Source organism: Leptolyngbya sp. FACHB-60 (assembly GCF_014695775.1).
Lineage (GTDB): Bacteria > Cyanobacteriota > Cyanobacteriia > Phormidesmidales > Phormidesmidaceae > Nodosilinea.
In genome coordinates, this window is the sequence record NZ_JACJOX010000028.1 from 1 (window position 1) to 57,671 (window position 57,671).

At 52.3% G+C, this 57,671-nt stretch carries 47 protein-coding genes (1 of these 47 running past the window's edge); 37 read left to right on the forward strand and 10 right to left on the reverse strand.

The window, feature by feature from the left end:
- A partial coding sequence (locus H6F57_RS27290; protein ID WP_206753715.1) for a hypothetical protein occupies window positions 1-442 on the forward strand: 442 nt, incomplete at its 5' end.
- Here the strand turns inward: H6F57_RS27290 and H6F57_RS11185 are convergent.
- Window positions 432-1,355, reverse strand: a complete 924-nt coding sequence (locus tag H6F57_RS11185) for an alpha/beta hydrolase (protein WP_190629921.1) — start codon at window positions 1,353-1,355, stop codon at window positions 432-434. The genes H6F57_RS27290 and H6F57_RS11185 overlap by 11 nt on opposite strands.
- 224 nt (window positions 1,356-1,579) lie before the next feature.
- On the opposite strand from H6F57_RS11185, the gene H6F57_RS11190 reads away from it, so the two are divergent.
- The 7 genes from H6F57_RS11190 (at window position 1,580) to H6F57_RS11220 (ending at window position 9,599) form a co-directional block, all read left to right on the forward strand.
- A complete protein-coding gene (locus H6F57_RS11190) occupies window positions 1,580-2,122 on the forward strand; it encodes an O-acetyl-ADP-ribose deacetylase (protein ID WP_190629920.1) in 543 nt (180 codons plus the stop codon).
- A 117-nt stretch (window positions 2,123-2,239) separates the two neighbouring features.
- Entirely contained in the window at window positions 2,240-3,457 is a 1,218-nt protein-coding gene (locus tag H6F57_RS11195) for an FAD-binding oxidoreductase (protein WP_190629918.1), read from the forward strand.
- A gap of 425 nt (window positions 3,458-3,882) precedes the next feature.
- Window positions 3,883-4,560 carry a MerR family transcriptional regulator gene (locus H6F57_RS11200; RefSeq protein ID WP_190629917.1) on the forward strand — a complete coding sequence of 226 codons (678 nt, stop codon included), beginning with the start codon at window positions 3,883-3,885 and terminating at the stop codon, window positions 4,558-4,560.
- Window positions 4,557-5,831 (forward strand): VWA domain-containing protein, encoded by a 1,275-nt coding sequence (locus H6F57_RS11205; RefSeq protein ID WP_190629915.1) that lies wholly within the window; start codon window positions 4,557-4,559, stop codon window positions 5,829-5,831. Before H6F57_RS11200 ends, H6F57_RS11205 begins: the two co-directional genes overlap by 4 nt.
- A 399-nt stretch (window positions 5,832-6,230) precedes the next feature.
- Window positions 6,231-7,673: an ABC transporter substrate-binding protein gene (locus tag H6F57_RS11210; RefSeq protein ID WP_199289887.1), complete on the forward strand. Its 1,443-nt coding sequence runs from the start codon at window positions 6,231-6,233 to the stop codon at window positions 7,671-7,673.
- Between the two features lie 178 nt (window positions 7,674-7,851).
- Window positions 7,852-8,694, forward strand: coding sequence for an ABC transporter permease (locus tag H6F57_RS11215; RefSeq protein WP_190629911.1), 843 nt, complete (start codon window positions 7,852-7,854; stop codon window positions 8,692-8,694).
- An 89-nt stretch (window positions 8,695-8,783) separates the two neighbouring features.
- Window positions 8,784-9,599 (forward strand): ABC transporter ATP-binding protein, encoded by an 816-nt coding sequence (locus H6F57_RS11220; protein ID WP_190629909.1) that lies wholly within the window; start codon window positions 8,784-8,786, stop codon window positions 9,597-9,599.
- Window positions 9,600-9,646: 47 nt separating this feature from the next.
- Here the strand turns inward: H6F57_RS11220 and H6F57_RS11225 are convergent, their stop codons facing one another.
- Window positions 9,647-11,692 (reverse strand): LysR substrate-binding domain-containing protein, encoded by a 2,046-nt coding sequence (locus H6F57_RS11225; RefSeq protein WP_190629908.1) that lies wholly within the window; start codon window positions 11,690-11,692, stop codon window positions 9,647-9,649.
- Between the two features lie 361 nt (window positions 11,693-12,053).
- On the opposite strand from H6F57_RS11225, the gene H6F57_RS11230 reads away from it, so the two are divergent.
- From H6F57_RS11230 to H6F57_RS11265, 8 genes are all read left to right on the forward strand, one after another.
- A complete protein-coding gene (locus H6F57_RS11230) occupies window positions 12,054-13,757 on the forward strand; it encodes a fumarate reductase/succinate dehydrogenase flavoprotein subunit (protein WP_190629906.1) in 1,704 nt (567 codons plus the stop codon).
- Between the two features lie 156 nt (window positions 13,758-13,913).
- On the forward strand, window positions 13,914-14,141 hold the full coding sequence (locus tag H6F57_RS11235) for a ferredoxin family protein (RefSeq protein WP_073610791.1): 228 nt from the start codon (window positions 13,914-13,916) through the stop codon (window positions 14,139-14,141).
- A gap of 117 nt (window positions 14,142-14,258) precedes the next feature.
- Window positions 14,259-15,236: a HEAT repeat domain-containing protein gene (locus tag H6F57_RS11240; RefSeq protein ID WP_190629904.1), complete on the forward strand. Its 978-nt coding sequence runs from the start codon at window positions 14,259-14,261 to the stop codon at window positions 15,234-15,236.
- Entirely contained in the window at window positions 15,229-16,326 is a 1,098-nt protein-coding gene (locus tag H6F57_RS11245) for an Mrp/NBP35 family ATP-binding protein (protein WP_190629903.1), read from the forward strand. Before H6F57_RS11240 ends, H6F57_RS11245 begins: the two co-directional genes overlap by 8 nt.
- 294 nt (window positions 16,327-16,620) lie before the next feature.
- Window positions 16,621-17,343 (forward strand): sulfite exporter TauE/SafE family protein, encoded by a 723-nt coding sequence (locus H6F57_RS11250; RefSeq protein WP_190629901.1) that lies wholly within the window; start codon window positions 16,621-16,623, stop codon window positions 17,341-17,343.
- Between the two features lie 28 nt (window positions 17,344-17,371).
- A complete protein-coding gene (locus H6F57_RS11255; RefSeq protein WP_190629899.1) occupies window positions 17,372-18,424 on the forward strand; it encodes a YeiH family protein in 1,053 nt (350 codons plus the stop codon).
- 260 nt (window positions 18,425-18,684) lie between these two features.
- Window positions 18,685-20,463, forward strand: coding sequence for an ABC transporter ATP-binding protein (locus tag H6F57_RS11260; RefSeq protein WP_190629897.1), 1,779 nt, complete (start codon window positions 18,685-18,687; stop codon window positions 20,461-20,463).
- A gap of 89 nt (window positions 20,464-20,552) precedes the next feature.
- Window positions 20,553-22,325, forward strand: a complete 1,773-nt coding sequence (locus H6F57_RS11265) for an ABC transporter ATP-binding protein (RefSeq protein WP_190629895.1) — start codon at window positions 20,553-20,555, stop codon at window positions 22,323-22,325.
- A gap of 140 nt (window positions 22,326-22,465) precedes the next feature.
- Here the strand turns inward: H6F57_RS11265 and H6F57_RS11270 are convergent, their stop codons facing one another.
- Complete coding sequence (locus H6F57_RS11270; RefSeq protein WP_190629894.1) at window positions 22,466-22,795, reverse strand: hypothetical protein; 330 nt, start codon at window positions 22,793-22,795, stop codon at window positions 22,466-22,468.
- Window positions 22,796-23,089: 294 nt separating this feature from the next.
- Here H6F57_RS11270 and H6F57_RS11275 point away from each other — a divergent pair, with 294 nt between their 5' ends.
- Complete coding sequence (locus H6F57_RS11275; RefSeq protein WP_190629892.1) at window positions 23,090-23,860, forward strand: SDR family oxidoreductase; 771 nt, start codon at window positions 23,090-23,092, stop codon at window positions 23,858-23,860.
- Between the two features lie 8 nt (window positions 23,861-23,868).
- Here the strand turns inward: H6F57_RS11275 and H6F57_RS11280 are convergent, their stop codons facing one another.
- Window positions 23,869-25,326 carry a PLP-dependent aminotransferase family protein gene (locus H6F57_RS11280; RefSeq protein WP_190629890.1) on the reverse strand — a complete coding sequence of 486 codons (1,458 nt, stop codon included), beginning with the start codon at window positions 25,324-25,326 and terminating at the stop codon, window positions 23,869-23,871.
- 100 nt (window positions 25,327-25,426) lie between these two features.
- On the opposite strand from H6F57_RS11280, the gene H6F57_RS11285 reads away from it, so the two are divergent.
- The 4 genes from H6F57_RS11285 to H6F57_RS11300 all read left to right on the forward strand — a co-directional run bounded on the left by H6F57_RS11285 (window position 25,427) and on the right by H6F57_RS11300 (window position 27,815).
- The gene (locus H6F57_RS11285; RefSeq protein ID WP_190629888.1) at window positions 25,427-25,870 is read left to right on the forward strand and encodes a GNAT family N-acetyltransferase; all 444 of its coding nucleotides are present in this window, start codon (window positions 25,427-25,429) and stop codon (window positions 25,868-25,870) included.
- Between the two features lie 132 nt (window positions 25,871-26,002).
- Entirely contained in the window at window positions 26,003-26,494 is a 492-nt protein-coding gene (locus H6F57_RS11290) for a GNAT family N-acetyltransferase (protein ID WP_190629886.1), read from the forward strand.
- Window positions 26,495-27,124, forward strand: coding sequence for a transglutaminase family protein (locus tag H6F57_RS11295; protein WP_190629883.1), 630 nt, complete (start codon window positions 26,495-26,497; stop codon window positions 27,122-27,124). It begins immediately after the preceding gene.
- A 31-nt stretch (window positions 27,125-27,155) separates the two neighbouring features.
- Window positions 27,156-27,815, forward strand: a complete 660-nt coding sequence (locus tag H6F57_RS11300) for a pyridoxamine 5'-phosphate oxidase family protein (protein ID WP_190629881.1) — start codon at window positions 27,156-27,158, stop codon at window positions 27,813-27,815.
- Between the two features lie 65 nt (window positions 27,816-27,880).
- Here the strand turns inward: H6F57_RS11300 and H6F57_RS11305 are convergent, their stop codons facing one another.
- Entirely contained in the window at window positions 27,881-29,167 is a 1,287-nt protein-coding gene (locus H6F57_RS11305) for a DUF3095 domain-containing protein (RefSeq protein WP_190629880.1), read from the reverse strand.
- 177 nt (window positions 29,168-29,344) lie between these two features.
- Window positions 29,345-29,494, reverse strand: coding sequence for a hypothetical protein (locus tag H6F57_RS11310; RefSeq protein ID WP_190629879.1), 150 nt, complete (start codon window positions 29,492-29,494; stop codon window positions 29,345-29,347).
- A 327-nt stretch (window positions 29,495-29,821) separates the two neighbouring features.
- On the opposite strand from H6F57_RS11310, the gene H6F57_RS11315 reads away from it, so the two are divergent.
- The 3 genes from H6F57_RS11315 to H6F57_RS11325 all read left to right on the forward strand — a co-directional run bounded on the left by H6F57_RS11315 (window position 29,822) and on the right by H6F57_RS11325 (window position 34,545).
- On the forward strand, window positions 29,822-31,378 hold the full coding sequence (locus tag H6F57_RS11315) for a TolC family protein (protein WP_190629876.1): 1,557 nt from the start codon (window positions 29,822-29,824) through the stop codon (window positions 31,376-31,378).
- Between the two features lie 232 nt (window positions 31,379-31,610).
- The gene (locus tag H6F57_RS11320; RefSeq protein WP_190629874.1) at window positions 31,611-31,832 is read left to right on the forward strand and encodes a hypothetical protein; all 222 of its coding nucleotides are present in this window, start codon (window positions 31,611-31,613) and stop codon (window positions 31,830-31,832) included.
- Window positions 31,833-31,947: 115 nt separating this feature from the next.
- Window positions 31,948-34,545 (forward strand): chloride channel protein, encoded by a 2,598-nt coding sequence (locus tag H6F57_RS11325; RefSeq protein WP_190629968.1) that lies wholly within the window; start codon window positions 31,948-31,950, stop codon window positions 34,543-34,545.
- Between the two features lie 215 nt (window positions 34,546-34,760).
- Here H6F57_RS11325 and H6F57_RS11330 read toward each other — a convergent pair whose 3' ends face one another.
- The 3 genes from H6F57_RS11330 to H6F57_RS11340 form a co-directional block, all read right to left on the reverse strand.
- Complete coding sequence (locus H6F57_RS11330; RefSeq protein WP_190629872.1) at window positions 34,761-35,423, reverse strand: PTPA-CTERM sorting domain-containing protein; 663 nt, start codon at window positions 35,421-35,423, stop codon at window positions 34,761-34,763.
- 521 nt (window positions 35,424-35,944) lie between these two features.
- Window positions 35,945-38,128 (reverse strand): tyrosine-protein kinase domain-containing protein, encoded by a 2,184-nt coding sequence (locus tag H6F57_RS11335; RefSeq protein WP_190629870.1) that lies wholly within the window; start codon window positions 38,126-38,128, stop codon window positions 35,945-35,947.
- 108 nt (window positions 38,129-38,236) lie between these two features.
- Window positions 38,237-39,658 (reverse strand): SLBB domain-containing protein, encoded by a 1,422-nt coding sequence (locus tag H6F57_RS11340; protein WP_190629868.1) that lies wholly within the window; start codon window positions 39,656-39,658, stop codon window positions 38,237-38,239.
- A 744-nt stretch (window positions 39,659-40,402) separates the two neighbouring features.
- On the opposite strand from H6F57_RS11340, the gene H6F57_RS11345 reads away from it, so the two are divergent.
- From H6F57_RS11345 to H6F57_RS11370, 6 genes are all read left to right on the forward strand, one after another.
- Window positions 40,403-41,230, forward strand: a complete 828-nt coding sequence (locus H6F57_RS11345; RefSeq protein WP_190629865.1) for a WecB/TagA/CpsF family glycosyltransferase — start codon at window positions 40,403-40,405, stop codon at window positions 41,228-41,230.
- Between the two features lie 143 nt (window positions 41,231-41,373).
- On the forward strand, window positions 41,374-41,796 hold the full coding sequence (locus H6F57_RS11350; protein WP_190629967.1) for a hypothetical protein: 423 nt from the start codon (window positions 41,374-41,376) through the stop codon (window positions 41,794-41,796).
- Between the two features lie 62 nt (window positions 41,797-41,858).
- A complete protein-coding gene (gene gmd, locus H6F57_RS11355; RefSeq protein ID WP_190629864.1) occupies window positions 41,859-42,944 on the forward strand; it encodes a GDP-mannose 4,6-dehydratase in 1,086 nt (361 codons plus the stop codon).
- 246 nt (window positions 42,945-43,190) lie between these two features.
- Complete coding sequence (locus tag H6F57_RS11360; protein WP_190629861.1) at window positions 43,191-44,972, forward strand: hypothetical protein; 1,782 nt, start codon at window positions 43,191-43,193, stop codon at window positions 44,970-44,972.
- A 201-nt stretch (window positions 44,973-45,173) separates the two neighbouring features.
- A complete protein-coding gene (locus H6F57_RS11365; protein ID WP_190629859.1) occupies window positions 45,174-45,872 on the forward strand; it encodes a sugar transferase in 699 nt (232 codons plus the stop codon).
- Window positions 45,873-46,120: 248 nt separating this feature from the next.
- The gene (locus tag H6F57_RS11370; protein WP_242024979.1) at window positions 46,121-47,101 is read left to right on the forward strand and encodes a class I SAM-dependent methyltransferase; all 981 of its coding nucleotides are present in this window, start codon (window positions 46,121-46,123) and stop codon (window positions 47,099-47,101) included.
- Between the two features lie 582 nt (window positions 47,102-47,683).
- On the opposite strand, the gene H6F57_RS11375 is transcribed toward H6F57_RS11370, so the two are convergent.
- A complete protein-coding gene (locus H6F57_RS11375) occupies window positions 47,684-48,451 on the reverse strand; it encodes a hypothetical protein (protein WP_190629857.1) in 768 nt (255 codons plus the stop codon).
- A gap of 2,246 nt (window positions 48,452-50,697) precedes the next feature.
- Between H6F57_RS11375 and H6F57_RS11380 the strand changes: the two genes are divergently transcribed.
- The 7 genes from H6F57_RS11380 to H6F57_RS11410 form a co-directional block, all read left to right on the forward strand.
- The gene (locus H6F57_RS11380; RefSeq protein WP_190629855.1) at window positions 50,698-52,158 is read left to right on the forward strand and encodes an MOP flippase family protein; all 1,461 of its coding nucleotides are present in this window, start codon (window positions 50,698-50,700) and stop codon (window positions 52,156-52,158) included.
- Between the two features lie 43 nt (window positions 52,159-52,201).
- Window positions 52,202-53,281, forward strand: a complete 1,080-nt coding sequence (locus H6F57_RS11385) for a polysaccharide pyruvyl transferase family protein (protein WP_190629854.1) — start codon at window positions 52,202-52,204, stop codon at window positions 53,279-53,281.
- Window positions 53,282-53,307: 26 nt separating this feature from the next.
- The gene (locus H6F57_RS11390) at window positions 53,308-54,192 is read left to right on the forward strand and encodes an FAD-binding protein (protein WP_190629852.1); all 885 of its coding nucleotides are present in this window, start codon (window positions 53,308-53,310) and stop codon (window positions 54,190-54,192) included.
- A gap of 95 nt (window positions 54,193-54,287) precedes the next feature.
- Window positions 54,288-55,274 (forward strand): glycosyltransferase, encoded by a 987-nt coding sequence (locus H6F57_RS11395; protein WP_190629850.1) that lies wholly within the window; start codon window positions 54,288-54,290, stop codon window positions 55,272-55,274.
- Window positions 55,275-55,307: 33 nt separating this feature from the next.
- On the forward strand, window positions 55,308-56,219 hold the full coding sequence (locus H6F57_RS11400) for a glycosyltransferase (protein ID WP_190629849.1): 912 nt from the start codon (window positions 55,308-55,310) through the stop codon (window positions 56,217-56,219).
- A 41-nt stretch (window positions 56,220-56,260) separates the two neighbouring features.
- Complete coding sequence (locus tag H6F57_RS11405) at window positions 56,261-57,316, forward strand: glycosyltransferase (protein WP_190629848.1); 1,056 nt, start codon at window positions 56,261-56,263, stop codon at window positions 57,314-57,316.
- A gap of 97 nt (window positions 57,317-57,413) precedes the next feature.
- A protein-coding gene (locus tag H6F57_RS11410; RefSeq protein WP_199289885.1) for a glycosyltransferase crosses the window boundary here: on the forward strand, window positions 57,414-57,671 show its 5' portion. The gene runs 930 nt beyond the window's last position; only the first 258 of its 1,188 coding nucleotides appear in the window; the start codon lies at window positions 57,414-57,416; its stop codon lies off the right edge, out of view.

Consider the following 57,671-nt stretch of genomic DNA (forward strand, 5'->3'; position numbering starts at 1 on the left):
GGAAACGGACGACTCCGGCAATGGCGATAGGTCTCTGCTCTCGCCCCTTATCAACCCAGGAAATCCTCTGCATGAGAGGGTTTCGATACATCTCCTCTTAACGAACCAGTGCCCTGGTTCGACTACAACAGGTGCAACATCACCGTATTTGATCAAGACCGATGTATCCGTCCAGCCCCACTCGCTTCGAGACGCTATTTTGGGCATTGGTGATGAGCCAGAAAATATCCAGCGGATTGAGCTAGTAGAGATCAATGGACAATCTGGATTGAGGGTTTGGGAAGAAAGTGAGGGGTGGGACTTTCCTAATAGTCTCATCACCTACGTTCCTATCGGCGATCGAGAAATCGCTTATATTGTCAGCTTTTATAGCTCTGAGAATCAGGCAGCAGAAGATGCCATCATTCAAATGCATAACACGTTGAGGCTTTTTAGTGAGTGACTGTAGCATTAGCCTCAAGCCGAGGTAAAAACTCACGAATCAGGCCAATGGTAACTCCTGGCAGCTCTAGTTGAGGGGTAAACCCAACATCATCGAGCTGATAGAAAATGCGAATGGCTTGGGGGTTCATCTCCATCAGGCGGCGTCCTATCTCTGGACCAGTAAATTCAGACCCCCTTCCCCAAATAATTGCTGTGGGAATAGTGAGTTGGCTAATGTACTGAGATAAGTCAAAGCATAAATCGCCCCGTACAAAGGAAAGAGCTGCATACTCAGCATTGTTCTGCTGGGCTGATTTTAGATATGCCTCAACAATTTCTGGATAAATTCGCTCTGGCTGGGCAAACTGACGTTGTTCTAGATAACTCCGAATACCAAAACTATTAGCAACTCCTGTGTTGTAGATTAGCTGACTCAGTACCGGCAAGCTGGTAAGTTGAGCAAACTGGGCAAATCCACTGCGACGATAATCTTGACCAAACTCAGCTAACCCAGCCAATGTTGTGACAATCAACGACTTAAATAAGTCAGGTCGATTAATAGCTGCACGAACTGTAAAGGCCGCTGTTAGTGCGGAGGCAATGACAGTAGTAGGACCGCTGCAAGTCTTCTCCATGAAGTCGGTAATGATAGCAATATAGTCTTCGGTCTGATAGTCCCGAGCTGGGTGATCTGACCGACCCCAGCCAATTAAATCAGGGGCTAACACTCGGTAGTCTGCCGCAAAAGCTGGGTAAACCTTAGACCACTCATAGGCCGAAGAACCGCCCCCTAAGCCATGTAAAAAGACTAGCGATTCTTTTCCGTCTGCCCTATCTGGGGCCGCCCAAGGTTCTCCCTCAGGCGTGTAGTAAACCATGCGGCCATACTGGGTTGTGATGAATCGACTAGTAAAACCGGGTGGAATAAACATGAATTATCCTTTTGGCTTGGTAGTGTCCAGCGTCGAATCAGTGGTTGACTTAGACATTAAAGATTTTGATTATGGATGCTATCAACCGATAGTAATATTTTTGTTATTCAGGACATATTTTTCTTCTCTAAAAGGCTCTCTCAATGGCAGGCTAAGGATATTTTAATGTAGAGGTAATTGACCTTTATTCACTGTTGGATCTGTAAAGTTTGGAAGCTCTCTCTATGCTTACTACTGATGAATTAGAACGAATGATTGTGATTCAAGGTGATATTACTCGCCAGAAAGTTGATGCGATCGCCAATGCGGCCAATGAGTCTTTGCTAGGCGGCGGTGGTGTAGATGGAGCTATTCATCGAGCTGCGGGGCCTAAGCTGTTGGCTGAGTGTCGCCAGTTGGGCGGTTGCTTAACTGGGCAAGCCAAAATTACCCGAGGTTATAACCTTCCAGCACAGTGGGTGATTCACACCGTGGGGCCAGTGTGGCATGGTGGGCAGCATCACGAGGATGAACTATTGGCTAACTGCTACCAAAACAGCCTGGCCTTAGCTGTTGAGCATGGCATTCGTACCCTAGCATTTCCAGCCATTAGCACCGGGGTCTATGGCTTTCCATTAGAGCGGGCGACTCGGATTGCGATCGCAACAGTGAAAGCAGCTCTAGACCAATCGTCTACGGTTGAGCAGGTCAGATTTGTTTGCTTTAGCAACGAAGCTTATGAGGTCTATCAATCCGTACTGGTTGGTGGTTTTGAAAATTGCTTATAAGCTTGGCCCTAAGTGCTTTTAATGCCTTACTCTATTCAGGTTATAGGCACCGAGAGGGCGCTATGACCATCACAGCAGAGCACAGAATCAAAGTCATTATTCTTTAGGTCACTAATTATGACGAGTCATGCTGTCTCTTTTTGGCTCAATCCTCAAGAGCTTTGCTTTCAGTCTGGGCAATCACTGCCGCGTCTAGCTGATGTAGTTGTCATCGGCGGTGGGATCACTGGAATTAGCACAGCCTACTGGTTGAGTCATTTGGGACTACGTCCTGTTGTATTAGAGCGAGGAGATCTGTCTTGCGGAGCAACAGGTCGTAACGGTGGGCATTTTGTCTTTGGCACAAACCAAAGCTTTAAGGATTCTGTTGAGGCTCATGGCCTGGCTGACACCCTTGCTCTTTGGGACTTTACACGGCAGAGTGCTCAACTTTTGCAGGACTTAACGAACCAGCACAATATCGATTGTGATCTTCGATTCAATCAGGTGGTTTCCTTAGCTATGACTCCTGCGCAGGCCCAATCACTTCAGGAAAGCTGTGAACTCATGATGTCTCATGGCTTGGCTGTAAAGTATTGGGATAAGAAAGAGGTTGACCAAAATACTCAATGTTCAAGCTTTTTGGCAGCAGCTGTAGAGCCTCATCATGCTCAACTGTGGCCTGCCAAATTGGTTGTAGGTCTTGCCAAAGCCGCTCAACAGCAACAGGCTCACATTGAGACGCAGATAGAGGTTCAGGCTGTCACCCGGCAGGCAGAAGGGTTTACCATCACGACCAATCAAGGACAGATTCAGGCCAAGGCCGTAGTCTATGCCACTAATGCCTTGACCTATCATCTGATTCCAACGCTTAAGGGAGTCATCGTGCCCGTTCGAGGTCAGGTAATTGCCACAGCTCCAACATCCCAATTATTCGATTTTGACTGGTATTTAAGCAATGACACTGGATACGCCATTCAGCGTCAGGATGGACGGATTATCTTTGGTGGCATGCGGTGGAAGTCGCTAACCAAAGAAATTGGCATTGAGGATGACTCCACGTTAGAACCCTTAGTAGGCGAGGGCCTTAAAACCTTTCTGAGAGATACGTTTATATCTCTCAGAGATGTCGCCATTGAGTATGAGTGGACAGGCATCATGGGCTTTACTGCCGATGAGAATCCCATTATTGGAGAGCTACCGGGCCGACCAGGGGAGTACATCTCAGCCGGTTATACGGGGCATGGAATGCCTGTTGCCATTGCCGCAGGGAAGGCGATCGCTGAACAAATTGCAGGTTCAGCCCAAACACTTATCCCTAAGCCATTTCGGCCAGAGCGCTTTTCGCTGGGCTGACAGTCTCTCGCAGCAAGCTACAGATCGAGGGGAAATGGATCAGCGCTGCAAGACCTTGAGCAATGTGCAAGCCATACAGGCAGATGTCGAGACGCTCAAAATAAGTGCTGCTTAGGATTGGACACCAACTTTACACTTTTTGGGCGAAGCCATACCAGTAAGTTCTCCAAACCCTCTTGGTAGAAGGACTTTGGCTAATCCATTCAGCTTTACGCTTCCTCGGGCTCTACCCGCCTGCCGTCGCGACCACTCAACAGCCTCGGCGATGGAAGGCTTGGCAGAGCGCCTTACCAATGCCCGAGGAAGAGCCGGTGCTCAGAACAACGGGAGATGGCATGGGGTAGCTGGGGCGGAGGTGAGTGGGCATACGCTTACAAGGCGGGATGTTATTGACAATTTAATTTGCAAGTGTTTATCATGGGTCCATGAGCATGTTGCAACAGATTGCCCAGCAACAGCCCGAGATGGTACTAGATCGCTTCGTTGAAGTGACTAACGATCTACTGCCGCAGTTTTTGCCCGACCAGGGTTCTGGTAATCGTGGGCAAGAGCCGGTCAACCCTCGGCTGGTGCGCCACTACACCACTCAGGGATGGTTAGATAAGCCCCTCAAGCAGGGGCGCGAAGCTCGGTATACCTACCGGCATCTACTGCAATTGCTGGTACTGCGCCGCTTGCTAGCGGAGGGCTACAGCACCAGCTCTATCGGCAGTCTGATCGGCGGCCAGGCTGACGCGGCTTTAGAAAACATCCTGCAAGGAGGCGTTCAAATCAGGGTTGAGGCCGCGAACCCGGCGCTGGCGTTTTTGTCTCAAATTCGCGATCGCTCAGCCATTTCCTCCCCCGACTGCTCGGCCCCGCTGCAAAAGCGGTCAGCCATGCCAGCGTTGCAGGCCGACCCTGATGCCCTAGCAGCGCCCCCATCTCAGTCAGCCCCATCCCCCCCAAAAACCTGGACTCGGCTTGACATTCTCGACGGTCTAGAACTCCACATTCGGCAAGACTTTGTAGCGCCATCTACTGCCCACGAACGGGACAGTCTGCTGCAACTGATTGCCGACCATCTCACCCAACTTCAATCACTCCAAAGGCCACCACCATGACCCAACCAAAACCCGCTCTCCCCACCGTCGAACTGATTCCGCTCCACGGGGCGATCGTGACCCAGCAGCCGATGACCCTCGATGTGCTGGTGCGGATCACGCCCCCAGCCGTCACCCTCAAGGCCGATCGCGTGCCGCTCAACCTCAGCCTAGTAATCGATCGCTCTGGCTCTATGCAAGGGCAAAAGATGCACTACGCCCGCGAGGCCGCCCGCTTTGCCGTGGAGAATTTGCTGCCCTGCGATCGCATCAGTGTCGTGCTCTTCGACGATCGCCTCGAAACCCTGGTGCCCAGCACCCTGGCCACCGATAAAAATACCTTGCTAGAAAAGCTCAGCCACGTCCATTCTCGGGGCTCGACGGCGCTCCATGCTGGCTGGGTCGAAGGTGGGGTGCAGGTCAGTCAGTACCTCAACCCCGCCCAGCTCAACCGGGTAATTGTGCTCTCCGATGGGCTGGCCAATGTGGGAGAAACCAGGCCGGATGCGATCGCGAGCGATGTCCACGGCCTGGCCCAGCGCGGCGTTAGCACCACTACTCTGGGCATCGGTAACGACTACAGCGAAGACCTGCTCGCCGCCATGGCCCGCAGCGGCGACGGCAACTTCTTTCACATCGAGTCTGCCGACCAGCTGCCAACAATTTTTGAAACTGAGCTGTCGGGACTGGCGGCCACTTTAGGCCAGCGCGTCAGCCTGGGCATTAAGCCAGGCAACGGCGTCACGGTCATGGACGTGCTAAATGACTTTGAGCAGACCGATACCCAGCGCTACAAGCTGCCCAACCTGATGGTGGGGTCGCCCATTCAGGTGGTGGTGCGCTTGCAGGTGCCCGCCCTCAGCCAAAGCCGCGAACTCATGCAGGTGCGCCTGGCCTGGGATGACGCAGAACAGCTTAGGCGGCAGGTGCTGCGGACCGGCCTAGAACTACCTCTGGTAAGCTCCGCGCAGTTCAGCGACTTCCCCGCTAACTCAGCGGTGCAAGAGCAAGTGGCTCTGCTGATGGCGGCCCGTGCCCGCCGCGAAGCCATCCAGTTTTCTGATCAGGGCGACTTTGCCTCGGCCCGACAATCCCTCACCGATGCTCGCATTGCAATGTCATCTATGGCCCCCAGCGCCATGCTGATGGAGGAACAGGCGGTTCTAGAAGATCTAGAGGCTGACTACCAGAGTGGCAATGTGACCAGCGCTCGCAAGAAGGCGTTTTCGCAGTCCTTTAACCTGTCGCGATCGGGTCAGTCTAAGCCCCGCCGCTCCATGGATTCTAAATAAGCTGTGGAAATGCCTACCGCCTAGGGCGATCGCCCCTTGACTGAGTAACCTCTGAGCCTCCGTCCCACCCGTGGCGGCCTGTCTCAGGGGTTACTTGAGTTTGTTAAGCATACCCCACCCCCTTGGCGAAGGCTTTTTTGTGCTCAATATTTTGTAAATAGTAAACTAAAAATTACGGCTTTTCTGATTTTCATAATTAGTTTATATAGACTCAGAAAATAATTTTATGGGTGAAATCACTGAGCAAATCAAGATGTATCTCGGTTTACAGTCCCTAGCTAAGCTTAGTGGAATAAATGGGCTTGCAGATGAGTTGATGCAGGTAAAAGTATGCGCTACTTACTGGGTTGGTCTCGAAAGAAAATTGCCTCAGGACTATTAATAACGTCTTTTGTTTTGATGGGCTCTTGCTCATCGAGTGAAATTAGTTCTGAGGGCGAATCCGCTAGCTCCGAAAGCTATTCTGGGGAGGTAATTCGAATTGCGATCGGTACCCAAGATCAGGTGATCAACACAGCGGTAGGTGGAGCCACAGTCCGTGAGCTAGAGCTGTTAGAAAAGCACTTGCCCACCGATGGCAAATATGAAGGAGTTAAATACGAAATTGAGTGGTCGAGCTATACATCTGGCCCGCCAATTACCAACAAAATGTTGGCCGATCAGCTCGATATTGGTCTGATGGGTGACTTTCCCGCTGTCATCAATCTCATCAAATTTCAGCAAGAGGCCAAGGATGCCGACTCTGTTTTTGTGGGCACCTTAGCCTACAGCCCTACCGGGGCGGGCAATGCCGTTGTGGTGCCTAAAGATAGCGATGCCAAATCCCTAGCCGATCTAAAGGGTGGTACTATTTCGGTTCCCTTTGGGTCGGCGGCCCACGGCATGGTGCTCAATGCCCTAGCCGATGCTGGCCTTAACCCAGACACCGATGTAGAGCTGATTAGCCAAGCCCCAGAGGTGGGTGGTGCTAGTCTGCGAACCGGGCAAATTGATGCCCATGCCGACTTTGTTCCCTTTGGCGAACTATTTCCCTTTCGTGGGTTTGCTAAGAAAATTTTTGATGGTGCCCAGACTGGCATACCGACGCTCCACGGCATTGTGGTGCGATCAGATTTTGCCGAAGAACATCCCGAAATTGTGGTGGCCTATCTTAAGGCTGTGCTAGAAGCCAATCAAATGTTCCAAGCTGATCCAGAGGGCATTTCTACCCAGATTGAACAGTGGTCTGGAGTCGATAAAGAGGTTGTCTATATGTTTTTAGGCCCCTCTGGCCTTCAGCCCCTCGACCCCACCATTGGTGAAGTACAAACTAGCGCCCTCAAAAATAGCGTGGTGACGCTGACTAAACTGGGCCGCATTGAGACTCCGGTTGACCCCGAAGAAGTCACGAACTGGATTGACGAGAGCTATCTGCGTCAGGCGATGGAAGAAATGGACCTAGACTATGACGAGGTCGTAGCCGCCGCTGGAAACTATCAAATTACCGGCAAAGACGCTTTGACCGACGAAGCCATTACTGACCCCAAACGGGCGGCCCAGTTTTGGGTGCAGGGAGAAGAAAAAGTTAGAAACTACGCCTCTATTGCCAACATGATCAAAGCGTTGGGGGAACTCCAGACTGAGGGACAGGCCGCCGACGTGATGTTTGTCCACGACCACAACAACGGCTGGAAGCTATTTGCCGAAAACTCTTACTTTGTCAGCAACGGGGATGAGGTTGCCGCCTTCTTGACAGAGGCCGATGCCCAGACCTACGCGTCATCCACTGGAGGGCAAATGACGGCTTTTAGAGGGTTGCAAGACCTCTATGCCTCGCGCCAGCTAGTGGGGGCTAAGCATTAGCCTGCTGCTTTAGCTAAATGTGAGATAGCCGCAGCAGGATTAGTCGTCGATGCCTCGCCCCAAGCAGCCTCTACACCTGGGGGCAATTGGTGCGGGTCGTAGAGAGCAGAATGGCAGAACCAGCTTGTCCTACTGTGGCTTCCAGTTAATCCGTTTTAATGTGATTGAGAGGCGCACGATGGCGGTTTCAGTTTCACGGGTAGAGTATCCGCGCTGGCTAGGGCAGATTGGCGACAGTCTACAAGCTCTATTTGTGTCGAATCGGTCGGTTCGACGACTACTGGCTCTGGTGCTCTTTTTTGGTATTTGGCAGTTTCTTTGCGCGATTAACTTCAATTTTTTGATCGATTTTCAGTTTTCACCTTCCCCAGTAGAAGTATTCAAGGCAACGCTGACGTTTTTTACTGAAAACCCTTGGGTACATTTTCGCTCTAGCATTACTCGGGTGCTGTGGGGCTATGTTGTGGCGTCTGGGGCGGGGGTGCTATTGGGCATTCTGATCGGCTGGTTCGCAGTGGCTGAAGATCTACTGCTGCCACCCCTAGAACTGCTGCGCCCCATTCCGGCAGTAGCGTGGATTCCTCTGGCAATTCTTATGTTCCCAAACGCCGAGAGCGGCATGATTTTTATCACCTTTGTGGGAGCATTTTTTCCAGTATTAATCAGCACGATTAATGGGGTGGAAAGTACTCTGAGCGATACGGTACTGATTCGAGTGGGGCAGTGTTTAGGGGCTAAACCCTGGCACATTTTCAAGGATATTGTGGTGCCGGGGTCGCTGCCGAGCATCGCCAGCGGACTGGTAATTGGTATGGGCAACGCCTGGTTTTGCTTGGTAACCGCCGAAATTTTGGCGGGGCGCTATGGCATTGGTTACATCACTTGGGAATCCTACGTGACCTCTAACTATCCGCCGATTGTGATGGGGATGCTGTTGATCGGCCTGATGGGGGCCTTTAGCTCTTGGGCCGTGAGTCGGGCGATGGAAGCGCTGATGCCCTGGAGGGTGATTAAGAAATAGGGCGGTGTTTAAGGTTTTTGAGAAGTTTTGAACTTTAGGTCTTTAAACGTTTAGTTCCAAGTTCTGAACAAGGGGGGAGATCAGACGTGATGACGACGCAGCTTGAGCAACGGCAAACGGTTAAGGGTGCAGTGCAGGTGGAGGGCTTGTCGGTTACCTTTCGCAACCGAGGCCAGGATATTCACGTGTTGAATCAAATTCAGCTAGGCATTAAGCCAGGGGAGTTTGTCTGTTTATTGGGGCCGTCAGGCTGCGGCAAATCGACGCTGCTAAACGTGATTGCTGGGTTCATTAAACCGACGGCGGGCTATGTAACGGTGGATCAGTCACCCATTACTCGACCGGGGGCCGATCGCGGCTTTGTGTTTCAGCAATATTCGCTGCTGCCCTGGAAAACGGCGTTCCAAAACATTGAGCTGGGGCTCAAGATTCGCGGTATGGCAAAGGGCGATCGCACCGAACTCGTCCATGACTACCTCAACCGGGTGGGGCTATACAAGCACCGCAACAGCTATCCCCACCAGATGTCGGGGGGTATGCAGCAGCGGGCCAGCATCGTGCGAGCGTTAGTCAATTCCCCCTCGGTGCTGCTGATGGATGAGCCCTTTGCGGCGCTGGATGCCCAAACCCGGCACATGATGCAGGAGCTACTGCTAGACATCTGGGAAGACCTAAAAACCACGGTGATCTTTGTCACCCACGACATTGAGGAGGCGATCTTTTTGGCCGATCGCATCTGCATTATGGGCGTGCAGCCGGGGCACATCAAAGCTGAGCTGCCGATTGGCCTGCGTCGCCCGCGCCACTTTGACGACACGCTATCGGCGGAGTTTGTCAATCTGCACCGCCAGGTGTTTGAGTGCATCCGCGAGGAGACGATGAAAAGCATGGAGGGCTGCCTGTAGGGACAAACGGCGTTTGCCCTGCCCCTGGGATCAAACAGGATGCGGCTCTAAATCGACGCGATCGCTCGCTCTAAAAACTCCGGCTGCATCCAGCGATCGAGGTTAATTTGGCCCAGGTGCTCTTGCCCGGCAATCTGGCCCAGCTGGTCGATGTGGGCTTGCAGCCAGTCGGTGCGCAGCTGGGTTTCGGGCAGATAGACCACATCGGCGCGATCGCTGGTGCTAGCACGCAGCGTTTTGGTCACAATGGCGGCATCCATATTCACCCAGCGGCTGACCAACGTCGTGGCCATGGGCTGGGTGGCGTACCAGTACTGAGCAGCCAGCAGCGATCGCAGGTAGGCGACGGCAATTTCGGGATATTGCTCAGCTAGAACGTCTCGAATCACAACGCCGTGGAAGGTGGGCAGCCCATCTAGATTTTCGTGCAGCAGGCGGCGAAACTGGCCCTTGTGTTTAGCAATTTCATGAAACGGGGCGAAGTAGGCGTAGCCATCTACCGGGGCGGAGCTGCGGCCCGATCGCTGGGGGCCAGCACTGTCGCTGGAGGTGAGGGTGACGGCGTCTAGAATGTGGCGGTGGTGGAGCGATCGCATCACCATACTGTGGGCCGCCGAGCCAAAGGGCACCGCAATCACCCGCCCTGCCAAATCGTCGATGCAGTCAAGGGTCGAGTGCTGCGGCACAATGATGTCGTTGCCGGTGCCATCTAAGTTGCTGGCCACAAAGCTAATCAGCCGGGTACCTGCCGCCAGGGCGGTGCTGTCTTGGGGTGCCGCACTCAGCAGGAGTGGGTAGTCGCCCAATACCCCAATGTCGATCTGCTGAGCTTTTAGCCCAGCCACAATCGGTGCCCCAGAGCTATAGTCAGCCCACTGAAGGCGATACTGCACCCCGCTGTAGCGGCCCTCGCGGGGCAGAAAATGCTCTAGCAGCCCTAGGCGCTGAATAATCAGCCCAGCGGTCACAGTTTGAATGGTGCGATTTTGGGTGCCGATGGTGAGGTTGATGGTCTCGGTGCCGTTGGTGGAACTACAGCGCACCAAAAAATTAGGAGCCTGGAACCGGGGCACCGTTTGATTAGCGGATGCAGCCAGCGGCGCGTCCAAAGGCTTGGGTATAGTCGCTCCTTGGGAATGGCGTTGGTTTACGCCGGGCTGGCCCTGCACCATAGCCACAAACTGGCGAATCGGCTCTAACCCCAGACTGTTTCGACCTGCGGGTTGACCCGCCAAGCCCAAAGCCCGCCCCAGACGCTTGGCCATCATCAGAAATAGGGGGGTGCCCAAGGCAAATTCTTCCAGGGGAATGCGTCGCAGTAGTCCGGCCTCACACTCCATTTGAAACTCAAAATCAGAGACAAACCCGAGGTAGTGCCCCTGGAGCAAATAGGTGCGCATCAAACTGGCTGCATCAACGATTTCGACATGGGCAAAATTGGTCAAATTTAGACCCAGTTCCTGCATGCGCTTTTGTAGCATAATGCGACCTGGAACGCCCTCGGGTGGCAAGACCCAGGCCTGGTCAGTCAACTCCTTTAAACTGAGCCAGGGCCGCTGAGCGAGCTGATGGCTGGTCGACACCACCAGCGAATAGTGAACCGAGCCGATCGCCACCTCTGAAATTTCATCAAAAGTCGAAAAACTCAGATCTGAGATTCCAATATCAACTTCGCCGGTCTTAATAGCCCGATACAATGACTCGATCGCATCAAACTGAACACACTTAGTTTGCACATCGGGATAAACCCGGCGATATTTGTAGAGCACCGACGGTAGCCAGTTGCTCAGCATATCGGGCATGCAGCCAATTTTTAAGGTGCTGAATTTTCCCTGTTTAATTTCTTCAATCTCAGCTACCAATCGGCCTTCTAGATCAACCAAGCCAGGGCCTTCTTCGAGCAGATATTCTCCTGCCTGAGTTAGCTCTATGCGCCGCCCTAGCCTTCGAAATAAAGGGGTTTCAAGCTCTGACTCTAAACACTTGATTTTGGCACTCACCGCTGGCTGAGTTAAATTTAAGGTATCAGCTGCTTCAGTAAAACTCAGGCAGCGAGCCACCTCTAAAAATACTTTCAGCTGATAGATTTCCATCTTAGTTTGCCTACCAAAAACGTTTTGAAAATCAGCTTGAAATCGCTAAATTGTTTTGTCTGGCTATGCCCTTTATTAGCCTTTGTCAAGTGAAATAGTCTGCTAAAAACTGCCCCTTAAAGCTACCTTTTGCGACTCAATAAGACAATCAATCAAATTTCATTCATTTTTTTAATGAGTGTATAGAAGGCTGTGATGAGTAAACCGTAGTCGTCGCTACAAATCGCATTGATTCACGTTGGTGACCTCCTTTAAACTACGTATCAAAGGCCCAGAAGCCAAAGGTTAGTTGCCGTTATTCAAGCACTAGCTAACCCCAGTAATTTGATTTCACTGCCGTTTAAACCAAGGACGTGGTTGCGTGAACATTCAGTATCTTAAAACTGATTTTCTAGTCGTCGGCGGTGGCACCGCTGGCACCATGGCAGGCATTAAGGCGAAGCAGGCCAGCCCCGAGAGCGACGTGCTGATTTTAGAAAAGGCCAATATCCGCCGCAGTGGGGCGATCGCCATGGGCATGGACGGGGTCAACACCGCTGTTATCCCCGGCAACTCCACCCCCGAGCAGTACGTGCGCGAAATCACCATCGCCAACGACGGCATTGTGAATCAGAAGGCCGTTTACGAGACCGGACGGCTGGGCTTTGAGGTCATTCAAGAGCTGGAGAGCTGGGGCGTCAAGTTTCAAAAAGACCACGAGGGCAACTACGACCTCAAGCAGGTGCACCGGGTCGGCAAGTACGTGCTGCCCATGCCCGAGGGCAAAGACCTGAAAAAAATTCTCGCCCGCCAGGTCAAGCGCCACAAGGTCAACGTCACCAACCGAGTGATGGCCACCCGCGTCATGGTGCAAAACGGCCGCGTCACTGGGGCAGTGGGTCTCGACGTGCGCAATGGCAACGTGGTGGTGATTCAGGCCAAGGCCGTCGTGCTATGCACCGGGGCCTGCGGTCGACTGGGGCTGCCCGCCTCGGGCTACCTCTACGGCACCTACGAAAACCCCACCAACGCGGGCGACGGCTACTCCATGGCCTATCACGCCGGGGCCGAGCTCACCAACATCGAGTGCTTCCAGATCAACCCGCTGATCAAAGACTACAACGGCCCCGCCTGCGCCTACGTGGCCAGCCCCTTTGGCGCCTACACCGCCAATGCCGAAGGCCACCGCTTCATCAACTGTGACTACTGGAGCGGTCAGATGATGCTGGAGGTCTACAAAGAGCTGAACTCTGGCAAAGGCCCAGTACACCTGAAGATGTACCACCTCGACGACGACACCATCAACGAAATCGAAACCATTCTGTGGGACAACGAACGCCCCAGTCGGGGCCGCTTCCACGAGGGTCGGGGCGAAAGTTACCGCACCCACGGCGTTGAGATGAATATCTCTGAAATTGGCCTGTGCAGCGGCCACAGCGCCTCGGGCGTCTGGGTGAACGAGCGGGCCGAAACCACAGTCCCTGGCCTCTATGCAGCGGGCGACATGGCCAGCGTGCCCCACAACTACATGATTGGGGCCTTTGTCTATGGCCGGATTGCGGGCGAAAACGCTATGGACTATGTGCGAAATCTGGAGCATGTGGAACCCGACGCCGACTTTCTCTCCGCCGAGCAGGCCCGCATTTACGCCCCGCTTCAGCAGCCTGATGGCGTGCCCCACACCCAGGTTGAGTACAAGCTGCGCCGTCTGGTCAACGACTACCTGCAACCGCCCAAGTCACCCAACAACATGGATATCGGCCTGCAAAAGTTTGTCGCCTACGAAGAAACCCTCGGCCTGATGGGAGCCCGCGACCCCCACGAACTGATGCGCTGCATGGAAGTGCACTTTATCCGCGACTGCGCTGAAATGGCCGCCCGCGCCTCCCTCTTTCGCAAAGAGACTCGTTGGGGCCTCTACCACTACCGCCTCGACTACCCCGAAAAGAACAACGAGGAGTGGTTCTGCCACGTCAACCTGAAAAAAGGCGAAACCGGCCACATGGAGCTGTTTAAGCGCCCGGTCGAGCCCTACATCGTCGATGTCGATCTGGTCGAAGAGGTCTACGACGTCGCCGTCCGGTAGGGTGGGCACCGCTCACCATCCCCCTATGCTGCACCCGTAACCCCGTAGGTTGGGTGCAACGAAGTGCAACCCAACGCCAATCCCTGCTGTTAGGTTCCGCTGACGCTATACCCAACCTACACCTCTGATTCGTGACCATTAACCTGAAGAAAAATTATGGCTCTTACCTCCCAACGGGTTGACGTACCCGTCATTGTCGATGAATCAAAATGCCTCGAAAAATGCAACGCCTGCATCGAGGTCTGCCCTCTAGACGTGCTAGTGAAGAATCCTGAAACCGGCAAAGCCTACATGAAGTACGACGAGTGCTGGTTCTGCCTGCCCTGCGAGAAGGAATGCCCGACTGGGGCGATCACGGTGCAGATTCCGTTCTTGCTCAGATAAGGGGGGCAGGGTGCAAGGTATAGGGTGCAAGGGGGCCGATCGCCTGATACCTGAAACCCTGAACCTCATACCCTCCCCAACTCCCCTTCTCCCTGCCGTCATTTTGGAACCCTTCCCATGTACACCACCGATATGGATCCTGAAGTTGCCCAGTGGGTTGAGTTGCTGCGATCGCCCGATCTCGACGAGCGCCTAGTCGCCGTCAAAACCCTGCAACATCTGGGCGACGAAGATGCGATCGAGCCGCTGCTTGGCGCGCTCTCCGACGAAAACCCCACGGTGCAAGAGATCGCCATCACCACCCTGTGGGAATTTGCCAACCCGATCGCCATCAACCCACTGATCGAGTGCCTCAGCTCACCCCACGAAAATGTGCGCAGCGAAGCGCTGTCGGCCTTGAAGGAGCTGGTCTCGACCAACGACCTGATGAAGCTGTTAGATGTGTTGCAGGTGGGCAATGTTCACGCCCAGCTCAACGCGATGGTGCTGCTGCGCAAAATTCACGATGCCCAGGCGCTGCCGTACATCATGCCGTTCTTTGAGTCGGAGAACCCCGAACTGCGGGAATCGGCGGTGATCACCCTGCGCTACCTGAACCAGGTGGTGCGCTGCGAACCGGCCTTGGCTCTGGCAAAAGATCCAGTGGAGGCGGTGCGGCGGGCGACGGCGCTCACCCTGGGCCACCTCAGCGATGCGGCGGTAGTGCCGCTGCTATGCGAACTGCTGACCAGTGATGAAGATTGGCAGGTGCGGCGCAATGCGGCCCAGTCGCTGGATATTTTGGCTGACCCAGCGGCGCTCGCATTCCTAGTTGAAGCTATGGATGACCCCGAATGGCAAGTGCGCAAGTTCACCGCGCGCGCGCTGCAAAAGACCCCAAATGTGCAGGCTCTCCCGGTACTGATCAAGTCTCTGGCCGACGAATACTCCGACGTGCGGCGCGATGCGGCTACCGCTCTAGGCAAACTGGCAGACACCAACGCCCTTCCTGCCCTGCAACAGACCCTCAATGACCCCGACATGGACGTGCGGATTTTTTCCCAGCGGGCCATTGACGCTATCCAGAAGTCTCAGCCAGAAACCTCCCATGTCTAGCCATTCCTCTCCGTTTCATCGCGCCGCCGAGGCTCCCGCCGAAGTGCCCCCAAGTGCCGAGGCGATCGCTCGCAAGGCCGAGGTCATCACCCAGCTCAAAACCCTGCGCGAACCCACCCTGGGCAACGACCTAGTCAGCCTGGGCATGGTGCGAAACCTGCAAGTGGTGGGCGACCACATCTACCTGCGGCTCTACGTGGGCCGTCACCAGCTCGACTTACAAAAGCAAGTGCAGGACACTTTGGGGCAGCTGCCCTGGTGCAAAAAAGCCTACGCCCAGCTCTGCACCATCCCTGGGGTGCGCACCACCCTGGCGGTGTCGAGCGGCAAGGGCGGCGTGGGCAAATCGACCACCGCTGTGAACCTGGCGGCGGCTCTGACCAAAACCGGGGCTAAGGTGGGGCTGCTCGATGCCGACATCTACGGCCCTAACGTGCCCCAAATGCTGGGCCTGGGCCAGTGCGAAGTTCGCGTCATCGATACCCCCGAGGGTCAACGGTTTGTGCCCCTGGAGGCCCACGGCATCAAGCTGATGTCGGTGGGGCTGTTGGCAAAGGGTGACCATCCCCTGGCCTGGCGCGGCCCAGTGATGCACAAAATTCTCACCCAGTTTCTCCACGAGGTGGATTGGGGCGAGCTGGACTACCTGCTGATCGACCTGCCCCCCGGCACGGGCGACGCCCAAATCACCATCGTTCAAGAAAGCCCCATCTGCGGCGTGGTGATGGTGACCACGCCCCAGCAGGTCGTCGTTTCCGACGTGCGCCGCAGCGTGCACATGTTTCGCCAGGTGGGTGTGCCCGTGCTGGGCCTAGTCGAAAATATGAGCTATCTGCTCTGCGGCCACTGCGGCGAACCCACGCCGATCTTTGGCAGCGGCGGCGGAGCGCAGATTGCCACCGAACTCTCGGTGCCGCTATGGGGCCAGGTGCCCATTGACCCCCGCATTTGCGAACAGGGCGATGCTGGTGTGCCGCTGCCGATGAAGCTGCCCGATGCCCCCCTGAGCCAAATCTTTGGCCAGATTGCTCTGGGCCTGAATGCGACCTTTGGGGTGGCGGCGGTGGAGGAGTTGGTAGCGGTTTGTTGATGACCTAGGGGTGGTTAGGGCAAACGCCGTTCGCCCCTACAAAGATCTCCCGTAGGGTGGGCACTACCCACCAGCATTAAATCAGTGCCAGTCGACCCAGAATCAGTCAGAGCCAGCGCCGTTTGCCTCGACAAAACCGCCGCTTGAATCAGGCTAGTCAAATGGATGCAGTCTACCCATCCACTCACCCATCTCGATCCCCTCTTTCGGATCCCCACCGATACCTCACTCCTGACTTAACCTGGTCACTCAGGGGATCCTTTTCTAATGTTTGCACTGGCAGGAGGCACGCCCATGGGCATCGAGATCTGGCTGATTAGTCTGGGGGTGGTGGCGATCGCAGGCTTTACCCGAGGCTTCTCTGGCTTTGGCTCGGGGTTAATTCTCGCCCCTGCTCTAAGTCTGCTGTTTAACCCGCAGCTGGTAGTGGTAACCATTCTGCTAATCGAGATGACCGCCGGGGCTGGTTTGGTGCCGGGAGCCTTGCAAAAGACCAAGTGGAAGCAGGTTTTGCCTTTGGTGCTCAGCGCTGTGGTGATGGTGCCGGTGGGGGTGCACTTTCTGGCACTGCTAGAGCCAACCCTGCTGCGGCGCATCATCGGTGGGCTGATTTTGGGGTTTGTGCTGCTGCTGTTGAGCGGCAAAAGCCGCTATGCCCATCCCCGTCTAGCCTTGAGCGCAGGGGTGGGTGCCCTCAGTGGCTTTTTGACCGGCCTAGCGGGCATCGGTGGCCCTCCCATCGTGCTTTACCAAATGTCTAGCAGCAACCTGGCTGCCGCCAACCGGGCCAACTTTATCGTATTTTTTGCGCTCATCCAGCTGATTGCCCTGGGGTCTTATTGGGCTAGTGGCTTGATGTCGGTAGCGGTGGGAGGCTTATTTCTCCGCTTTTTACCGGTGTTTTTTCTGGGGCAGCTGCTCGGTCAGCTGTGCTTTAAACGGGTTAACGAAGCGCTCTTTCGCCGCTTTGTCATGGGTCTGTTATTGACGGTGGCGGTGCTGGCTTTGGTGGCCTGATCTCACCCTATAAATGGTCTTTAAAGTCATGAAACTATCTTCTAAGGCTGGCCCAGAGGTCTCTACCTTGGGTCTGGTGACGAGCGACTGGAAAACCCAGGGCAGCTCAATTTTGCCGGGGCTGCTGCTGACAACGCTGATTGCGGCGATCGCCCTGGGGTTAGATCGGCTGAGCGACCTCCATACTCTCAACCCACTGCTAATCGCCGTTCTGCTCGGGATTGGCTGGCGGCAGTGGGGCGTGGTGCCTGCCACCTACCGCCCCGGCATTCAGTTTGCGATGAAGCGGGTGCTGCGGCTGGCGGTGATTTTGCTCGGCCTGCGGCTGAGCCTGACGGAGGTGCTGGCGGTAGGCCCTTGGGGGTTGGGCATGGTGACGGTCAGCACCATCAGCACCTTTTATCTAACCTGCTGGCTGGGGCGATCGCTGGGGGTTAACCCACGCCTAGCCCAGCTGATTGCGGCGGGCACGTCGATCTGCGGGGCGTCAGCGGTGGTGGCCACCAACCCGGTGGTTGAGGGCTCTGAGGAAGATATGACCTATGCGATCGCCACCATTACCGGCTTTGGCACCCTGGCCATGGTCACCTATCCCCTGTTGGGCAATCTCATGCAGCTCAGCCCCCAGGCCTTTGGCCTCTGGTGCGGGGCGTCGGTGCACGAAGTGGCTCAGGTGATTGCTACCGCCTTTCAAAACAGCGACCTCAGCGGCGAGGTGGCCACCGTCACCAAGCTCTCGCGGGTGCTGCTGGTGGTGCCGATTATTATTAGCCTGGGTTGGCAAACCCGTCGCCCTTGCCAACTGGGGCAGCCTGAGCGCGCGCTGCCCATTCCCTGGTTTGTGCTGTTTTTTTGCCTTTTGGTGGGGGTCAACAGCTTGGGCTTGGTGGCCCAGCCCATCAAGGCGGCGGTGCTCAGCGTCAATCAGCTTTTGCTTTGCCTGTCGCTGGCGGCTATGGGGCTAGAGACCAAGCTGGCCAGCCTGTCGCAGCTGGGTCTCAAGCCGCTTTATCTGGCCGGGCTTTCGTGGCTGTTTCTGGCGGCGATTAGTCTGTCGATGATTTGCCTGGGTCAGCTGTAGTCACACAAACCGTGGCCTCAAAGCTCGTCTCGCAGCCCTGACCTTGTCTACCCGATCGCGGTTATCGATTGGGTGAATACTGTCAATGTGGTCGCGGCAATCGTCACGGGCGGCCTATGGCAAACGAACGAAAGTAGAAGAGTGAAAAATGAAGAATGCTCGATAGGCTTGGATGCTGGCATTTTGGGCTGTTCTAAACCAAGACTTCACCGGCTATAGAACACCGTCTAGAATGCTGAGATGTGATTAGGAGCAGGCGATTGGTTCAGTCTCAGCCCCAAGACGTCTCTTCGCAACAGCCTCTGCTGCGGGTATTGAGCAGTCTGCGCGCTCACCTCTGGCTCACTTTGGGGGCTTTAGTTAGCGCCCTGCTGCTGGTGGCGGCCTATGCGGCGACGCCGCAGCTGTTTCGCTGGGCCATCGATGATGGCATTGCCGAAAATAATTTGACGGTGGTGCTGCAAAGCGGGGCGGGGCTGGTGGCGGCGGCTCTGGCTCGGGGGCTGTTTAACTTTGGCCAGAGCTTCTGCGCCGAGGCCATGTCGCAGAGCGTGGTCTACGACCTGCGCAACCGCATTTTTAGCAAGATTCAAACCCTCAGCTTTAGCTACCACGACCAGGCTCAAACCTCACAGCTGCTCACCCGCGTCACCAGCGACATTGAGCAGGTGCGCACGTTCCTCAGCACCAGTCTGGTTCAGGTGATTAGCGGGGTGGTGACACTGGTGGCGATCGCGACCATTCTCCTGATCATGAACTGGCAGCTGGCGCTGATTAGTCTGACGGTGGTGCCGATAGCGGGGTGGCTGATGGCGCGGTTTTTTGGCCAAAACAACCTGCTGTTTCGTCAAGTGCAGGAGCAACTCAGCGACCTCAACGCCGTCTTGCAGGAGAATTTGCTGGGGGTGCGGGTGGTCAAGGCCTTTGTGCGGGAGAAGGCGGAGCACGATCGCTACTCCCAGCTCAACAACGAGCTGGTGGCTGCCAACATGAAGACGATTCGGGCGATTCGCAACACGTTCCCGTTCATCTTTTTAGTCAGCAACCTGGTGATTGTGGTGGTGGTGGGCTACGGCGGCGCAGCGGTGATTGACCAGCGCTTTTCGGTGGGGGAACTGGTGGCGTTTAACGCCTACCTGCTGCTGATTTTGCAGCCGATTTTGCTGATTGGCTTTGCCGCTCCGGCGATCGCCGGGGCCTCATCCTCCGCCGAGCGGGTCTATGAGGTGCTCGATGCCGCAGTCGAAATTCGCGATCGCCCCCACGCCATCCCCTTCACCACCTGCGGCGGCCGCATCACCTTTGAGAATGTGTCATTTCGTTATCCCGGTGCTGCCACCCCAGCCCTCAACGGCATTTCCTTTGAGACCAAACCCAACGAGCTGATCGCCATTCTGGGCATGACTGGCTCAGGCAAAAGCACCGTCACGAACCTGATTCCCCGCTTTTACGATGTCACCGCTGGGGCGGTGCGCATTGACGGCCGCGATGTGCGCGACTTTACCTTGGAAAGTCTGCGATCGCACATCAGCACCGTGCTTCAAGAGACCACCCTGTTCTCGGGCACCATTTTTTCTAACATCACCTACGCCAAGGCCGGGGCCACCCTGGGCGAGGTGGTTGAAGCAGCCAAAGCCGCTCAGATTCACGACTTTGTCATGACCCTGCCCGAGGGCTACGACACCCTAGTGGGCGAGCGCGGGGTCGGGCTATCGGGGGGGCAAAAGCAGCGAATTGCGATCGCCCGCACCCTGCTGACCGACTACAAGGTGTTGATTCTCGACGACAGCACCTCCGCCGTCGATGCTCAAACTGCCGCCCAAATTCAGGCGGCCCTCGACGACCTGATGCGCCGCCGCACCTGTACCGCCTTTGTGGTAGCCCAGCGCATCAGCACCGTGCGCACCGCCGATCGCATTTTGCTGATGGATAAGGGGCGACTGATGGCCCAGGGCACCCACGAATATTTGATGGCCCATAGCTCGCTCTACGGCGCGATTTTGGAATCGCAGGTGGGCACCGTTCCGGTTCTTACTTAATTTTCCCGTCGTTAGCCAACTAGGCCTTAAGGCTTTTCATCTAAATTCTAGAATTGCCTTGGACCTCCAAAATTGAGGAACGACTACTGATGACCCCCGCTACAGCCGTCCATTCCCCAGTAGACTCTAAGCCCAAGCTCTCGACGGTGGGGCGGTTTTTGCGCTATTTTGCGCCCTATCGGCAAGACCTACCGATCGCACTGCTGCTGGTTGCCCTTGGGGCTACGACCCAGGCGATCGGGCCGCTGCTGATTGGCTGGTCGATCGACAACCTGATTTTGCAGGGCAACTTGTCGGGGCTACTGTGGATGCTGGTGGCCCTGACGGTGATTTATCTCGTTGGGGTGTGGGCGATTCGGGGGCAGATCTGGCGGATGGGTGCGATCGTGCAGCGGCTGCTGGGGCAGCTGCGGCAGGATATTTTCGACAAAATCCAGAGTTTGCCGGTGAGCTTTTTCGATCGCAGCGAGGCGGGCGACCTGATGAGTCGTCTGCTCAATGATGTCAACACCGTCAACCAGGCCTTTGGCCTCACCATTCCCCAGGTGCTGGGCCAGACCTTTAGTCTGGTGGGCATTATCATCGCCATGCTCTCGATCAATTTGCAGTTGGGATTGCTGAGCAATCTGGTGGTGCCGCTGATGATCTTTACCACGGGGTTTTTCTCTCGCTGGGCGAGGGGCAGGTTTCGCGTTACCCGGCAGACCATCGGCGACCTATCGGCCAAGCTCGAAGAAGACATTGGCAGCGTTAAAGAGGCGCAGGCATTTAACCGTACCCAGCTCAACATTGAAGAGTTCGACAGCCTCAACGCGGCGAACCGCAAGGCCAATGTGCAGGCGGTGGCGGTGACGGCGGCGTTTTTGCCCTCGATTGACCTGCTCAATACCCTGGCTACGGCTGGGGTAACGGCCTACGGCGGCTATCTGGCGGTGACGGGGGTGATGACGGTGGGCACCGTGACGGCTTTTGTGCTCTATGTGCAGCAGTTTTTTCGCCCCATCCAAATTCTCAGCCAGTTCTACACCCAGGCCCAGTCGGCGCTGGCGGGGCTCGATCGCATTTTTCTGCTGCTCGACGAGCCTGCCACCCTGCAAGATGCGCTCAACGCCACCGAGATGCCGCCGATTAAAGGCGAGGTACGGTTTGACTCGGTGGGCTTTGGCTACACCCCCAACCAGCAGGTGCTGAAGGGGATAAACCTCTGCGCCCAGCCGGGGCAGATGGTTGCTCTGGTGGGGCCGACGGGGGCAGGCAAGAGCACGATCATTAACCTAATCATGCGGTTCTACGATGTGTCGGAGGGGGCGGTGCGCATCGACGGGGTGGATGTGCGCGCCGTCACCCAGGCCAGCCTGCGCCGCCAGATTGGCATTGTGCTGCAAGATAATTTGTTGTTTAGCGGCACCGTGGCCGAAAACATTGCCTTTGGGGTTCCCCACGCTAGCCAGGCTGATATTGAAGCGGCGGCCCAGGCGGCAAATGTGCATGAGTTCATTACGTCGCTGCCTCAGGGCTACAGCACCCGGCTGGGGGAACGCGGCGCACCCCTCAGCCAGGGGCAGCGGCAGCTGGTGAGCATTGCTCGCGCGGTGCTGATTGACCCGCGCATTTTGCTGCTCGATGAGGCCACCAGCAGCATTGATACGCGCACCGAGGGGCTGGTGCAGGAGGCGATCGCCCGCCTCCTGCACAATCGCACCAGTTTTGTGATTGCCCACCGTCTCAGCACCGTCACCCAGGCTGACCAGGTGCTGGTGATTCAGCAGGGCGACATTGTCGAGCAGGGCACCCACGCCGAGCTAATAGCCCGTCAGGGCATCTACGCCAATCTCTACAGCTTGCAGCTAGGCACTGACTGAGGAGCTGTCGAGCTACAATCCGCTGGTTAGACGAGGCCCATCCAAGCGGCCTTGTCGCTATAGCAAAAGAATGAAAATAGAACAGCGAAGAGTCAAAACAGGCTTGAATCCTGGTGTTTTGGGCTGTCCTAACTCAGACTTCACCAAGAAAGGCCGTCGTTGACATAGAAGATCCAGGCTAGGGTAGCTGTCGCAGTGGATAGATTAATCAAGGGTAGGGCGGTGAACCCGCAGGCCAACAGATAGCGATAGGGCAAATTGGCGAACACTGGCAGCAAAAACACCAGCCAGCTTAGCAGCACCGCCACCAGGCAAATAATAGGAAAGCTGACAACGCTGAGAACCAGGTTCACCGCGGCAGGGCTTTCGAGAACCTTGGGGTCCTCAAACATCAACAATGTCATGATTACGGGCATAAACCCGACCATAGCACCGATAATCAACAGAACTGTCGCAATAAAAAGGACCATTAGAGCGGTTTTCTGGCGCACAGGGTTTGTTATGGTAAAGGCCACTGTCTGGGCAGAAAGACACCCTAGATTGCCTAGCAGTCTCGTCCCACCCACCTGAGGTGCATCAATGAATCAGACCGCTCAGATCTCTTTGGCTCTGGGCACCGCAGGTGCCCAACTCTTTCCCCCAACTCTTTCCCCCAACTCTTTCCCCCAACTCTTTCCCCCAACTCTTTCCCCCAACTCTTTCCCCCAACTCTTTCCCCCAACTCTTTCCCCCAACTCTTTCCCCCCTCAATCTGAGGTGCACCGATGAGTCAGGCCACTCAGACCCCCGTAGCTCTGGTCACCGGAGGTGCCCAAGGAATTGGCTTGGGTATTACCCAACTCCTGCTTAATCAGGGTTGGCGCGTTGCGATCGCCGACATGAATACAGCCGCTGGTGCTGCCCTTCAAGACACTCTGTCTCAGTTTCACGAGTCGTTTATCTTTTTGCCCTGCAACGTGTCTCAGGAACATGAGGTGGAGCGCTGTGTCGGGGCCGCCCTAGATTGGTTTGGCCAGCTCAACGGGCTTGTCAACAATGCTGGCATCGCCCACCCCTACAGCGGCCCGATCGAAGACCTAAAACTGGCAGACTGGAATCGCTGGATTGGCACCAACCTGACGGGGTACTTTCTGATGGTTAAGCATACCGTCCCCCATCTGCGCGCTGCCCAGGGTGCGATTGTCAACATCGCCTCGGTCCGCGCCCTTCAGTCTGAGCCCGACTCCGAAGCCTATGCCGCCTCTAAGGGGGGCGTCGTGGCGCTGACCCACGCTCTGTCCATGAGTCTCGGCCCAGCCATCCGCGTCAACTGCATTAGCCCTGGCTGGATTGATGTCAGCGCCCTGAAACATCCCCCTCAAGAGTCCCACTTCAGCTCAACTGACCACTCCCAGCACCCCGTGGGGCGAGTGGGGCAAGCCCAGGATATTGCGGACATGGCCTACTTTTTACTGTCGGATAAAGCCAGTTTCATCACAGGGCAAAATATCGTGGTCGACGGCGGCATGGGCCGCAAGATGATCTACGAGGAGTAAATCAGAGGCTAGATCAGGTTTAGGGCAGCCAAGCGTTCGAGCCCAAGGGCGATCGCATCCTCTTCCAGTTCGGTGTAGCTAAAGATAAACTCGTGCCCTGGGCTAGGGCCGAGGTACTGGGGGCTGGCTGAGATTAGCCCGATGCCCACATCAGCTGCTTTCGCCATCAGTTCTTCATCGGCAATATCGATCGCAAAGCGCACCATCACGTGCAGCCCGGCGTTTTCGCCCAGCAGCGTGGCGCGATCGCCCCAGTGCTCGCTCAGGGCCGCGACCAATGTCTGCCGTCGCCGGTCATAGATGCCCCGCATGCGGCGAATGTGGCGCTCCAAGTGGCCCTCGGTGATGAAGTCGGCCAGCACCGCTTGCTCCAGAGTTGGCCCCTGGCGATCGGCCAGCCACTTGGCGCGGCTAAACACTGGCACCAGGGCCGGGGGCAGCACCATGTAGCCCACCCGCAACGACGGAAACAGCACCTTAGAAAACGTGCCCACGTACAGCACCGACTGCCCATCCCCCAACCCTTGCAGCGCCGGGATCGGGCGACCGCCGTAGCGATATTCGCTGTCGTAGTCGTCCTCAAAAATCAGGCTGCCGCTATGCTCTGCCCAGGCCAGCAGGGCCAACCGGCGCGGCAGAGACAGCACCGCCCCAGTCGGAAACTGGTGCGATGGGGTGACATACATTAGACGAATCGGGCCGGGTGTGGCAGCCAGCGCCGCCACATCCATACCCGCAGCATCCACCGGAATTGGGCACAACGTTGCCCCCTGGCTGGCCAAGACACGGCGGGCGCTGAGATAGCTAGGTTCTTCTAAAGCCACCCGATCGCCGGGCGACAGCAGCAGGCGCGTGGCAAGAGAAAGCGCCTGCTGGGTGCCATTGGTGATCAAAATTTGGTCGGGGTGGCAGTGCACGGCGCGAGCCTGGGCCAGGTAGGCGGCGATCGCCTCTCGCAGCGGCCCATACCCCAGAGGATTGGTTGCGTAGTCGAGCCATTCAGTGCGGCGGCAGTGGCGAGACAACAGCTGCCGCCACAGCTCTAACGGAAAGCGATCGAGGGCCGGTCGGCCATAGCGAAAGCTCAGAGCTACAGCGGGTTCAGGGCTGGGGCCAGGGTCAATCTGCTCCAAACGACGACCATAGGCCGACAGCGACACAGCAGGGATTGGCCCGGCCGGAATAGCGGTTAAGGGAGGCGGTTGTAGCAGGTCGTCAGGCAGCTGGTCGCAGACGTAGGTGCCAGAGCCCGTCACTGTTTGCAGATAGCCCTCGCTCAACAATTGGTCATAACTCTGGGTCACAGTGGCGCGCGATACCTCCAGGCTTTGGGCTAGGGCACGGGTCGAAGGCAAGCGCTGGCGCGGGGCTAGCCACCCGTTGAGAATCCCAACCCGCAGAGCGGCGTAGATCTGCTGGTAGACGGGGTCTGGGCTGTGGGGGTCAAGGGCAATGGCAAAATCCATCAAGGCAGGGACAAAGTGGACTGGTCAGTTGAGGTGAAAGTGGCTCTTGTGACTCTCCAATTTCACCTTTATTCTAAGCAAAGCTCTCAGAAGAGAAAAGATGGACGTTTTTCAAGCTAGGTTTGAGCATCTTGAAGCAGTAGCAAAACTGTTTGACCAATATCGAGTTTTTTACCAAGCCCCGTCAGACTTTGAGGCAGCAAAAACATTCATAAGCAAGTGTCTTCAGGAAAACAGCTCAACAATATTCGTAGTCTGCCATCACGATAAAATTATTGGATTTACGCAGCTTTATCCCACTTTTTCTTCCGTATCCATGAAGCGTGTTTGGGTTCTAAACGACTTGTTTGTAGAGGAAGCCTATAGAAATAGGGGAATGGCAGGTTTGTTGCTGAATGCAGCAGCAGAATTTGCGAAGACAACCGATGCCGCCCGCATTATTCTAGCGACGCAAGCCTCTAATACCCCGGCTCAGTCCCTTTATGAATCGCGGGGCTACTGTCGAGACGAAGCGTTTTATCACTACACATTGTCGCTGGCATGATTTGTGTCTCAAGCAATCCTATCTGACACCCCAAAAAACTGAGAAAAACTTTTGGGGGCTATTTGCAGACCTGTATATGAAATTTTAAACTGACCTTTTAAAACAACAGATCTTCTAACTATTCACAGCCCTATGTCGCTGCCAAGTCCTATCACTATTCGAGCTAGCAATACTACAGAAGATGCGGTGATTGCCGAGCATTTTTACCGTATGTGGCGCGATCTGGGGGTTTCTGAGGGCAATATTCAACCCAACTGGTTAGATATCTCCTTAGATTTTGTTCAAACAGCTCGGCATAACCTTGACTACCAGACTTTTGTGGCCATAGCTGAAGGCGCAATTGTGGGCTCAGTCAGTGGTCAGCGCTTTGCCGGGCTGTATCCCCCAATTTTGTTGCCCACCCATCGCCAGTACGGCTACATCTGGGGCGTCTATGTGGAGCCTGCCTATCGCAATCAGGGTGTGGCCACCCGCCTGACCCGACTGATGGTGGACTATCTCCGAGGCATTGGTTGCACCAAAATTGTGCTCAATGCGGCCCCCAAGGCGCGATCGCTCTACCAAAAGCTGGGCTTTAGCGAGAGCAACTTGATGGAGCTCAATCTCGTATCCCAGGAGGGTTAAATGTCGATTGCCTTACCGATTGCTCTGATTCCCGAGGCGGCCTGCCTTGTCGACTATCAACTACCATCGGCGTTAGTAGACAGTGAGCACCCGGCCATTGCCACCCTGGCGCGATCACTCACCGCAGCGACCCCTTCACCCATGGCGCAGGTCAAGATTGTCTACGAATGGGTGCGCGATCGCATCGCCCACACCTACGACATCCAGGCCGAACTTGTCACCTGCACCGCCTCCGAAGTGCTGGCCCAGGGCCACGGCTTCTGCTTTGCAAAAGCCCATCTGCTGGCCGCTCTGCTGCGCCACTGCGGCATTCCCACCGGGTTTTGCTACCAACGTCTCGTGTTTGACGATGCCCAGCCCACCCACCACACCCTGCACGGCCTTAACGCCGTCTACCTGAGCGAGCTAGACCGCTGGGTGCGGCTCGATGCGCGAGGCAATAAGCCTGGGGTGCAAGCCGATTTCAACGGCGATGACCACCGCGAACAGCTCGCCTTCCCCATCCGCCCCCACCTCGGCGAAGTTGACTACCCCACCATTTACGCCCAACCCCACCCTCTAGTCATCACCGCCCTACAAACCCACCCCACCGCCGCCAATCTAATTGCCCACTTACCCACTTCTCTATAGCTCATCCCCTTCACCCTTTTACCCAAGTCCCATGTCCCAAACTCCTCTCTCCCCCACCCCCCGCACCCAAGTCAAGTGCCTCCCTCAGCGAGCCAGCTACGATTGCTCCCAGGTTCATGCCATTCTCGACGAAGGGCTGGTCTGTCACCTAGGCTTTGTCGTCCAAGGGCAACCCTTTGTCATTCCCACCGCCTACGGTCGCATGGGCGATCGGGTCTACATCCACGGCTCCCCGGCCAGCCGCCTATTGACTACTCTGGAGCAGGGAGTGGAGGTCTGCCTCACCGTCACCCTGCTCGACGGGTTGGTAATGGCCCGTTCAGCGTTTCACCACTCCATGAACTACCGCTCGGTGGTGCTGTTTGGCACCGCCACCCGAGTGGATGATGCCGACGAAAAGCTAGCAGCGCTCAAAGCCTTTACCGACCACGTTGTGCCTGGCCGGTGGGATGAAGTGCGCCCACCCACCGCCCCAGAATTGGCGGGTACCCTGGTGCTGGCCCTGCCCATTGCCGAGGCCTCGGTTAAGGTGCGCAGCGGCCCACCCCTCGATGCCGCTGCCGACTATGCCCTGCCGGTCTGGGCGGGGGAAATTCCTCTGGCGGTCACCGCTGCCGCCGCCGTTACCGACCCCCAGTGCTCGCCAGAAGTTGCGATTCCCGACTATGCCCAGCGCTATCAGCGAGGATGATACATTGCTAAATTAGCTCTTGGCTGTGGGCAAGAATCGACGTGATTCTTGCCTATGATCACGGCCTAATCAATGGATGCTGCCTCACTCTTTTCCTGTGAGCCAAGATTTGAATTTTTTCCTTGGCTAGATAGCTTTTCGCGGAGCCCTACCATGCGGGTATAAGCTTGCCAGTTAGCTGCTTTGCGCCTTAGCTTTTCCTTGAGCGGCTTAGCCGCTAGAGTGTAGCCGCCATCAGCCCCATCGACAAAATGAACTTCATGCCCATTGCGCTCAAACACTAGACAGGTCATCAAAGCTCGATCTGAAACGTGTATGCCGTAGACGAGGTTGCCTTCACGCGATTGAGCATCGAGGTAGTCGGTCAGCTTTTCTCGCTGATTGGCATCACCTGAGATGATCATCCGCAACATGTCATCAAATTTCTTGTAGTCACTGGCAGACTGCACCACCTGCTTATACGCACCCCAGTTGATACCGCCAACTTTAAGGTTCAACCTCATATAGATCGAACCCAAAATGTTGTCTATCTTAAGGTTCCAGATATAGCGCCAGCGAGATAGCCAGTTGGAGGGCTGCGATCGCAGCTTGGCTTGGGGGAGCAGTTTCTCAGTTCTTAGAGATAGATTGAGATTTTGCAGCCCAACTGGGTGAAAGTCATCCTCAGTACCATAGATCTCCTGGATCTTCTCAAGCACGTCGTGATACAGGGCATTATTTGCCGCTGGGCTATGGGTGGTTGCTAGCACCAGCAGCGTTACCGTTTCCCCATGCCTGCTGGCGATATCCTGCCAGCGGCACTCTAACCCTGACAGGTTCGCTGGGGAAATCTCGACATCACTGATTTGATAGCGACTGGCCGTTTCAGAAGATTTCACTAATTCTGTTGCGTGGTTTAATCCTCCGCCGACGAAAACAGCTTGGTGATACTGCTCTGCTACCTTGAGCTTTGCCAGCTTCACCTCAAACCCTGCTTGGCTAGCCGTTGTCACTGGAACAATTCCGACCCGAAGCTCAAGGTTAAATTCTCTTTGGGCTAGCTGTTGTAGGGCTAGCAGAGGCGACTTTACCTTCTCTAATACGGTAGAGGGAACTAGAAGAGAAGCTCCATCGCCGCCAAACACATAGGGAACTTCAAGCGGTTTAACGGCATTGAGTACCGCTGCAATGGAAGAAGCGCCTAAGAGATTGACTTCCTTATAGCGTCCTGCCTCAATCGCCTCCGTAGAGCCTCTAACATCCGCGATGATTATGTACCAGTCGCTTGGTACTGGAAGCAGATTGTTGGCATCGATCGCACTGAGCAGGTTGTCTATCGCAGGTAAGTCAGCGTAGAAACGTTCTGTAGACATACTTGGGGGCCGCTGTAGCGTGAACAGAAGTTTTGGAAAAGCGCTCTGTTGGGTTGACTCGTTAAGTGTGCCCACTTATACAACAAGAACAACTCTATTCCCTTGCGCACAAGCATCTTGATCGCCAGGTTGCGTCGATGCAAGACAAATTCATTTGTGTAGCCTGTGGTCGTTAGTTTATCGACGCCTACAAACCCCACTGAGAGTACTCGGTTTGACGTTGGTCAGCACCAGGTTGCAGCGCCAGCGACCATCGCTCCAGAGCCCAACGGTTTCATAGAGCCGGGCTTCGCCACAGCAGCGGCCCCACTCGTCTGACCGCTGCATATCAGCACTGTCACCATCCAGGCCAGCGCTTTGAGGTGCCGCGGGTCGCGGCGATGGCTACATTAGTGCAATAACGGCAACATTTGATCATAACGATAGGTGTGGCTGGCATGGTACCGACCCGGAGATGATGCAAATTTTAGCGTCTCATGTCAGCTCACCTTTTTGGCCTCGTTGGGCGAGGCTTCAACTCTTTCAACCACTTTGTTAGGCAGTCTGGGGTTTGTGACCGTGTTTGAATCGTCGTGGTAGGTTGGCATAACGGCTGGTTAGGCATAGGTTCTATCCCGCTTCGTTAGAGCGTAGGTTGAGGAGGCGATTCAAGGCATGGCAACTTTACCAGTATTAGCTAGCCAGCACATCGCCTTAGTCTGGTTAGGAGTAGCCCTGTGGTTAGGTCACGATGGTGCAGTTGTTTCTCCAGCCCTAGCAGAATCGCAACCATTAATCGAGCTTCCCTCAGAATCTGACTTATTTTCACCGCGCGATGAAACGTCTGAGCTAGTCATTCTTACCCTACCCGACTTGCTTAACCTGACTCTAGAGGGCAACCGTGAGCTACGCAACCAGGCTCTAGGGCGTATTGTGCAGCGGCAGCAGCTCGCCGCCGCCGAGCAAACTTTTAACCCACGTTTAACGCCAACCCTGCGGGTTGATGCCACCCGCAGTCGCTTTGGTAACGGCGGTGATGCAGAGTCAATTCCGGGCTCGGTGCTGCTGGGGGGCAGTGACACCGACCTCGATCAACAAGTACGGCTCGACACTACCCTCACCACCCGCCTGGGCACCAGCTTTGAGCTGGGGCTAACGCCCTTCGAGGGCGGGCAATCCCTGCAATTTAGGGTCAGCCAACCCCTGCTGCGGGGCTTCGGCACCGCCGTCAACGAAGCCCCGCTCAACCAGGCCCACCTAGGCGAAACTCGTAACCAGCTGGCCTTGCGCAGTACCGTCATCGACACCCTGACCACTGCCATTCTCGGCTACAACAATCTGATCAACGCCCAAGCCCAGGTCGAGATTCAGACCCAGGCATTGGAGCGGCGGCAGCAGCAGCTCGACATTTTGCAGGCCCTCGTAAACGCTGGGCGGTTGGCTCCCATTGAGCTGTTTGACCCCGAGCGATCGCTAGCCGATGCCCAGCGCAGTCTAGTCGATGCCCAAAACCAGCTCGACCAGGCCAACAGCACCCTACTGAATCTAATTGGCACCGATCGCAACCTGCGCTTTGTTACATCGGTAGACACCATCACCGAGCTGTTTGCCGCCGCCGCTACCCAGTTGGCCACCTACCAGCCCGAAGCCCTGGTGACCCTGGCCCTAGCCCAACGCACCGACTACCAGCAGGCCCAGCTTCAGCGGCAGCAGCAGGAACTTGATCTGCTAGTGGCTCAAGATAACCTGCGCTGGCAGCTCGATGCCGTCGCCGACGGCACCCTGGGCGATGGCTCCCGTAGCGTTATGGGGCTAGTGGCCACCCGCACCTTTGGCGATCCCCAACCTGAAACCAATCGTCTGACTGGCGACATTACCCTACAACAGCAGGACAACACCCTAGCTCAGCTGCAAGACCAGATTCGCAACGATGTCATCGCCGGGCTCAATGAGGCTCAGGCTAGCTTGAGCCAGGTGGTCGCCGCAGAACGAGCTACCCTCAACGCTCGACGTCAGCTCGAAGCAGCCCAGGAGCAGTTTCGCCTAGGGCGGGGCAACATTACCCTGTTTCAGCTGATCAATCAAGAAGAGGCACTGGTGACGGCTGAAACTAACGAGCTGGAGGCCCGCATCGCCTTCCTCAACAGCGTTGCCCAGCTAGAGCAGACTGTGGGCATTACGTTCGATCTCTGGGCGACGGAGCTAGAGATTGCTCCTGAGTTGCAGGAGTAGGTAAGGAGATAACGCAAACGGCAGGTTTTTTCGTTTCACATCATTCCCCTTCAGCTTGGTGCCCAGCCAATATTTTCTATGGAATTGCCTTGCTAAGTCTTACAGAGCAGGGGGTTATCCCCTTAGAAGTAGCCGTTGCCGCTCAACTTCTGCCCCAAAAACCCATCGTGAGATAGACGGCCCTACGAGAAACATCCGTGAACATACTTAAATAACGAGTTCTCCTACCGCCATGCTAGACGTCATAAGTTCTACGGTTAGGCCGCTGCTGCTGGATGATCAAGTGCTGGAGGTAGCTTACCGACTCTATATGACTGCTCCCCAGGGTGGCTCTCCCGCCATCAGCCTCAAGCGGTTATCAGAAATGACTGGCAAAACGCCCCTAAAATGTCGCAACGCCATTGTGGAAGCCAATGGGTTGGGTCGCTTCCCCGACTGCGAGTTACATCCGTAGCAGTCCGATTAAAGGCTACACTTTGGGATAGTTAAGGGAAGACTGCACTGAGTTGGGTATTGCCCCTTTCTCTTGCTGTGGTTTACCGTATCCCTGTCATGATGCTGCCCCTGTGATGTTGTTAAAGCGCCTGGAACCCTTGCTGAGCCGCAAGCGGGTAGCCATTGTTGAGGCGTGTGTCATCGGGCTGGTGTCGGGGCTAGCGGCGGTGCTGCTCAAGCAGGGGGTCGAGCTGCTGACCTTGTGGCGTACCTCCACCACATTACCCTTATGGCTGGCGCTACCCACAATCGGTTTGGTGGGCGGCTGGCTGTCAGGCTGGTCGGTTGAACGACTGGCTCCGGAGGCGTCGGGTAGCGGCATTCCTCAAGTCAAAGCAGCGCTCGGTTTTGCCAAAATTCCGCTGAATCTGCGGGTAGCGCTGGTGAAGCTGGGCAGTACTCTCTTGGCGTTGGGGTCAGGCCTTTCTTTGGGACGGCAGGGGCCGACAGTGCAAATTGGTGCTGGCTTGGCAGCGGAACTCAGCCGCTGGGTGCCAACCTCGCCCGAATATCGGCGGCAGCTAATTTCTGCTGGTGCAGCTGCCGGTCTGGCCGCCGGTTTTAATGCTCCCATTGCTGGGGTGCTGTTTGTTGTCGAAGAGCTGCTGCAAGATTTTTCTGACCTGACCCTGGGAAGCGCTATTTTGGCGTCGTTTATTGGGGCGGTGGTGTCACGGCTGCTGGGGGGGCAGGGGCTGAATTTAACCATGGATGCCCGGCCGATTAGCCTATCGGTACACGACCTGCCCTTTTTGATCATTTTGGGGTTGATGGCCGGGCTGCTGGGGTCACTATTTCGGCGGGGCATTTTTGGCAGTTTGGCCTTCTTTCGCCAGTTTAAGCGGTTGGGATTGCCGGGGCGCATCGGCCTGGCGGGGCTGATTACGGGCCTAGCGGGGGTGTTTGTGCCGGTGGCGGCAATCGATAATACTGGGCTACAAGAATTTTTGGTGACGGGCTCAGCTGGGTGGCAGATGATTGCGATCGCATTTGTCGCCAAGTTTCTGCTAACGCTGCTGGCCTACGGCTCCGGGGCACCGGGGGGAATTTTTGCTCCCTCGCTGGTGCTGGGCGCGGCGTTAGGGTGTCTGGTGAGCTTTTTCGCTCAGAGCGTTTATACCGGCTTTGGGGCCTGGCCCCTACCGGCTGATTTAGCCACCACCACCACCTACGCGCTGACAGGCATGGGTGCGTTCTTTAGCGCGGTAACGGGGGTGCCGATTACCGCTATCGTCATCGTGTTTGAGATGACCGCCAACTTTAACCTGGTGCTACCTCTGATGATTGGCTCGGGGGTTGCCTACCTAATTGCCGATCGCGCCAACGACGGCTCCATCTACAACCGCCTGCTCGCCCTCCAAGGCATTCATCTAGAGCCGGTGCCCCAAGCCAACAACCCCTGGGGTCACCTTAAGGCCGCCGATTTAATGCAGCGTCGGGTCGAAACCCTCTCTAGCCAAATGAGCCTGACAGAAGTTGCGCAAGCCTTCTCGCGATCGCACCATCGCGGCTTTCCGGTGCTCGAAGACGGTCGCCTAGTAGGCATTGTCACCCAGAGCGACTTGAGCGATTCCACCACCCAGGGGCTAGACGACTACGCTGCCCTGGCCGATATTATGACTCCTCACCCGGTTACCGTGGCCCCCGATGCCACTCTGCCCCGAGTGCTGCATCTGCTCAACCGGCTCAAGCTCAGCCGCCTGCCCGTCACCCAAGGTAACAAGCTGGTGGGCATCATCACCCGCGCCGACATTATTCGCGCTGAGTGCGACCAGGTCAGCGGCGACCAGCTCAAACTCGGCCCCCAGGCCGAACCCTCCTACGTGGTGTTTCAGCAGCAGGCCCCCGCCACTGGCCAGGGACGGCTGTTGCTGCCCCTGGCCGACCCCCGCACCGCGCCAGATTTGATCAAGATCGCGGCGGCGATCGCCCATGGCCTGCACTACGAACTGGAATGTATCCATGTCGTCCCCGTGCCTCGCAGCATCGCCCCCGCCGAAGCCAAAGTCGATTTGCAGAAGGTAGAGCCCCTGCGCCAGCTCGCCCTTTCCTACGCCGAAAATAGCGGGCTGTCGGTGCATTTTCAGGTGCGGGCGGCCCACGAAATTGGCCGCACCCTGCTCGAAGTGATTAAAGAGCGCCACATCGACTTAGTGCTAATGGGCTGGCACCATCCCAATCTCACCCCCGGTCGGGTAATCAGCGGTGTCGTCGACACCCTGATTCGCCAGGCCCCCTGCCAGGTAGTGGTGGTGCGTCCCGGCCGCAACCTTACCTTTAACCATTGGTTAATTCCCACTGCGGGTGGCCCCAATGCCCAGAGCGCCCAAGCCCTGCTGCCCGGCCTGCTCACCCTAGGTAACTCCCCCGAGATTCAGCTCTGCACTATTTGCCACCCTGAAAAGGGCGAGTGCCTCACCCTCCAGCACCTCTCTGAAATGGCTAACGGCCTAGAAGAAACCCTGCGCCGCCCGGTGTATACCCAGGTGTTGACCCATCCCTCGGTCTCGGATGCGATCGTTGATATGGCGAATTTGTGTCACAGCGACGCCATACTGCTTGGCGCTTCCCGCGAAAATTTGCTTAGCCAGGTCATCAAGGGCAATGTGCCGCTAGAAATTGCCCAAAGCACTCACATCACCGTCATCCTGTTGCGTCAAGTTGAAGGCTAAACTCAGAAGCGACCTAAACCTTAGCTGCCAAACTGGCGTGTAGTCATTGCCTGTAGACTCCCGATAAAACCATTTTGACCATCGTAGCGACGGCCACAAAAAAGCCGCCTTTTAGGCGGCTCGAATTCGACACAAATCACGCTAGTGATTACCAGTAGCTAACGATACGGTTACCAGCGTTCATAGGAGGACTGGCAGCGTATTGTATTTGTGGCTTAAGTGTCTGCTTCTGCCGACTTCTCTTGCTTACGCCGTAGCGCAGCTACTCCCAGCCCAAGCAGACCGGGCAGCAGGACCGGGGTTGGAATTTCCTGGGTTGTGATGCTCACTCCGTAGGTACCCGAACCGTCCGGCACACCAGTAAACGAAAGGCTACCAAAGCCAGCGACTTCGCCGCTGGAATCGATAAACCGGCCGCTTAGGGGAGCCAAACCACCAATGGATACAAAACCCTTATTTTGGAATCGGGTTCTGACTAATTGTCCTGCGTCTAGAGCAAAGGTAAAGCCGTTACTCAATGTAAAGAAATTAGGAATTGCCGCAAAGCTGTATAGCCCTTGGGTAATTCCATCAGAAGGGTTGTTATCAAAGGGGTCTACTCGGTCAATCGTGAAGGACGAAATCAGCGAAGTAAGGGTTACTCCGGCAAAATCACCGGTCGTTGTTCCCAAATTTGGTGCTCCAAGGTTAAAGGTGTCGGTGCCAGGGTTGACGCCTGGATTAAACCCCGACAGCGAGTTGCTGAAGGAGATGCTGCCATATAGACTGGCTGCGTAGGCTTCATCTGCATTAAATACAGTTGCAACTGAACCCATTGCCACTGCGCCCGCAACGGCTAGGCTGAGCTTAGAAAGTGTTTTCATGGCTTCAATCCTCATCCAAATATAGAGGTTTAGTTCAAACTAACTTTGGGCAATGTAGCTGCGGTAGATGAAGAACTCGTGGCTATGCCCGAAGTATTAGAGATCCCTGATCCGAGGGGGCAGAGTATAAACCGATTGGTTGGAAGATGCAGTCCAGTGGAACGTTTTTGTCTTTTAATTTGGGTCTTCTATTAAACTCCGATAGTGGCCTTGAAATGGCCAGAGCAGGATAGAAACCGTTTGCAACTCTTAATTTGCTGTGGTAACTACACTTTAGGTAGATTCACGCCTGAAGCTTGAGAACTCATCCACTGTGTAGAATTTGGTAGATTCGTTTGAGATCTGCGTTGAAAGATGCACTTCATGCCCACCTTTCTAGACTAAATTACGCAGACAGAATTTGCTCTGGTTTACAATCCCAAGCCGCCTTTCTTTAAGGAATCAACAAAATGTGTAAAGCTTGTCTTTATCTGGAAACATTGCAACTCGGCCGCTCAGTAGATGCGTAAACTTATTTGAGTTCGAGTTCTTCAAGCTTAAACAGGTAGCAGTGACAGCTTAGAGGCAGCTTCTTTAGCGATTAAGCCAACTAAAGGAATCTTAGAGATCCAGAGTTTTTCAAGAGCCTGTTCTAGCTGGGCAGACTTCACCGTGCCCAGGTGCGACACTAACACCATGCCGCTGCTCTCAGCCGAGAGTAGGGCAGCATCAGCATATTCTGCAAAGGGAGGCGAATCGTAAATCACCAGGTCAAAGTAAGACTCGGTTCTGGTGACAAACTGCTTCATCTTTGCAGATGACAATAATCGAGCCGGATCAACGTCTGTGGTGCCAGTAGTCAACACAAATAGGTTGGGTTCAGTGGGCGATCGCTTAATCACATTCTTTAGATCTAACTCGCCGGCCAAAATGTTGGCAAAGCCCTGCTGATTAGGTAGCCCTAAAAAGTTGTGCAAATGCGGAAAGCGAAAATCGGCATCGATCAGCAACACTCGATTACCCAGTTCAGCAGCGGCCCAGGCCAAATAAGCGGCGGTGGTTGAGTCAGCCAGCTGGTTGTCAGCAGAGCTAATCACCAGCGACCTGAGCGGGCGATCGGCATCGAGCCGCTGCAGGTTGGCCACCAGCGATCGAAACGCCTCGCGATAGGCATAGAGATCTTCGATGGGCAAATCTCTCTTTTTAGGCCCTTGGCCATTCAGCATCTCATCGACGACCTGATACAGCGACAGCAAATGCTGCTCGTCATAACCGCGCTCAACTGCCCCATTGTGGGGAATCATCCCCAAAATCGGTACTGGCGTAACCCGCTTGAGATCGCGGGCGGTGTAGAGCACATCTTTTTGAGAATCGAGGGCGAGGGCCAAACCGACCCCGAGCAGCAGTCCGAGTAGCCCCCCTAGCACCAAATTGTTTGACAGATTAGCAACGTCGGTTGCCACCGTAGCAGGAGTAATCAGCTCCCAGGGTAGCTCGCGCTGAGCCGCTTCAATTTGAAGGGTTTCTTTGCGCTGGAGCAGCTGGCTTAGGCTAGCGTTAGCAATGGCCAACTCTCGATCTAGATCGGTAAACTCGCGGCTAACCCCAGCCAGCTGGCCTACGTCTACATTAAGGTCGGCCAGTGTAGACGAGAGGGCCGCCTCTCGGGCTGCCAGTACGTTAATTTGGCCCATTAGCTCTTGCTGGGCGTTAGCCCCTTCGCGGGCCATGAGTGCCAGCAGATTTTGGCGCTGCTCTTGTAGCACCTGCATATCGTCGCTGGTGCTGAGAAAGATTGTAGAAGCCTGGGCAATTTCGCTATCTAGGGCTAGTAGTTGCTCCACTAGAGCCTGATAACGGCTGTTGCTGCTGAGCACCGACGATACCGAGACATCCTGGGGTCGCTCGGTTAGCTGGCGTTCTAGCTCTTCGTAACGGGTCATGTTTTCTTCTAGCTCAACTAGCACCGCCCGATATTCGTTTTCAAAGGTAGCGATTTGCTCAGATAACTTGTCACCTTCAGCATCGGGGGTGATTAAATTCGAGCCCTGGCGCAAACTTTGTAGCTTGCCCTGGAGTTGGTCTACCCGTTTGTCAGCATCAGGTATTTTGTCTTCTAAGAATTTAAGCCCCTGCTGTAGGTCGCGCTGGCGCGAAGCCAGCCCGTAATCTAAAAAAGTTTGGGCAATTAAATTGGCTACATACTCCACATCCTGAGACGATGCCCCACGGTACGTTGCCCAAAAAATTCTTGAGTCTTTAGTCAGCTGAATGCTTAATCGGTCTTTGATCTGGCTGTAACAAAGACGGTTTAACTCTTCTTCGGACAAGCCAGTTGAGGCTGCCTGAGCTGGAGGCACACAGCCCTCTAAACCCTTGGCACGCAGATCGGCCACTACCGGTTGCAGCACCCCAGGGCTGGTTAAAATTTTGGTTTGGTCGGCTAGGGTTAGCTCTCTCTCCTGCTGATTCACAGGTACTTCAGACAGTGAGGAGATTACCTCAGTCTCAGCACTTTGGGGCTGGATTAAAATCTCAAAGGCGGCAGAGTAAGACGGAGGGCTGAGGTAGGCCCGCAGACCCGCTGCCCCGGTTAGGGCAGCGGTTATGCCAGCAATTAAAAGCAGTCTGCGCCTGAGAGTAGATAGCAAGCTGCCCAGATCTAGCCCTCCTTCTGAGCCGGAGTCGGCCCCCGCAGCTATAGGGAGCGTGGGCGAAGGTTGGAGAGTGTGAGCTTTCATCCCTGATTCCTAGATAAATAGTAGTGTGGGCGGTGAAGGGGTACTCCGGTAGCCAAACGTGCGCTCCGTGTTGAGCAAAGGGTAGAATGAGTCTTTGCTTCGATAGCCTTAGTCAAATAAGTTGAAGATGCGGAAGGGCGCAGACAAGATATTTAAGAAGTTGGCGAGCGGGTTGGCTACGCTGCCCAAATTGTCTGAAAATGCGGCTAACCCCGATCGCCCGACGATAATAATGTCGTTGTTTTGCAGGGCAGGGTTGTCGGCGTCGCTAATGCCCTGGGCAAAGTCGATCTCAATTTCCCGCTGAGTAACGGTGCCGTCTGGATTAAGACGCACCAGCCCCACTGTAGTTGCTCTAGCCCGGGTATTAAAGCCACCAGCGGCCAAAATACCCTGGTTGAGGGGCGTATTGGGTGGTACCTCTACCAGCCCAGCATTGCGGACCTCGCCTACTACATTAATCCGAATCGTATCTGGCGCAAAGCTAGATTCAGCTAGGCGCGACGATTCTGCTGCGCCTACCGCTGCTGTTGCAGTAGGAATAAACACCGTATCGCCCTCTTGTAGCAGGGCATTTTGCTGGGTAGCTCCCATCTCTAGCAGGCTCCACAGGTCAACGTTGAAGATCTGCTCGCCTCCACTACGGGTGAGACGACGCACCTGTACCTGGCGAATATTAGCCATCGGCTTAATGCCCCCAGCAACTTGAATGGCATCGGTTACCTTTTGCGCCGCGCCCCCTGACCTGCTGCCGCCTTCTCCCCCTGGAATACCCGCATCTCCGGTACGGGTAACGCCCCCCTGTAGGGTATATGGCCCCGGGCGAAAGACTTCGCCAACTACCGCAATGTTGATGGGTGAGTTAGCGGCAGGGGCTATGCCAGCCTCAGCCAACAACTGAGCTTCTTCAAGAGGCACCAGGGTAGAGGGAATAAAGATGCTGTCGCCATCGCGTAAGGTAATGTCTTGGTTCAAGTTGCCGCTACTGACCAAGTCCCATAGGTTGACGTTAAACCTCTGAGTTTGACCATTTCGAAGCCGCTGCACCTGTACCTCTCGCAGGTTAGCGCTACGGGTAATGCCCCCAGCCTGGGTGAGCAACTGAGTTAGCTTTGGAAAGGTGGTGCCCTCATTACTGAGGGTATAAGAACCGGGCCGGTTTATTTCTCCGGCAACGCCAACTACTAGGGGGCGGCGGGCTAGCAGGTTGAGGGTAACCCCAGGACGCCGTAGGTACTGATTGTAGCGAGCTGTAATCCGCTCTCTGGCAGAGGCTAGGGTAAGGCCCAGGACATTGACATCGCCCACTACCGGCAAGGTTAGAGTGCCGTCGACTTGAACTTCAAACTCGCCGCTGTACTGGGGCAATTGAAAAAGGGTTAGCTGCATGCGATCGCCTGCTCCTAGCGTATAAGGTCCTTCAGGCTGCTGGGGCAGTGGTGCTGCCGGGGCTGATGGCCGATAGGGCTGACTAGGAGTTTGGGATAGGGGAATTGTGGCTGAGGCAGGAGCTGCAGTGCTGCCTGACATAGTTTGAGCCTTGCCCTCGCTGCATAACAGCAGGGTCAGGGTACCGACCAAAAAGAGTGGTACCTGAACTAGTGATACACATTTGAATGTAATAAACCAGAAGCCCATGCTTATACCTCACAAGGTCACCATCATGCTCTACGGCCTAATTTATCTACCTACCGCATTTGTTATTGATTCATATAGGTGGGGGAATATCAGGTAAATTATTGAACAGCTCATCTAATCCTTGTGAACAGAGAATAAATGCAAAGATCGCTTAAATAGAGCTTAGTATTTTCACGGACAGGTGAGTAGTGTGCCAAACTCCACCTCAAGTTACTATGATTGAACAATGTTCGGTCAGGGGTGAGAGAGAGATATTCCTCCAGCATTAACTCTCCCCCCTAGGATAGATGTATGTATCTACTGGTTCTGATTGTTTGGGTTGTTACTGAGCTGAATTTGGTGTTGAAGCCGACTCAAGCTTATGCTCCTAGTTAGCTCAACAGGCCTAAAGACAAGGTTTGAGAGTCAAAGTTCCTGAATGTAGGTCTGTAGCTGTCCCGGAGCAAACTTCGATACGCATTCTAAGGACTTGCCTGTGAACTTTATCAAATGAGTTTTCGTCACTATGTCAGTGATTAGGAGACTGAGGGGGGTGACATAGACAACTTTTCCTGACGTTAGCTTTTGTTGTGAGGCTTACCAAAGATTTTCCTTGGGACATCTACTGTAGATTTACCCATCAGAGTTTTTAGAACTATGTCAAACAAATGTGGCCTTGCCTGTAAGCCTAGTTTTACCTGTGAAAATGTTCTCGGCTTTTCGGTTGCGACCCAGCCGTTTATCGACCAGATCGAATTGATGATGCACTGGGCTCAGCAACGGCTAAGCCGGGTTATCTGCGTCGCCAATGTCCATATGCTTATGGAAGCCCACTGGAATCCATCGTTTGCAAATGTTCTGCACAGTGCTGACCTGCTGACTCCTGATGGAATGCCCCTGGTGTGGACCCTGAATTTGATTCGTAAAAGCCGTCACGATCGCGTGGCTGGAATGGATATCTTGCTAGAGACCTGTCGTCAGGCCTCCGCTTTGGGCGTAGGTGTCTATTTCATTGGCAGTGATGCCGATACCCTGGACAAAATGCGGCAGCAGCTAAAGCAAGATTTTCCGGATCTGGTGATTGCAGGCATGCGCCCGCTGCCCTTTCGCCCCTTAACTCCCGAAGAAGACCGCCAGGTGATAGAGCACATTAATCAAAGCCAAACGGGGTTTGTGTTTGTGTCTCTAGGCTGCCCCAAGCAGGAAATGTGGATGTATCAGCATCAACATAAGGTTCAGGCTGTGATGGTGGGCCTGGGCGGTGTGTTTCCCATTTATGCGGGACTACGCAAACATGCCCCCAAATGGGTACGCACCTCGGGACTAGAGTGGCTGTATCGCCTGGTGCAGGAGCCAGGGCGGCTATGGAAACGGTATGGAACGACTATTCCGCCATTTGTATATCTGTCGGTTAAACAGGTGGTTACGACGAGGGTTAGCCGTCGGCTCAATCGCATGTTTGGCGATCGCCTTCCCCAGGCTTAACTCTTTTTGCCTTTGGGATACCGTCTTTTCGTGATGCCGCTTTGAAGAGGAGCGCGTTGTCTAAATATTAGTGTGTCAATTACTTTCCTGAGAGTCGTACCTGTTAGCCAGATAATCTTTCTACAGCTAAGGATGTAACCATGGTGCAGACACGACGTAACCGCAATCGGTCTAAGCGACGGGCCATTTATTGCCCCAGCCACAATTGCTATTTAGATAGTGTGAGTCAAAAACATCCTTTACACGCCACAAAGCCCGAGCACCTACAGCAGCGGGGGATGGGACGTAGGCAGGCCCTGACGGTAGCAGCAGCGTTGGGTACTGTACCCCTGCAAGGGGAGTGGCTAGAGGCGTTTTGGTGCGACCACTGCCAGCAGAGTCAGTGGTACCACGTGCACAAAACGACGGCCAATGGCTACACGCTTAGTTTGGCTCCAGAGGGTCTCTGGCTACAGGCTTCGGGAGTAATTTTTCCGGCGGGGAACCCGACAGTGGGAGAGTTTACTCGCCGGGTAGCACGTCAAACAAGATTTGACGGGGTAAAAGATTTTTGCCGGATTGGGTAACAGAGTTGTGAATGTTTGACCTGTGGCGTTGCTTCAGTTTGGTTGTTTATTAAATCGTTTCTATGACTATGACTAAAAAGGCTCTCATTACGGGTATTACCGGACAAGATGGCTCTTATTTAAGCGAGTTGCTATTGGAGAAAGGCTACGAAGTCCACGGCATTATTCGCCGCACCTCTACTATTAATACTGATCGCATTGATCATCTCTACGAAGACCCCCACAGTGATTCAGCTCGGCTGTTTTTGCACTACGGCGACCTCACCGATGGCACCACCCTGCGGCGCATTCTTGAAGAGGTGCAGCCCATTGAAATCTACAACCTGGGGGCGCAGTCTCACGTGCGGGTGAGCTTTGACTCGCCCGAATACACCGTTGATGCGGTGGGCATGGGCACCCTGCGCCTGCTCGAAGCGATTCGTGACTACCGCCAGCGCACCGGCATTGAAGTGCGCTACTACCAGGCGGGCTCGTCTGAAATGTACGGCAAGGTACAAGATGTGCCCCAAAGCGAAACTACCCCGTTCTATCCCCGCAGCCCCTACGCCTGTGCCAAGGTCTATGCCCACTGGCAAACGCTCAATCACCGTGAATCGTACGGCATGTTTGCCTGCAACGGCATTTTGTTTAACCACGAGTCTCCCCGCCGGGGCGAAACCTTTGTCACCCGCAAAATTACTCGCGCGGTAGCCCGCATTGTCGCCGGGCAGCAGAGCAAAATCTATATGGGCAACCTTGATGCTAAGCGCGACTGGGGCTACGCCAAAGACTATGTCAAAGCCATGTGGCTGATGCTGCAACAAGACGAGCCCGATGACTACGTGATAGCTACCGGCGAAACCTACTCGGTGCGAGAATTTTTAGACATTGCCTTTAGCCACGTCAACCTCGATTGGCAAGATTATGTGGCCTTTGATGAGCGTTACCTGCGCCCTGCCGAAGTGGAACTACTTATTGGCAACCCTGCTAAGGCCAAAGCAAAACTGGGGTGGGAGCCAACCGTCACTTTTGAAGAGCTAGTACACCTCATGGTCGAAGCTGATCTACAGGCTCTGGGCCTGGTCACTCTCAACGGCAGTGGGGCTACCAGTGTGCTAGATCGAGCCACCCTACGGGCTGGGAGTGGCGAGAGGGTGGTCGTTGGGTAGGGTTAACTTATTCTCTTCTCTCTATCCTTAAATCATTTTTTGAAATCAGAGCTTCTAGGAATTTGAGCTTGAGGCGATCCCTCTGAGGTCTTCTGATCAAAGAAGCTTAAGCATGGGTTAGGGAATATAGCCAGTAGTACTCAATATTTGCTAGTAAATATTGAGTACTACTGGCCTATTTTAGGACAGCAAACTCTGGCTTTAAAGGTCGTTTTAGCTATCAGAAATCTTGTACTGGGATTTAGAATGGCTCACCTCAAGCAAATTATTTCCTTTCTCAATGAAGGGAATACTAGAGTATTTAAAGTCGTACTCATTACAGCATTCCTTGTAACGCTGGTCAGGCTTTTTGGCCCTCTGCTAGTTAGCTGGGACCTCAGCATTCAGCTAGAGGCTGCCCATCGCATGGCTCAAGGGTTGGGTCTCACAAACGCATTTTCTCCACAACAAGACCTGAGCCAGCCTCCTATCTCAGAAACTTTAGTTCATTTTCCGCCTGGGATTTCGGTTTTAGTGGCGGCCTTTCTCTATCTTGGCTTTTCTCTTGCTGTTTCTCTTAAAATAATCTACACCCTGACAACAGTCATTGGTTGGGTTGCTTGGGCTGCGATCGCTTCCCAATGCCTTGAAATCCCTATAAAAATTGGCGGCAAAACACTACCTGCCAACTTGATTATTGCAGTCATATTGCCCTTTATCTATACGCCATCTTGGACAATTCAAGGGACAGACATTTTTCTATGGGCAGGTGTACCTATAGTAACACTGCTGCTGCTCTACACTTTAAGAAATTCTTTTTCTCTGGGCGCTACTATCTTATTAGGCCTGACTATTGGCTTCCTGGTTTCCTTTCGCTATGCCAGTGGCTTTCTGTTGATAACAACTTTCCTTATAGCATCTTATAAATTCTTTCCTAAAATAAAGTCCATACTTGCTTTTTATGGCACATTTTCTTTATCTTTTTCAATTATAATCCTTCCAATTTTCCTCTTCAACAACGAGGCAAAAGCTCAGTCTAGCGCAAATTCCTTGAGCAGATTGGTCTATGACCACGGAGCAAAGAACTTAAGCGAAGATCACAGCAGTTGGATATTGGAATCGGTAAGCAAAATTTTTTCTAGCTTTTCTAGCTTATTTTTCCTGACTGGAATTGATCCACGCAGAATTCAAGACTTTTTGGCACATCATATATTACTAAATAGTATCGTTGGTTTATTTTTTTTGCTCTTATTCTGCTCTTTGCCTATCCTTCTGGTTCGTTATAGAATCTCAGCATACCAAGGTGGAGATAACGTTAGAAACTTTACGGCAGACATTTCTTTTTTGCTTTCTTGTGTGATTGTGTCTTTTATTATGTTCTCGGTCGCAATTACCCCTGTATTGGCATATAGCCCCCTCGTGATCGAAAGATACTATTACCCGCTAAAGTCATGCTTAATCTTAATAGCCTATGGAATCATCGCTATCCCTAGCTTTTCTCGGATTAGCAAGTCAATAGCAAAAATGTTTGTCATTATTTTCATGCTATTCAATACTGTTGCTCTAGCCTACTACAGTCACGCCTATGGCAGTAGATCGCTAGCAACACTACCTTTTGGGTTAGAACCGAGCATAAACTTCGACATTCAATACCCTAGCAACACTATAGTTGCCGAGCGTAAGGAAACCCTGCAATTTTTGGTTAAGCTCGAGGAGCAAAACCCAGATGCCCTATTTTTTGCTCAGCACTACCCTAGGTATATGGGCTACGCCAATTTTAGATACTCTCTGAATATTCGACGAATACCTGATCACCTCTTTTGGGAAAATGCTTATTTGAGCAATCCCACTAAAATTTTCTGGGTTATTGAGGGGGATTGTCCTTTAGTCTGCGCTTCTTCTGGTTTCTTTAATTCTGATAGTGATGTGCAAACTATCCCAGCCCTTGAATCTTTGCCCAACCTTGAACCTGTCTTCTTTAGCAAAAAAAATAGAACGAAGATAATGGCCACCGATCTACCTGCTGGTTATCGGTTTCAAAGTCGGTAGAGATTGATGAATTGACAAGAAAAATTACAGCACTCCCTAATTAATGAAGGTCTAATTTAACGCGTCTAGAAATATCTGGTTTGTGTTGAAACTTTTAGGAAATTAGGGCGTCGATATATTTATTACTGCATCTATGGGCCGGTCGAGAAACGTACGCATTTAAGATTTAGCCTCCGCGTACTTCTAACTTTTGGCAGACCTATGTTGCTTCATTTACGTTCGCTTTTTAGCCCTAAAGGGTCTGCTCTTCAGGCAAGTATCGTAGTTCCCGAAAGCGTTGGCAGGTTGCCTGTGCACCCCTCAGCAACATCATTCCTCAAGCGATGTCTCGATTTAGTAGGGGGGCTAATCGGGCTACTGATAACGTTAATTTTGCTAGTTCCCATTGCGATCGCAATTCAGATTGATAACCCTGGCCCCATTTTTTACAGTCAGTTGCGCTGCGGCTACCGGGGGCAGCCCTTTCGCCTCTGGAAGTTTCGCTCAATGGTCTCCAATGCCGATGAGCTGCAACACCTGGTTGAAAACCAGGCCCAAGGACTGATCTTTAAAAACGAAAACGACCCTCGCATTACTCGAATAGGTCGTTTTTTGCGGCGCACCAGCTTGGATGAATTTCCGCAGTTTTGGAACGTATTGAAGGGAGACATGAGTCTGGTGGGTACGCGCCCCCCTACTGTAGCCGAGGTGCGACAATATAAGGCTCACCACTGGCAGCGGTTGAATGTAAAGCCAGGCCTAACGGGCAAATGGCAGGCCCAGGGGCGATCGGCTGTAAAAGACTTTGAAACCATTGTCAAAATGGATTTAGACTATCAGGCTCAATGGTCGCTAGGGCACGATATACTTCTGATTCTAGAAACAATTGAAGCGGTAGTTTCTAGTCGAGGAGCCTGCTAGAAAGCTTCATAGGTGGCAATTTTAATACCCCTTAATCGTTAAATAAGGAAATTTTCCATTAAAGGGTTAAGCAGGGGGCTGAAAACAAATAATGCCATAGGCGTTAGGCCAGAAAGTTTGATTAGAAATATCAATAAAATTGCGAAAACTAATGCTCTTTTAGTGGTATTTTTATCTGTAGGTAGCAAAACTATCAACCTGAAAATCTAATGCGTGTAATAATGTTGAAAATCTAAACTGAAATGCTCATGGATGATGTTCTTGACTTGCATAGGTATCTTCCCAAAGAGATGCCAAAAGTTCCTGAAAATCAAGTCAAAATAGAACGTTTTTTGGACGGCAGGGAACAGCTTGAGCTTGTCGATGGCGTATGGAATTGTTGTTTTGAAAAGACGCCATCTATTCAAGCTAATAGTTCTTACTTCAGCAATCCCAAATGGGCTAAAACCTACTTCGACGCCTGCCATCGAGATGCTCTCTTTAAAGAGCGCTGGCAAGCTGCTGCGGGTAGTTGGACTGACAAAATCGTTGTAGATGTGGGATGCGGGCCAGGTAACCTACTAGCTAGCCTCGGCGGAACTCCCAAACTCCTGATTGGTATAGATGTAGCCCTAGGCTCGCTGGCTATGGCTCAGGCTATTGGCTATACCCCTCTTTTGGCTGACGCCCACGATATTCCTCTGGTATCTGGGTTCGCAGATTTAGTTGTTGTTAACGCGGCCCTGCACCACTGCGACGATATGCCAAAGGTGCTTTCAGAGGCAGCTCGGTTAGTGAGGCCAGGTGGACTTTTGGTTGTAGACCACGACCCGCAGCTTACGGGTTGGTACTATAGAGGGCTAGGGTTATTGCTTTATAAACTTCGCTTAGGGTTTATCTATCGCTTCTTCTTGAAAGATTTATACGTTCCAGATGAAGAGAGACTGAGTGCCCTGGCAACGGAAGTCCACCACCGGCCTGGACACGGGGTAACCCGAGACCTGTTTTTAGATACGCTGCCACTACTGGGGTTTGAGGTTAAGCTTTACCCCCATAACAATGCCATTGGTGCCGAAGCTTTGCAGGGCAAATGGGGCAAGCCACCCCACTGGCGTTATAGGATTGGGCAGCTTTTATCGGGTATAAACTGTTGGTCTGCTGATGCAGCGCTGACACTGATGTGTGTGGCAACCCGAAATCCTGCCAACTCAGAAACAGGGCGAGCCGCTCAGACTACTTCAAAGGTGTAACTAACTGGTTGGGCAAGACCAATGCACCTAGCACTGGTCTTGCCCAACCAGTTGATCTCAATTATGCACAGGGTGTGGGAGGTACCGATGGGTGTGGCTGGTTGGCTTTGTTGAGTCTAAGACAGGGCAGGCCTACTGGTGGATTGTGCCAACGCTTACCTGGCAACTGTTCAACCAAGTCCTAGCCGATTTCGCGAGGCCATCGCCAATCGGAGTTTCAAATCGTTAGACCAGCTAGAAAAGGTCGTGGCTTACCGGTGTTGGGTGTTGCTCAACCGCCAGGCGTTCATTTAAGGGCTAACGGGCTTTCGCTGGTGGATAGATGCCGCGAACTAATTATGTTTGTCTAAGCAGATTCGATATTAGCATTCAAACACTAGCCTGGTAGGCTAACGAAACTAAGAGAATCAAGCTACACCCTTATTTCCTTTGGTAGATGTGAAACAAAAACGTAGAACTTTACTAAAGCCCTCTCCAGAGCAGAAGAAGGCTTTAACGGCATATAAACCTTGTGCTGTAGCAGGCCAGAATTTCTAAATCAATCTCTCAACTGCGAAAAGCTGCCAGGTGATAACCACTCGTCTATTTGATTCTCCGAGATTGGCTATATTCAAGATGGCTTGGGAAATTTTCTTCAGGGGCAAACTTAAGCTTTAAAGCATAACTCTGCTCAGAGAGATATAACAATAGGGTGTAAATAACAATGACAACACCCAGCATTTCGAGGGTTTCTTCAACTAGAACACTTAAGCCTGTACTTCTTGAATGGTAAGACAAATAGGCCTGCACCATTTCAAACCCGATAGCTCCACCAAAATAAACAAAGGCGGATAAGACAAATTTTGATGAATAACGTAGAGGCAAATGCTTTAGGAAAGGTAAATACAAAAAGCTTAGGATCGCAAGCACTGGAATGTAAGCTAAGTACCACTTATAGTAAAATATTCCTTGACCTTGTTCTACATAAAAGCCCAAGATCGAGCCAACAATACCTTCATGAATTTGGGCGGCTTCATCAAGGCTGAGAATCAACAAGCAAGCTGCAAGCCCCCACCAATGCCAGGTATAGCGCTTCTTTAGGTTGGACTCGCAGAAAGCTATGAGACCACATAGTAAGGCCGCTATTAATAAATTTATAGCAGAAATATATGTCGGAAAATTGGCCTCGACACTCATATTGAAAAAGTTGTAGATTCCAACCAATGGTGTTGACTCTATATCTAGTAGAGAATTCAGTTTGCGTACTACTATATGGCCTAGTGATGCAAACATGACAATGCCCACTAAAATTAGAAAAATTCGGCGAGGATTAATCCCCATCTCTACGTAGAAAGGATTGGATTTTTGCATGGTAATAAAGGAATTAGGTTTTCAAGATTCTGAAAAAAATCTCGCAACGTAGTGATTGTGACCTTAGAACAACTCAATTGCGGTTCAAAGACCTGTTTGCCAGGTTGGGAGAGAGCAAAAAGATAAAATGCTACGTAACACTGCGTCTGAGGCCACAATAAATCCTAAAAATGAGGTGAGCTGAGAGGTGGTGATGATTGCTGCTTTTGAAGAGCAGTTCATTTTTTTCATTTCTCACGTGTGGTAAAAGGTTTAATCGAGCACCGCCAGGGCACGTTTGCATACGCCTTAGAGCCAAGCTACCGCCTGCCCCTCAAATGTAAGAATGGGAAGGTCTTATTTCATCTTCTCTTTACCTTGCATTAACCTATTGTCCGGATAGTACCTCAGAACTTTTCAAATGGGTAGTACTAAAGGGGGAATGATGCGTCGTAGTGGTGAATAAAATTCCACAACAGGCCAATGTGATGGCGTAGACTCTTGGAAAATGCCAAATTGTGCCTCACAAAGCGTGAAACCCGCTGCGTCAGAGTATTGTTGAACCGTTTTGCTGCGCAACGCTAGCGCAAACGATATAACTCGTCTTACCGCTCGGCTTGCTGACGACTCGGTGACGATGGCGAGGTATCACCTGCTGGTACGCCTCTCAAGCATCGGTATAGATGACAGCACACGGCCGATAGACCTTGGGTTAAGGAGTCCTAGCGCTGTTGTGCATTCTGGGCAGAGCGACCACCGAGATGAGCGCCGATAATCTCACGGGTATCGGCATCAAGCGCTAACTAAACCCTTGTTTGTTGCCCTTGTGGTCGAAAAACGACTAAAATTCGTCACATTGCACCGTCAATGGGCTTTTTTGGGGAACGGATCGTAGCCTGAGTGGGCATCTGAGCGGCTTTGTAAGTGACATAGTTTGCAGTTCTTGCTCGGAGACCTGAACCGCCCGAGCCATTCTAGCTATCGAGATGCGTTCTAGCAAGAGCCGGTCAATCAGTTCCCGCGTGGGGGTGTCGATGGTCTTATTGGTTGGATTTTCGATAAACTGACGACCGCAGTTGCAGCACAGCTACCGTTGCGACGTTGCTTAACGCAAGTATGATTTGCCCCCCGCCCCCCAATCCTGGGGAATATAGAGCCTCAAAGTCCCCAAAATTGGGGGATTTAGGGGGCCAGGCAAGTCTAAAGTTTTGCCGGTTCATTCCTCGATTCAGCAACGCCCCATTGCTTGCCCGTGTGGATGCGGCCATTTTTGACGGTTCGCTCAGAGGTGCAATCAGGGCAGCGAGGCATGAGCATCGTTGCGTAGCTTCATGACCACCCTAGCAAACTCATGATTACCTCTAGAGTTCTACCTTTAACATCTATCCGGACGTTTTTAAGATTTTTATACATATTTTATCAAACGCTTAACCATCCAAGAAGCTCGGCGTAAGCCACAGACGTTTCCGGTTGGGCGCTTTACCCTTATATAAGGAAGATAACAACTGCGGTTCTCTACTCCTTTGGAAGGGGGCTTTGCAGAGGGGCTTTGACGGTCGACTTAGATCTCAGTCTCTTTGCCCTGTTCTTGAACGTCCTAGGGGCGATCGGGCAGCATGCAGGACAGGTGTATCTGTGAGGTGGTTGCAATGCCTAAACGCTTAAATGAAGGGTTTATTCAGTATAGAGGATGGTTTTAAGCGTTTTTTGCATGGCTTATAATTCGCAAAACCTTTTATAAACGTTTGCTTAGTTAACTTAAAGGATGCAAGGAATGCTTTATAGGTCATAACAAAGACATAAGCCTTTCAAATGAGGGCTGAAGCTTTCCAGAGCAAGCCATAAGCTGCGCAAAGCAGGCTTTAATACTTTCTAGCAAGGGCTTGTTGCCTTAAGGAATTTTTCGGATCTTTTTGAGGGTCAATCAAAATCCAAGCATTCGAGGGTTTCTAAGTTTTACGGTGATGACAGCGGAATGTCGGAGCACATGCTTAGCGGAATAAAGGTGAAGTTTGGGCGCGATTGCCATGAGTATGAGATGGCGGGCGGTATACGACACTCTGATCGCAAGCGGCTTCAACGGAAGACAGCAGCAGTGCCTACAATTTAAAGTTAAGAAAGTGGATACTAGCAGCGCGGACTCATCTCAGGATGAGTCCGCGCTGCTTTGTTGCAATTGGTAATCGGACAATGTTACAAATTTGTTAAAGCCGCTGCCCATAACATTGCTAGAAAATTGAATCGAAGTTTTTCAAGATGGAGTAGCTATGGGATTGCATCAACAAGCGGTTAAAGGAGCCTTCTGGTCCGCAGTAGAAAGTTGGGGAAGACAATTTTTCTCACTATTTACTTTTTTCCTGCTGGCTAGATTGTTAAGCCCGGAAATATTTGGCCTAACAGCACTGGCCAGTATTTTTGTTGCGTTTATGCAATTGTTTTTAGACCAGGGTTTAGCTCAAGCAATTATTCAGCGAAAAGAAATAAGCAAAGAACATCTTAATACTGCTTTTTGGATCTGCGCAGTAATTGGATTTTTTCTGACTATTGTTAGTATTTTGCTAGCTCCTTTTGCTTCCTCCTTTTTTGACGAACCTAAACTAACATCAATTATTCGAGTTCTTTCTTTAGGATTTATTTTTGGCTCTCTGAGCAGCGTCCAAGATGCAATCTTAAGCCGAAATTTAGAGTTTAAGCCTTTAGCCCTTAGAACCTTGATAGCAACTGTTGCCTCAGGCTTATTAGGAATTGTAATGGCATTGAATGGCTTTGGAGTTTGGAGCCTAGTAGGTCAACAACTCTGTAGCAATTTTGTTAGCACGGTTATGTTATGGAAGGTAAGTTCGTGGCGTCCAGCATTTGAATTTTCTTTCCAACATGGTAAGGAGCTAGCAAGTTTTGGTATTAGCGTTGTTGGTTTTAATGTATTTAATTTTTTCAACAAGCGCACCGATGACTTGCTAATTGGTAAGTTCCTTGGAACAGTACAGCTTGGCTATTACTCTGTTGCCTACCGCCTGCTGCTAATATCATCTCAGATGCTTATCAGCATTATATCGCGCGTCGCTCTGCCCACATTCTCGAAATTGCAGCAAGAGCCAGAGCGAATGAAAAAGGCATTTTACGAAGTCACTAATATTTCCAGCGCAATTTCTTTTCCTATCTTCATAGGTGCATCTGCATTAGCACCAGAAATCATCTTAGTTGTCTTTGGCACTCAATGGGAAAACAGCATTCCTGTGATGCGGATCCTAATGCTCATTGGCCCTGTACATACTATTTTGATTTATAACAGCTCAATACTTATGGCGATGGGCAAGCCCAACTGGCGACTGGCAATCCAGGTCGTTAACGTACTTGTCAATGTTATAGGGTTCTTCATAGTTGTACGGTGGGGAATTATTGCTGTTGCATCAGTATACGTAATTCGAGGGTATTGTTTGTTGCCTCTATCGATCTGGGCCATTGACAGATTACTAAAAGTCGATTATAAGTCTTACCTCTCGCAATACTTTTCCCCATTATTTTGTTCTCTTTTGATGACTCTGGCGATATTTTTGACGAGATACTTTTGCACTTACTTAAGCTTAAACGACTTTCTGACTCTTGTTACTTGTATAGCAATTGGTACAGTTTCTTATGTGGGCTCTATAGCAATCTTTTCACCAGGGCTTTTTGCTAAATTCCAGAAGATTATCCAGGTATTTACTCAGTCTGCTTCTAAAGCTTAATCACATCAATTTGTGTAGTAGTTAGTTCACATCTAAGGGAAAAATGAAAATAGGAATTTTGACTTTTCATCATGTAGATAATTATGGTGCGGTTCTTCAAGCATATGCACTACAAAAATTTCTTCGAGATGCCGGACATGACGTAGAAACCATCGATCGTCGTCCCCTTGGAGCAATTAAATACTATACGAAGGGGTTGAGCCCTTTGAGCAAAAGCCTAAAGATGAACTCTGACTTTGTTCCTAAAATTACTAGAGCATGGAAAGTTAGACAATTCATGCTGAAAAATCTTCGATTAAGCAAAGGGCCAATTTACCGAAAAGACCGTCTTAAGAAGTTAAGAAATCATTACGATGCTGTTATCGTTGGTAGCGACCAAGTTTGGTGCTTGGAATCATTTAGAGGCTTTGACTCGTCATTCTTTCTGGATTTCGTTGATAACAGCAAGCTTAAGCTAAGCTATGCTGCAAGTTTCGGCAGCACAACGAGTCTAGGCGCATATCATGGTCGGGTAGAGGCTTTGGTTCAAGCATTTGGTGATATTCTAGTTCGCGACGCCAACAGCAAAAATATTGTTTCTAACGAACTTGGCTGTGACTCTAAAGTCGTCCTAGACCCAACTTTCTTAGTCAGCTATAGCGAGATTGCTAAGCCTACTAAAATGACAGAAGATTTTCTGCTGATTTACAATCAAGCCTCGTTAACCAAAGAGCAGGAGAGTTTTGTTCAGAAAATCTGTGAGAACAAAAACCTAAAAATTGTATCGGTCAGAAATCCTAATTCAATCGCTGATGAGAACTTCTTGACCGCCGATCCATCAGAGTGGCTAGGATTATTTGAGGCCGCTTCTTATGTTGTGACTAACACCTACCACGGCACCATTTTTGCTCTTATTAATAAAAAGCTTTTTACTGTCCTTCACTCTTCTAACAAAACAAACAAAACTGCTGATTTATTGAGAGGGATGGGGCTTGAGAACCGTATTCTTCTTGAGCCTAAAAATCCTGAACGATTGAATGAACATCTGAGCGAGATAGACTATATCGAGGTGCAAAAAATCATAGATTCAAAAGTTCATTATTCAAAAATTGCCCTCCTGACTGCTCTGTCAAAATATTCTTAATTAGAGTTTTAGGACTCTTCATTACTATGACCAAGAGTATATCTACGCCAAAGCTAAACCAGGACATCCTTGGCATAAAGGAATTTGAGTCAAGTCAACTGTCTCACTACCGGACGTTTCATGTCTTTGAAAATTATGCAGAGATTACAAGCCAAAATGACTTAGCTAAGTATTGCAGCTGGGCTAGAGGCAATGGTTTAGAGATATACATTTTGGGTAATGGCTCAAATACTTTGTTTGCTAAGCACAAAGTCAAGACTCTCGTTCTGAAAAATAAAATACCAAAGTATATCAAGCCTATTTCTGACTGCCGCATAGAAGTATCTTCGTCGGTGCAGATTATGGACGTCTTAAAATACTGCTATGACAATTCTCTAAGCTCGTTTTACTATCTTGCATCAGTACCAGCTAGTATTGGGGGCGCATTGGCTATGAATGCAGGGCGAGGAGAATCGCATCAATGTACAATTTATGACTTCGTTGAAAGTGTCACCTTTATCGAGGATGGTGAAATCAAAACACTGGCGCGTCAGGATATTGACGTAAGCCACCGGCAAACCATATTCACTGGAAAACATTCAAAGCTAATTTTGTCTGCAATTCTTAGATTTGAAAAGGAAATTTTTGACGTCAATCCAATTCAGGATAGGCAGATATGGGCTAAAGATCATCAGGATAATGTAGGCCCGAACTGCGGATCTGTCTTTAGGAGCGCTAACTTTTCATTGCTTAGAAAGCTTCAAGGTTTTAGCTTTAATCAAGCTAGTTTCTCTAGGAAGACTCCAAACTGGATACTAAATCGTTCAAAAAGCAGTAGCTCCATCAAAGCTTTAATATTTTTGGCTGGTATGCTGCACCTGATTAAAGGAGATAGGAAAAAGCTAAAGCTAGAAATAATCTTGGTTGATTAAGCGTGGTGTTTAGAAGACAGAGCTAAACGCTCCTTCGCAAGCTTTAGAAGAAGCAAAGGGCTTTAGTTGGGTTTTGTTTGTATTGTAGAGCCAGCATGAATCACTCAATCAGCAAAGAACCTTTAGTCAGTGTTCTAATCAACAATTACAACTATGATCAATTCTTAGCCGATTCTATCGATAGCGTTTTGGGCCAAACCTACTCAAATATTGAAATTATTGCTGTAGATGATGGCTCGACGGATGGATCGAGAGAAGTCTTGAAGCAGTATGAAGACAAAATAACTTCAGTCTTTAAGACCAATGGTGGTCAAGCTTCGGCAATGAATGCCGGTTTTGCAGCCAGCAAGGGTGCTATTATCTGTCTACTTGACGCTGACGATTTATTTTTGCCAGAAAAAGTTGCTCAGGTAGTTAGTCTGTTTCAGCTCCATCCCAATATCGATTGGGTATTTACTGAGTCGGTTCCTGTTGAAACTTCTAAGATTGACAGAGAGAGATTCGAGCCACTGTTCGATTCGATTAGGCAGAGCAACCCTCTAAATACTGTAGAAAGCATTGATTTCACTGCTCAGATTCTGAAAGGGAAGTCTCCTAGCTTTACGCCTTCGACATCGAATTTATGTTTTTCTCGGAAACTGCTTGAGGTGATATTTCCACTGCCAGAAGTTAAGGGACTTTCTGGAATGGCAATTACTGATCTATATATTAAGACTCTTGCTGTAGGGTTCTCAAGAGGATGCGTAACTAAGCAAAACTTAGGAATTTATAGATTTCACGATAATTACTATAAGAATGTAGATCTAAGTAAAAAAAGAAGGCTTTTTGGCGAGATATATACTACCACAGGGTACTGGATTCAGAAAAACTTTCCAGACTTTAGAGTTATTGGTGAAAAGCTTTTGGCAAAAGGATTTGCCACCTACCAAAGCAGTCAGTATTTCCCGGAGACACCCGAAAATGCCAACTGCGATCGCATGTTTACAACGTACCTAAACTCACTATCGCCTGTGGGTAAGACAAGATTTTGGCTAATCTATAGCTATTTTAAGAGCCGCCTGCTTTTCAAGCAATTTGTTTAGCACTGCTTTGTTGTCTACCACAAAACTTAAGCCATGGAACCTAAATCTACCCCCTTTGTTTCCGTCATTATTCCTGTCTTTAATGACAATCGCTATCTTGGTATTTGTTTAAATTCTCTTGCCTCTCAAACCTACCCGTCAGATCACTATGAAGTGATTGTGGTTGATAATAACTCAGACGAGGATATTCAAGTTGTCACTAGTGAGTTTGATTTTGTTACCCTAATCCACGAGCCTGTACCGGGTTCTTATATTGCTAGAAACCGTGGGATTAAATTCTCAAAGGGGGACGTTGTAGCCTTTACTGATGCAGACTGCATTCCAGCAGAAAACTGGATTGAGCAAGGTGTCGCAGCGCTTTATAGAGAGGAAAACGTTGGCCTAGTTGCTGGCCACATTGATCTGTTCGCTAGAGATAACAACAAGCCTAACCCCTTTGAGCTATATGAAACTATTGCTTTAGCGTTTCCCCAAGACCAGTTTTTAGCCAATGATCGCTTTGGGGTAACCGCCAATCTTTTTACTTTTAAGCATGTTCTTACCAAGGTTGGCCTTTTTGATGAGACGTTGAAGTCTGGAGGTGACAGAGACTGGGGGCAGCGTGTTTATGCCGCTGGCTATCGCCAAATTTATGGAGAACAGGCCTGCGTTAAGCATCCTGCTAGGGACAGTTGGGAATCACTTCGGAAGCGGTCTGTTCGCATAATAGGAGGAAAATTTGATCTGCTTAGAGCAAATGAACCGTCTGATTTGGCTCTGCTAAAAGATTTTATTCTCTTTCTCAAGCCACCGTTTAGATTTTTCGTTCGGGTATGGCAAGATAGCAGGCTGAAAAACTTTCACCAGAAATTTCAGTTCACTCTGGTCATGCTTCGTCTGCGCTGGGTTGCTATTCAAGAACGATTTTTGCTTCAGTTCTGTGGGGGAATATCGAAGCGGAGCTAGTCCCTAAAAACCTTTAGTTAAAGAGAATGGCTCGCAGAAATATGCAGCAACACCTTAAACTTAGTATTGTTATCAATAACTACAACTACGATCGCTTTCTTGCCCAAGCTATCGACAGCGCCCTGGCGCAAACCTATCCTCACGTCGAAGTCATCGTTGTAGACGACGGCTCTACCGATGGCTCTCGACAGATTATTGAGGGCTATGGCGATCGCATTATCCCTATTTTTCAAGCCAATGGTAAGCAGGGAGCAGCCTTCAACAACGGCTTTGCCCACAGCCAGGGCGATATCATTATCTTTCTCGACGCCGACGACTACCTCTACCCCACCGCTGCTGAAAGCATTGTTCAGGCCTGGCAGACAGATTCAGTAAAACTTCACTACCGGCTCGATGTCGTTGACACCGAAGGCAACCCCCGAGGCTTCTCTTATCCCCAGGGCGGCAGCCTGTCTAAAGGCGACATTCACCAAGCCGTGATTATGAAGGGCACCTATACCGGCGTGCCCACCAGCGGCAATGCCCTGAGCCGCCGAGCCCTAGAGCAGGTGATGCCGATTCCGCCAGAGTTCAACACCACCTCTGACGACTATCTGTCGGTACTCATTCCCCTCTATGGCGAAGTAGCCGCCCTAGAAACCCCTCTGGGGGCTTACCGCATCCACACCAATAATCAGTGGGCTATGTCTACTGTCTCTGCCGAACGCTTTCATCGCTTCATCCGTCACGACAGGCAGCGGTGCCAGCTGCTGACCGTCAAAGGCAAAGAACTCGGGTTTGACGTACCGGATGATTTAGAAATGCGATTTTTGGGCCGGGTGTGGTCGCGGCTGTCATCCCTTAAGTTTGACCTGGCTAGCCATCCCATCGCCGAAGACCGGCCCCTGGCTTTGGCCAGAGCCGGCATTAGGGCCGTGTGGCTGTACTCTGACCACAACTGGCCCAAAAAAATTATCTTTAGCGTCTGGTTTATATGGGTCGGGGTGATGCCCCCCGCTCTGGCTAGGCCCGCCATTATCTGGCTGTTTGCCCCTCAGTTTCGCCCCAAACCCATAGATTGGACTCTGACCAAGCTGAGAGTGCTGGTGAGTACCTAGAGCTATCCTGTTTGACCTGCCCTGGATTCAAGGGAACTAGGAAGCCAGGGAACCACTCTAGTTTTTAAAACTGCCCCCAATTACTTTGGTAATGACTATGACTCTCACTGCTCAGCCCCTACCGATGCGAGCGCCGCAGCCCCAGGCCAGCAAGCCGATCAGAGTTTTGTTTGTCAGCCATACCTATGTAGTAGGCGTCAACCAGGGCAAGCTCGACGCCATTGCCCAGGCCGGGGCCGAGGTCGGTCTTTTGGTGCCCCAGCACTGGCAGGCCCCCCAGTGGAAAAAACGCTTTGAGGCCGAAAATCTTTATCCTCACATTCAGCTCTACCCCTGCCCCATCTACTTTGAGGGT

Bases quoted from the DNA above. Each gene is read 5' to 3' on its own strand.
- H6F57_RS11185 (WP_190629921.1), bottom strand. From the start codon at position 1,355: ATGTTTATTCCACCCGGTTTTACTAGTCGATTCATCACAACCCAGTAT.
- H6F57_RS11190 (WP_190629920.1), top strand. From the start codon at position 1,580: ATGCTTACTACTGATGAATTAGAACGAATGATTGTGATTCAAGGTGAT.
- H6F57_RS11195 (WP_190629918.1), top strand. From the start codon at position 2,240: ATGACGAGTCATGCTGTCTCTTTTTGGCTCAATCCTCAAGAGCTTTGC.
- H6F57_RS11200 (WP_190629917.1), top strand. From the start codon at position 3,883: ATGAGCATGTTGCAACAGATTGCCCAGCAACAGCCCGAGATGGTACTA.
- H6F57_RS11205 (WP_190629915.1), top strand. From the start codon at position 4,557: ATGACCCAACCAAAACCCGCTCTCCCCACCGTCGAACTGATTCCGCTC.
- H6F57_RS11210 (WP_199289887.1), top strand. From the start codon at position 6,231: ATGGGCTCTTGCTCATCGAGTGAAATTAGTTCTGAGGGCGAATCCGCT.
- H6F57_RS11215 (WP_190629911.1), top strand. From the start codon at position 7,852: ATGGCGGTTTCAGTTTCACGGGTAGAGTATCCGCGCTGGCTAGGGCAG.
- H6F57_RS11220 (WP_190629909.1), top strand. From the start codon at position 8,784: ATGACGACGCAGCTTGAGCAACGGCAAACGGTTAAGGGTGCAGTGCAG.
- H6F57_RS11225 (WP_190629908.1), bottom strand. From the start codon at position 11,692: ATGGAAATCTATCAGCTGAAAGTATTTTTAGAGGTGGCTCGCTGCCTG.
- H6F57_RS11235 (WP_073610791.1), top strand. From the start codon at position 13,914: ATGGCTCTTACCTCCCAACGGGTTGACGTACCCGTCATTGTCGATGAA.
- H6F57_RS11240 (WP_190629904.1), top strand. From the start codon at position 14,259: ATGTACACCACCGATATGGATCCTGAAGTTGCCCAGTGGGTTGAGTTG.
- H6F57_RS11245 (WP_190629903.1), top strand. From the start codon at position 15,229: ATGTCTAGCCATTCCTCTCCGTTTCATCGCGCCGCCGAGGCTCCCGCC.
- H6F57_RS11250 (WP_190629901.1), top strand. From the start codon at position 16,621: ATGGGCATCGAGATCTGGCTGATTAGTCTGGGGGTGGTGGCGATCGCA.
- H6F57_RS11255 (WP_190629899.1), top strand. From the start codon at position 17,372: ATGAAACTATCTTCTAAGGCTGGCCCAGAGGTCTCTACCTTGGGTCTG.
- H6F57_RS11265 (WP_190629895.1), top strand. From the start codon at position 20,553: ATGACCCCCGCTACAGCCGTCCATTCCCCAGTAGACTCTAAGCCCAAG.
- H6F57_RS11270 (WP_190629894.1), bottom strand. From the start codon at position 22,795: ATGGTCCTTTTTATTGCGACAGTTCTGTTGATTATCGGTGCTATGGTC.
- H6F57_RS11275 (WP_190629892.1), top strand. From the start codon at position 23,090: ATGAGTCAGGCCACTCAGACCCCCGTAGCTCTGGTCACCGGAGGTGCC.
- H6F57_RS11280 (WP_190629890.1), bottom strand. From the start codon at position 25,326: ATGGATTTTGCCATTGCCCTTGACCCCCACAGCCCAGACCCCGTCTAC.
- H6F57_RS11285 (WP_190629888.1), top strand. From the start codon at position 25,427: ATGGACGTTTTTCAAGCTAGGTTTGAGCATCTTGAAGCAGTAGCAAAA.
- H6F57_RS11290 (WP_190629886.1), top strand. From the start codon at position 26,003: ATGTCGCTGCCAAGTCCTATCACTATTCGAGCTAGCAATACTACAGAA.
- H6F57_RS11295 (WP_190629883.1), top strand. From the start codon at position 26,495: ATGTCGATTGCCTTACCGATTGCTCTGATTCCCGAGGCGGCCTGCCTT.
- H6F57_RS11300 (WP_190629881.1), top strand. From the start codon at position 27,156: ATGTCCCAAACTCCTCTCTCCCCCACCCCCCGCACCCAAGTCAAGTGC.
- H6F57_RS11305 (WP_190629880.1), bottom strand. From the start codon at position 29,167: ATGTCTACAGAACGTTTCTACGCTGACTTACCTGCGATAGACAACCTG.
- H6F57_RS11310 (WP_190629879.1), bottom strand. From the start codon at position 29,494: ATGCAGCGGTCAGACGAGTGGGGCCGCTGCTGTGGCGAAGCCCGGCTC.
- H6F57_RS11315 (WP_190629876.1), top strand. From the start codon at position 29,822: ATGGCAACTTTACCAGTATTAGCTAGCCAGCACATCGCCTTAGTCTGG.
- H6F57_RS11320 (WP_190629874.1), top strand. From the start codon at position 31,611: ATGCTAGACGTCATAAGTTCTACGGTTAGGCCGCTGCTGCTGGATGAT.
- H6F57_RS11325 (WP_190629968.1), top strand. From the start codon at position 31,948: ATGTTGTTAAAGCGCCTGGAACCCTTGCTGAGCCGCAAGCGGGTAGCC.
- H6F57_RS11330 (WP_190629872.1), bottom strand. From the start codon at position 35,423: ATGAGGATTGAAGCCATGAAAACACTTTCTAAGCTCAGCCTAGCCGTT.
- H6F57_RS11335 (WP_190629870.1), bottom strand. From the start codon at position 38,128: ATGAAAGCTCACACTCTCCAACCTTCGCCCACGCTCCCTATAGCTGCG.
- H6F57_RS11340 (WP_190629868.1), bottom strand. From the start codon at position 39,658: ATGTCAGGCAGCACTGCAGCTCCTGCCTCAGCCACAATTCCCCTATCC.
- H6F57_RS11345 (WP_190629865.1), top strand. From the start codon at position 40,403: ATGTCAAACAAATGTGGCCTTGCCTGTAAGCCTAGTTTTACCTGTGAA.
- gmd (WP_190629864.1), top strand. From the start codon at position 41,859: ATGACTATGACTAAAAAGGCTCTCATTACGGGTATTACCGGACAAGAT.
- H6F57_RS11360 (WP_190629861.1), top strand. From the start codon at position 43,191: ATGGCTCACCTCAAGCAAATTATTTCCTTTCTCAATGAAGGGAATACT.
- H6F57_RS11365 (WP_190629859.1), top strand. From the start codon at position 45,174: ATGTTGCTTCATTTACGTTCGCTTTTTAGCCCTAAAGGGTCTGCTCTT.
- H6F57_RS11370 (WP_242024979.1), top strand. From the start codon at position 46,121: ATGGATGATGTTCTTGACTTGCATAGGTATCTTCCCAAAGAGATGCCA.
- H6F57_RS11375 (WP_190629857.1), bottom strand. From the start codon at position 48,451: ATGCAAAAATCCAATCCTTTCTACGTAGAGATGGGGATTAATCCTCGC.
- H6F57_RS11380 (WP_190629855.1), top strand. From the start codon at position 50,698: ATGGGATTGCATCAACAAGCGGTTAAAGGAGCCTTCTGGTCCGCAGTA.
- H6F57_RS11385 (WP_190629854.1), top strand. From the start codon at position 52,202: ATGAAAATAGGAATTTTGACTTTTCATCATGTAGATAATTATGGTGCG.
- H6F57_RS11390 (WP_190629852.1), top strand. From the start codon at position 53,308: ATGACCAAGAGTATATCTACGCCAAAGCTAAACCAGGACATCCTTGGC.
- H6F57_RS11395 (WP_190629850.1), top strand. From the start codon at position 54,288: ATGAATCACTCAATCAGCAAAGAACCTTTAGTCAGTGTTCTAATCAAC.
- H6F57_RS11400 (WP_190629849.1), top strand. From the start codon at position 55,308: ATGGAACCTAAATCTACCCCCTTTGTTTCCGTCATTATTCCTGTCTTT.
- H6F57_RS11405 (WP_190629848.1), top strand. From the start codon at position 56,261: ATGCAGCAACACCTTAAACTTAGTATTGTTATCAATAACTACAACTAC.